Origin of the sequence: Curtobacterium sp. MMLR14_006 (assembly GCF_001864985.1) — a bacterium.
GTDB lineage: Bacteria > Actinomycetota > Actinomycetes > Actinomycetales > Microbacteriaceae > Curtobacterium.
Window position 1 is genome coordinate 57,672 of record NZ_MJGU01000023.1, and the last position, 55,946, is coordinate 113,617.

The 55,946-nt window shown below is 72.4% G+C and carries 55 protein-coding genes and 2 tRNA genes (2 of these 57 cut by a window edge); 38 read left to right on the forward strand and 19 right to left on the reverse strand.

Annotated features, from left to right (window positions below; all coding sequences use genetic code 11):
• A protein-coding gene (locus tag BIU94_RS12030) for a type II toxin-antitoxin system VapC family toxin (protein WP_139196386.1) crosses the window boundary here: on the forward strand, window positions 1–302 show its 3' portion. It extends 238 nt beyond the left edge of the window; the window shows 302 of its 540 coding nt (coding positions 239–540); its start codon lies off the left edge, out of view; it ends in the stop codon at window positions 300–302.
• A gap of 147 nt (window positions 303–449) precedes the next feature.
• Here BIU94_RS12030 and BIU94_RS12035 read toward each other — a convergent pair whose 3' ends face one another.
• On the reverse strand, window positions 450–1,190 hold the full coding sequence (locus BIU94_RS12035; protein WP_071261917.1) for an SDR family oxidoreductase: 741 nt from the start codon (window positions 1,188–1,190) through the stop codon (window positions 450–452).
• A 101-nt stretch (window positions 1,191–1,291) separates the two neighbouring features.
• On the opposite strand from BIU94_RS12035, the gene BIU94_RS12040 reads away from it, so the two are divergent.
• The 5 genes from BIU94_RS12040 (at window position 1,292) to BIU94_RS12060 (ending at window position 6,831) form a co-directional block, all read left to right on the forward strand.
• Complete coding sequence (locus BIU94_RS12040) at window positions 1,292–2,134, forward strand: helix-turn-helix transcriptional regulator (RefSeq protein WP_071260554.1); 843 nt, start codon at window positions 1,292–1,294, stop codon at window positions 2,132–2,134.
• Window positions 2,135–2,445: 311 nt separating this feature from the next.
• Window positions 2,446–3,444 (forward strand): RimK family alpha-L-glutamate ligase, encoded by a 999-nt coding sequence (locus tag BIU94_RS12045; protein WP_071260556.1) that lies wholly within the window; start codon window positions 2,446–2,448, stop codon window positions 3,442–3,444.
• 85 nt (window positions 3,445–3,529) lie between these two features.
• Window positions 3,530–4,570 carry an LLM class flavin-dependent oxidoreductase gene (locus BIU94_RS12050; RefSeq protein WP_071260558.1) on the forward strand — a complete coding sequence of 347 codons (1,041 nt, stop codon included), beginning with the start codon at window positions 3,530–3,532 and terminating at the stop codon, window positions 4,568–4,570.
• An 8-nt stretch (window positions 4,571–4,578) separates the two neighbouring features.
• On the forward strand, window positions 4,579–5,889 hold the full coding sequence (locus BIU94_RS12055; protein ID WP_254784808.1) for an O-acetylhomoserine aminocarboxypropyltransferase/cysteine synthase family protein: 1,311 nt from the start codon (window positions 4,579–4,581) through the stop codon (window positions 5,887–5,889).
• Between the two features lie 9 nt (window positions 5,890–5,898).
• Window positions 5,899–6,831, forward strand: a complete 933-nt coding sequence (locus tag BIU94_RS12060) for a 4-(cytidine 5'-diphospho)-2-C-methyl-D-erythritol kinase (RefSeq protein WP_071260562.1) — start codon at window positions 5,899–5,901, stop codon at window positions 6,829–6,831.
• A gap of 15 nt (window positions 6,832–6,846) precedes the next feature.
• On the opposite strand, the gene BIU94_RS12065 is transcribed toward BIU94_RS12060, so the two are convergent.
• On the reverse strand, window positions 6,847–8,499 hold the full coding sequence (locus tag BIU94_RS12065) for a glycosyltransferase family 39 protein (protein WP_139196387.1): 1,653 nt from the start codon (window positions 8,497–8,499) through the stop codon (window positions 6,847–6,849).
• A gap of 94 nt (window positions 8,500–8,593) precedes the next feature.
• On the opposite strand from BIU94_RS12065, the gene BIU94_RS12070 reads away from it, so the two are divergent.
• From BIU94_RS12070 to BIU94_RS12095, 6 genes are all read left to right on the forward strand, one after another.
• Window positions 8,594–9,649: a HesA/MoeB/ThiF family protein gene (locus BIU94_RS12070; RefSeq protein WP_071260566.1), complete on the forward strand. Its 1,056-nt coding sequence runs from the start codon at window positions 8,594–8,596 to the stop codon at window positions 9,647–9,649.
• Window positions 9,650–9,709: 60 nt separating this feature from the next.
• Window positions 9,710–10,126 carry a molybdopterin-binding protein gene (locus BIU94_RS12075; RefSeq protein ID WP_071260568.1) on the forward strand — a complete coding sequence of 139 codons (417 nt, stop codon included), beginning with the start codon at window positions 9,710–9,712 and terminating at the stop codon, window positions 10,124–10,126.
• The gene (modA, locus tag BIU94_RS12080; protein WP_071260571.1) at window positions 10,123–10,932 is read left to right on the forward strand and encodes a molybdate ABC transporter substrate-binding protein; all 810 of its coding nucleotides are present in this window, start codon (window positions 10,123–10,125) and stop codon (window positions 10,930–10,932) included. Before BIU94_RS12075 ends, modA begins: the two co-directional genes overlap by 4 nt.
• A 99-nt stretch (window positions 10,933–11,031) precedes the next feature.
• On the forward strand, window positions 11,032–11,736 hold the full coding sequence (locus BIU94_RS12085; protein WP_175472230.1) for an ABC transporter permease: 705 nt from the start codon (window positions 11,032–11,034) through the stop codon (window positions 11,734–11,736).
• A complete protein-coding gene (locus BIU94_RS12090) occupies window positions 11,733–12,758 on the forward strand; it encodes an ABC transporter ATP-binding protein (protein WP_071260576.1) in 1,026 nt (341 codons plus the stop codon). The genes BIU94_RS12085 and BIU94_RS12090 overlap by 4 nt, the downstream gene beginning before the upstream one ends.
• Before the next feature lie 12 nt (window positions 12,759–12,770).
• The gene (locus tag BIU94_RS12095; protein WP_071260581.1) at window positions 12,771–13,871 is read left to right on the forward strand and encodes a calcium:proton antiporter; all 1,101 of its coding nucleotides are present in this window, start codon (window positions 12,771–12,773) and stop codon (window positions 13,869–13,871) included.
• Between the two features lie 596 nt (window positions 13,872–14,467).
• Here the strand turns inward: BIU94_RS12095 and BIU94_RS12100 are convergent.
• From BIU94_RS12100 to BIU94_RS12110, 3 genes are read right to left on the reverse strand one after another with little or no spacing between them, the layout of a single operon-like run.
• Complete coding sequence (locus BIU94_RS12100) at window positions 14,468–14,791, reverse strand: MoaD/ThiS family protein (protein ID WP_083404793.1); 324 nt, start codon at window positions 14,789–14,791, stop codon at window positions 14,468–14,470.
• A gap of 3 nt (window positions 14,792–14,794) precedes the next feature.
• Entirely contained in the window at window positions 14,795–15,823 is a 1,029-nt protein-coding gene (gene moaA / locus BIU94_RS12105) for a GTP 3',8-cyclase MoaA (protein ID WP_071260584.1), read from the reverse strand.
• Window positions 15,824–15,828: 5 nt separating this feature from the next.
• A complete protein-coding gene (locus BIU94_RS12110) occupies window positions 15,829–17,268 on the reverse strand; it encodes a glycosyltransferase family 87 protein (protein ID WP_071260586.1) in 1,440 nt (479 codons plus the stop codon).
• Window positions 17,269–17,322: 54 nt separating this feature from the next.
• On the opposite strand from BIU94_RS12110, the gene BIU94_RS12115 reads away from it, so the two are divergent.
• From BIU94_RS12115 to pheA, 4 genes are all read left to right on the forward strand, one after another.
• Window positions 17,323–18,738 carry a molybdopterin-dependent oxidoreductase gene (locus tag BIU94_RS12115; protein WP_175472217.1) on the forward strand — a complete coding sequence of 472 codons (1,416 nt, stop codon included), beginning with the start codon at window positions 17,323–17,325 and terminating at the stop codon, window positions 18,736–18,738.
• Entirely contained in the window at window positions 18,735–19,178 is a 444-nt protein-coding gene (locus BIU94_RS12120; RefSeq protein WP_071260588.1) for a hypothetical protein, read from the forward strand. Before BIU94_RS12115 ends, BIU94_RS12120 begins: the two co-directional genes overlap by 4 nt.
• A 28-nt stretch (window positions 19,179–19,206) precedes the next feature.
• Window positions 19,207–19,752 carry a MarR family winged helix-turn-helix transcriptional regulator gene (locus tag BIU94_RS12125; RefSeq protein ID WP_071260590.1) on the forward strand — a complete coding sequence of 182 codons (546 nt, stop codon included), beginning with the start codon at window positions 19,207–19,209 and terminating at the stop codon, window positions 19,750–19,752.
• Window positions 19,753–19,942: 190 nt separating this feature from the next.
• Window positions 19,943–20,899 (forward strand): prephenate dehydratase, encoded by a 957-nt coding sequence (gene pheA, locus BIU94_RS12130; RefSeq protein WP_071260592.1) that lies wholly within the window; start codon window positions 19,943–19,945, stop codon window positions 20,897–20,899.
• A gap of 98 nt (window positions 20,900–20,997) precedes the next feature.
• Here the strand turns inward: pheA and BIU94_RS12135 are convergent, their stop codons facing one another.
• Entirely contained in the window at window positions 20,998–22,068 is a 1,071-nt protein-coding gene (locus tag BIU94_RS12135) for a diacylglycerol kinase family protein (RefSeq protein ID WP_083404794.1), read from the reverse strand.
• Between the two features lie 117 nt (window positions 22,069–22,185).
• On the opposite strand from BIU94_RS12135, the gene serS reads away from it, so the two are divergent.
• The 3 genes from serS to BIU94_RS12150 all read left to right on the forward strand — a co-directional run bounded on the left by serS (window position 22,186) and on the right by BIU94_RS12150 (window position 24,504).
• Window positions 22,186–23,454: a serine--tRNA ligase gene (serS, locus tag BIU94_RS12140; protein ID WP_071260594.1), complete on the forward strand. Its 1,269-nt coding sequence runs from the start codon at window positions 22,186–22,188 to the stop codon at window positions 23,452–23,454.
• On the forward strand, window positions 23,451–24,314 hold the full coding sequence (locus tag BIU94_RS12145; RefSeq protein ID WP_083404795.1) for an HAD family hydrolase: 864 nt from the start codon (window positions 23,451–23,453) through the stop codon (window positions 24,312–24,314). Before serS ends, BIU94_RS12145 begins: the two co-directional genes overlap by 4 nt.
• A 102-nt stretch (window positions 24,315–24,416) precedes the next feature.
• A tRNA-Ser gene (locus tag BIU94_RS12150) sits at window positions 24,417–24,504 on the forward strand.
• Window positions 24,505–24,567: 63 nt separating this feature from the next.
• Here BIU94_RS12150 and BIU94_RS12155 read toward each other — a convergent pair.
• Window positions 24,568–25,530, reverse strand: a complete 963-nt coding sequence (locus BIU94_RS12155) for a helix-turn-helix domain-containing protein (RefSeq protein ID WP_071260596.1) — start codon at window positions 25,528–25,530, stop codon at window positions 24,568–24,570.
• Between the two features lie 33 nt (window positions 25,531–25,563).
• Entirely contained in the window at window positions 25,564–26,049 is a 486-nt protein-coding gene (locus BIU94_RS12160) for a hypothetical protein (protein ID WP_071260598.1), read from the reverse strand.
• Window positions 26,050–26,149: 100 nt separating this feature from the next.
• Between BIU94_RS12160 and BIU94_RS12165 the strand changes: the two genes are divergently transcribed.
• Both BIU94_RS12165 and BIU94_RS12170 read left to right on the forward strand, forming a co-directional pair.
• Window positions 26,150–26,725, forward strand: coding sequence for a GNAT family N-acetyltransferase (locus BIU94_RS12165; RefSeq protein ID WP_071260600.1), 576 nt, complete (start codon window positions 26,150–26,152; stop codon window positions 26,723–26,725).
• Entirely contained in the window at window positions 26,722–27,285 is a 564-nt protein-coding gene (locus tag BIU94_RS12170) for a GrpB family protein (protein WP_071260602.1), read from the forward strand. The genes BIU94_RS12165 and BIU94_RS12170 overlap by 4 nt, the downstream gene beginning before the upstream one ends.
• A gap of 3 nt (window positions 27,286–27,288) precedes the next feature.
• Here the strand turns inward: BIU94_RS12170 and BIU94_RS12175 are convergent, their stop codons facing one another.
• The 4 genes from BIU94_RS12175 to BIU94_RS12190 all read right to left on the reverse strand — a co-directional run bounded on the left by BIU94_RS12175 (window position 27,289) and on the right by BIU94_RS12190 (window position 30,433).
• Window positions 27,289–27,687 (reverse strand): hypothetical protein, encoded by a 399-nt coding sequence (locus tag BIU94_RS12175; RefSeq protein ID WP_071260604.1) that lies wholly within the window; start codon window positions 27,685–27,687, stop codon window positions 27,289–27,291.
• A complete protein-coding gene (locus BIU94_RS12180) occupies window positions 27,684–27,938 on the reverse strand; it encodes a hypothetical protein (RefSeq protein WP_071260607.1) in 255 nt (84 codons plus the stop codon). Before BIU94_RS12180 ends, BIU94_RS12175 begins: the two co-directional genes overlap by 4 nt.
• Before the next feature lie 18 nt (window positions 27,939–27,956).
• Complete coding sequence (locus tag BIU94_RS12185; RefSeq protein WP_071261934.1) at window positions 27,957–29,495, reverse strand: glycoside hydrolase family 36 protein; 1,539 nt, start codon at window positions 29,493–29,495, stop codon at window positions 27,957–27,959.
• A 98-nt stretch (window positions 29,496–29,593) separates the two neighbouring features.
• Window positions 29,594–30,433 (reverse strand): DeoR/GlpR family DNA-binding transcription regulator, encoded by an 840-nt coding sequence (locus BIU94_RS12190; protein ID WP_254782991.1) that lies wholly within the window; start codon window positions 30,431–30,433, stop codon window positions 29,594–29,596.
• A gap of 84 nt (window positions 30,434–30,517) precedes the next feature.
• On the opposite strand from BIU94_RS12190, the gene melA reads away from it, so the two are divergent.
• From melA to BIU94_RS12220, 6 genes are read left to right on the forward strand one after another with little or no spacing between them, the layout of a single operon-like run.
• On the forward strand, window positions 30,518–31,834 hold the full coding sequence (gene melA, locus BIU94_RS12195) for an alpha-galactosidase (protein ID WP_071260609.1): 1,317 nt from the start codon (window positions 30,518–30,520) through the stop codon (window positions 31,832–31,834).
• Between the two features lie 46 nt (window positions 31,835–31,880).
• Entirely contained in the window at window positions 31,881–33,224 is a 1,344-nt protein-coding gene (locus BIU94_RS12200) for an ABC transporter substrate-binding protein (RefSeq protein ID WP_071260612.1), read from the forward strand.
• Between the two features lie 8 nt (window positions 33,225–33,232).
• Entirely contained in the window at window positions 33,233–34,192 is a 960-nt protein-coding gene (locus tag BIU94_RS12205) for a carbohydrate ABC transporter permease (RefSeq protein ID WP_071260614.1), read from the forward strand.
• Window positions 34,192–35,094, forward strand: a complete 903-nt coding sequence (locus BIU94_RS12210; protein WP_083404796.1) for a carbohydrate ABC transporter permease — start codon at window positions 34,192–34,194, stop codon at window positions 35,092–35,094. The genes BIU94_RS12205 and BIU94_RS12210 overlap by 1 nt, the downstream gene beginning before the upstream one ends.
• A 39-nt stretch (window positions 35,095–35,133) precedes the next feature.
• Entirely contained in the window at window positions 35,134–36,282 is a 1,149-nt protein-coding gene (locus BIU94_RS12215; RefSeq protein ID WP_071260616.1) for an SIS domain-containing protein, read from the forward strand.
• Entirely contained in the window at window positions 36,279–37,280 is a 1,002-nt protein-coding gene (locus tag BIU94_RS12220) for an N-acetylglucosamine kinase (RefSeq protein ID WP_217639507.1), read from the forward strand. The genes BIU94_RS12215 and BIU94_RS12220 overlap by 4 nt, the downstream gene beginning before the upstream one ends.
• Before the next feature lie 353 nt (window positions 37,281–37,633).
• Here the strand turns inward: BIU94_RS12220 and BIU94_RS12225 are convergent, their stop codons facing one another.
• Both BIU94_RS12225 and BIU94_RS12230 read right to left on the reverse strand, forming a co-directional pair.
• Entirely contained in the window at window positions 37,634–38,647 is a 1,014-nt protein-coding gene (locus tag BIU94_RS12225; RefSeq protein ID WP_254782992.1) for a LacI family DNA-binding transcriptional regulator, read from the reverse strand.
• A 77-nt stretch (window positions 38,648–38,724) separates the two neighbouring features.
• The gene (locus tag BIU94_RS12230; RefSeq protein ID WP_139196409.1) at window positions 38,725–39,960 is read right to left on the reverse strand and encodes a Gfo/Idh/MocA family protein; all 1,236 of its coding nucleotides are present in this window, start codon (window positions 39,958–39,960) and stop codon (window positions 38,725–38,727) included.
• A 198-nt stretch (window positions 39,961–40,158) separates the two neighbouring features.
• Here BIU94_RS12230 and BIU94_RS12235 point away from each other — a divergent pair, with 198 nt between their 5' ends.
• The 5 genes from BIU94_RS12235 to BIU94_RS12255 all read left to right on the forward strand — a co-directional run bounded on the left by BIU94_RS12235 (window position 40,159) and on the right by BIU94_RS12255 (window position 44,812).
• Window positions 40,159–41,133, forward strand: a complete 975-nt coding sequence (locus tag BIU94_RS12235) for a carbohydrate ABC transporter permease (RefSeq protein ID WP_254784809.1) — start codon at window positions 40,159–40,161, stop codon at window positions 41,131–41,133.
• Window positions 41,134–41,192: 59 nt separating this feature from the next.
• Complete coding sequence (locus tag BIU94_RS12240; RefSeq protein ID WP_071261946.1) at window positions 41,193–42,086, forward strand: carbohydrate ABC transporter permease; 894 nt, start codon at window positions 41,193–41,195, stop codon at window positions 42,084–42,086.
• A gap of 26 nt (window positions 42,087–42,112) precedes the next feature.
• Window positions 42,113–43,486: a sugar ABC transporter substrate-binding protein gene (locus BIU94_RS12245; protein ID WP_071260623.1), complete on the forward strand. Its 1,374-nt coding sequence runs from the start codon at window positions 42,113–42,115 to the stop codon at window positions 43,484–43,486.
• 89 nt (window positions 43,487–43,575) lie between these two features.
• Window positions 43,576–44,046, forward strand: a complete 471-nt coding sequence (locus BIU94_RS12250; protein ID WP_083404798.1) for a BLUF domain-containing protein — start codon at window positions 43,576–43,578, stop codon at window positions 44,044–44,046.
• A gap of 94 nt (window positions 44,047–44,140) precedes the next feature.
• Complete coding sequence (locus BIU94_RS12255; protein WP_071260625.1) at window positions 44,141–44,812, forward strand: ScbR family autoregulator-binding transcription factor; 672 nt, start codon at window positions 44,141–44,143, stop codon at window positions 44,810–44,812.
• Window positions 44,813–44,835: 23 nt separating this feature from the next.
• Here the strand turns inward: BIU94_RS12255 and BIU94_RS12260 are convergent, their stop codons facing one another.
• Both BIU94_RS12260 and BIU94_RS12265 read right to left on the reverse strand, forming a co-directional pair.
• The gene (locus BIU94_RS12260) at window positions 44,836–45,264 is read right to left on the reverse strand and encodes a BLUF domain-containing protein (RefSeq protein ID WP_083404800.1); all 429 of its coding nucleotides are present in this window, start codon (window positions 45,262–45,264) and stop codon (window positions 44,836–44,838) included.
• Window positions 45,265–45,341: 77 nt separating this feature from the next.
• Window positions 45,342–46,496, reverse strand: coding sequence for an AI-2E family transporter (locus BIU94_RS12265; protein WP_071260627.1), 1,155 nt, complete (start codon window positions 46,494–46,496; stop codon window positions 45,342–45,344).
• Window positions 46,497–46,548: 52 nt separating this feature from the next.
• On the opposite strand from BIU94_RS12265, the gene BIU94_RS12270 reads away from it, so the two are divergent.
• From BIU94_RS12270 to BIU94_RS12280, 3 genes are read left to right on the forward strand one after another with little or no spacing between them, the layout of a single operon-like run.
• A complete protein-coding gene (locus BIU94_RS12270) occupies window positions 46,549–47,283 on the forward strand; it encodes an MSMEG_4193 family putative phosphomutase (RefSeq protein WP_071260630.1) in 735 nt (244 codons plus the stop codon).
• A 33-nt stretch (window positions 47,284–47,316) separates the two neighbouring features.
• A complete protein-coding gene (locus tag BIU94_RS12275; RefSeq protein WP_071260632.1) occupies window positions 47,317–47,844 on the forward strand; it encodes a DUF3090 domain-containing protein in 528 nt (175 codons plus the stop codon).
• An 11-nt stretch (window positions 47,845–47,855) separates the two neighbouring features.
• On the forward strand, window positions 47,856–48,599 hold the full coding sequence (locus tag BIU94_RS12280) for an SCO1664 family protein (RefSeq protein WP_254784810.1): 744 nt from the start codon (window positions 47,856–47,858) through the stop codon (window positions 48,597–48,599).
• Between the two features lie 323 nt (window positions 48,600–48,922).
• On the opposite strand, the gene BIU94_RS12285 is transcribed toward BIU94_RS12280, so the two are convergent.
• Together BIU94_RS12285 and BIU94_RS12290 are read right to left on the reverse strand one after the other, a co-directional pair.
• Window positions 48,923–50,923, reverse strand: a complete 2,001-nt coding sequence (locus tag BIU94_RS12285) for a VWA domain-containing protein (protein ID WP_071260636.1) — start codon at window positions 50,921–50,923, stop codon at window positions 48,923–48,925.
• A complete protein-coding gene (locus BIU94_RS12290) occupies window positions 50,916–52,331 on the reverse strand; it encodes an AAA family ATPase (RefSeq protein ID WP_071260638.1) in 1,416 nt (471 codons plus the stop codon). The genes BIU94_RS12285 and BIU94_RS12290 overlap by 8 nt, the downstream gene beginning before the upstream one ends.
• 216 nt (window positions 52,332–52,547) lie before the next feature.
• Here BIU94_RS12290 and BIU94_RS12295 point away from each other — a divergent pair, with 216 nt between their 5' ends.
• The 3 genes from BIU94_RS12295 (at window position 52,548) to BIU94_RS12305 (ending at window position 55,378) form a co-directional block, all read left to right on the forward strand.
• Window positions 52,548–53,993 (forward strand): MFS transporter, encoded by a 1,446-nt coding sequence (locus BIU94_RS12295; protein WP_368086410.1) that lies wholly within the window; start codon window positions 52,548–52,550, stop codon window positions 53,991–53,993.
• Between the two features lie 149 nt (window positions 53,994–54,142).
• Window positions 54,143–54,823, forward strand: a complete 681-nt coding sequence (locus tag BIU94_RS12300) for a GntR family transcriptional regulator (RefSeq protein ID WP_071260642.1) — start codon at window positions 54,143–54,145, stop codon at window positions 54,821–54,823.
• Window positions 54,824–55,288: 465 nt separating this feature from the next.
• Window positions 55,289–55,378, forward strand: a tRNA-Ser gene (locus tag BIU94_RS12305).
• Between the two features lie 167 nt (window positions 55,379–55,545).
• Here BIU94_RS12305 and BIU94_RS12310 read toward each other — a convergent pair.
• Window positions 55,546–55,946 carry the 3' portion of an MFS transporter gene (locus tag BIU94_RS12310; RefSeq protein WP_071260644.1) on the reverse strand. The gene runs 787 nt beyond the window's last position, so the window shows 401 of its 1,188 coding nt (coding positions 788–1,188); its start codon lies off the right edge, out of view; its stop codon occupies window positions 55,546–55,548.

A 55,946-nucleotide genomic window follows, 5' to 3' on the forward strand; every position in this document is an offset into this window, starting at 1 on the left:
AACGCGAGGGACCGCAGGCGACACATCAGCACGGCACGGCCTGGCGGGACCTGCTGAGTTCGACCCAGATGCACTGGGCCAGTGTCGATGCGGTCGCCGATGATGTCCCGGACCTCATGGAAGCGTTCGGTCTGACCGCTGCGGGTGCCGTGCACGTCGCCACGGCCGAACACTGGGAGGTCGACGGCTTCGTGACCGTCGACCCCTCGTTCGCTGTGGTGGACAAGGCGCGCCTCCCGCTCATGATCGACGCTGCGGGAGCACAGCACGCGCGACAGCTGCGCATCGGTCGCGGCTCGTGACTCTCCGACAGCCGCACCGCCATCGACGCGGACCGGCCGGGCCCTGCACGACCACAGTGCGATCGAACCGCGTCGGTGCGCGGCGCCGGTGCACTCCGGTTGTGCGGGGCGACGCACGCGACGCGAGCGCCGCCCCGGGAACCCAAGTCAGTGCTCGCGGGACGCCATCATCTCGAGGATCTGCTGGTGGTTCCCGTTGCGCTCGGCGAAGCGCAGCGGCTGCACGTTCTGCACGAGGACCTCGGTCGCGTCGCCCGCGCGCAGGATCGCCATCACCTCGTCCGCGAACTCGTCGAGCGGCATGCCCCCGAAGTCCGCGCCGCCCATCAGGTCGGTCCGGACGGCGGGCGGTGCGAGCTCGAGCACCTCGACCGACGACCCGACGAGCTGCTGGCGGAGCGTCTGCGTGTAGGAGTGCACGGCGGCCTTCGTGGCGCTGTAGGTCGGGGTCGCGGTGAGCGGCACGAACGCCAGGCCCGACGAGACGGTCATGACGGTGGCGGTCGGCTGCTCGAGCAGGTGCGGCAGGAAGGCGTCGATGAGGCGGATGGTCCCGACCAGGTTGGTCTGGATCGTCTCGAGCGCGTCGCCGATGTGGTCGGGGGAGCGCAGGTCCTCGTTGCGCATGATCCCCGACATGGTGACGAGCGCGTCCAACGACGGGTGGTCCGCGAGCACCGCAGCGGCAGCGGCCTCGATCGACGACGCGTCGGCGACGTCGATCTGCACGGTGCCGAAGCCGTGCTCGGCGGCGAGGGAGTCGAGGAGTTCCTGTCGGCGACCGCCGATGACGACGGTGCTGCCGTCGGCCTGCAGTCGCTGGGCGAGGGCGAGGCCGATGCCCGAGGTCGCGCCGGGGATGAAGACGGTGGAGTTCGTGGTGTCCATGACGACCACGATGCTCCGCGGTCGCTGCGCCATCCAGAGCGGGGTCATCGGGGGATCCGCGATCCCTGGCACGGCACGCGGTGCCGGACCATGATCGAGGCATGGACCGTGCCGCGCTCGCAGACTTCCTCCGCCGTCGCCGCGAGCTGCTGCGCCCGGAGGACGTCGGCCTCGGGCAAGGGCCGCGCCGTCGGACGCCGGGGCTCCGCCGCGAGGAGGTCGCCGCGCTCGCCGGCATGTCCGTCGACTACTACACGCGCCTCGAGCAGCAGCGCGGTCCGCAGCCCTCCGAGCAGATGATCGCGGCGATCGCACGGGCGCTGCGCTGCAGCCTGGACGAGCGCGACCACCTGTTCCACCTGGCGGGGCAGAACGCACCGACCCGGATGCGCCGTGCCGACCACGTCGACCCGGCGATCCTGCGGGTGCTCGACCGGCTCGAGGACACCCCGGCGATCGTCGTGAGCCACCTCGGCGAGACCCTGGTGGAGAACCGGCTCGCGGCGGCGCTCCTCGGCACCTCGGTCGGGCTACTGGGCAACGAGCGGTACCAGGCGTGGCGGTGGTTCGTGTCCGGCGGGGAGCGTGCGAAGTACGCTCCGGAGCAGCACGAGCGGCTCGGACGGGTGGTGGTCGCCTCGTTGCGGGCCTCGGTCGGGCTCGCGGGGCCGGGCGACCGTCGGGCGACGGAGCTCATCGCGGAGTTGCAGGCCCGCAGTCCCGAGTTCCAGGAGATCTGGGCCATGCACGAGGTGGCCACGCGCTGGTCGGACAACAAGACGATCGTGCAGCCCGAACTCGGTCGGATCACCGTCGACTGCCAGGTGTTGCACACCGACGACCAGGCTCAGGCGCTCCTGCTGTTCACCGCGCCGCCCGGCACCGAGGACGCGCAGAAGCTCGAGCTCCTCGGTGTCGTCGGACAGCAGACCTTCGCCGGCTGACGGCGCGTCCAAGGTGCTCGGCCGTACCGACGGCCCCGACGGCCCCCACGGCCCCACTGCACCGGCAGAGCGACAGGCCTGCCGGAAGCTGCGCCGTCCGTGCTGCGGAAGCGACAGTCTGCCGCGAACAGTCGGCGGCAGACTGTCGCTTTCGCGAACAGCACCAGCAGGAGCAACAGCACCAGCACCAGCACCAGCGCCAGCACGAGCAGCACCACCGCGCCACCCACGACCAGCACCACTGCACCCCGCACCGCAACGCCGCGTCACACACCTGGCAGCGTGCGGGTGACCGTGCCTAGGGTGGGGCCGTGAGCACTCCGCGCGTGTACGTCATCCACGAGAACCCCGAGTGGTTCCCTCCGCTCGCCGCGGCCTTCGAGGCCGAGGGCGTGCCGGTGCAGGAGGTCCTGCTGACCGAGGGCCAGATCGACCTCGCGGCCGATCCGGAGCCGGGCGTCTACTGGTCCCGCATGTCGGCGAGCTCGCACACCCGCGGCCACGAGCACAGCAAGGAGTACACCCGGGCGGTCCTCGGCTGGCTCGAGCGTGCCGGCCGCCAGGTCGTCGGCGGCAGCCACGTGCTCGAGCTCGAGGTGTCGAAGGTCGCCCAGCACGGGCTCCTGCAGCAGGCCGGGTTCGACGTGCCCCGCACCACCGCCGTGTTCGGCACGACGACGCTCAAGGACGCCGCCCGCACCTTCACCGACGGGCAGGACGTCCCCTTCATCACGAAGCACAACCAGGGCGGCAAGGGCCTGGGCGTGCGGCGGTTCGACTCGCTCGCCGAGTTCGACGCCTACGTCGACAGCCCCGAGTTCGAGGCCCCGGTCGACGGCATCACCCTGCTGCAGGAGTACCTGACGGCCCGCGAGCCCTTCATCACCCGCGTCGAGTTCGTCGGCGGCGAGTTCGTCTACGCCGTCCGCGTCGACACGAGCGCCGGCAGCTTCGAGCTCTGCCCCGCCGACGCGTGCGAGGTGCCCCAGGTCATCGCCGGGGCCGTATGCGACGTGCCCGGCACCGAGACCGCGGGGGCGCCCCCGGCGTTCAGCGTCCGCACGGAGGTCACCGCCGAGCACCCGCTGGTCCAGCAGCTCCGCACGTTCCTCGCCGACCAGCGCATCACGATCGCGGGCGTCGAGTTCATGGAGACGACGGACGGCCGCACCGTGGTCTACGACATCAACACGAACACGAACTACAACCCCGCGGTCGAGGAATCCGCGCCGGCCTCCGGCCCGCGCTCCATCGCGCGGTACCTCGGTGGCCTGCTGGCGACGCAGTACGCGGCGCAGCTCACGGCCTGAGAACGCAAGACCCACCGGACTGGAGGCCCGTGGCGGGCCCGCCACGGGCCTCCAGTCCGCCTTCCCACACCCCCAAGGAACCATCGTGCGATTCGGATACTGGACCCCGCTCTTCGGCGGCTGGCTGCGCAACGTCGACAACGAGAACATGCCGGTCACCTTCGACTACGTGAAGCGCCTGGCGCAGCGCGCCGAGCGGATCGGCTTCGACCTGACGCTCGTGCCGGAGCTCAACCTCAACGACATCAAGGGCACGGCGGCGCCCTCGCTCGAAGCATGGTCGCTCGCGGCGGCGATCGCGGCGACGACCGAGCGCCTCGAGATCATGGCGGCGATGCGTCCCGGGTACCACCTGCCCGCGGTGACGGCGAAGCAGGCGGCGACGATCGACGACATCTCGTGCGGCCGGTTCACCTTCAACGTCGTCAGCGCGTGGTGGGCGGAAGAGGCGAAGCAGTACGGCGGGATCTTCTCGGAGCACGACGACCGGTACAAGCGCACCGCGGAGTTCGTCGAGGTCATGAAGGGCCTGTGGCGGGAGACCCCGTACTCGTTCTCGGGCGAGTACTACGACATCGAGAACGCCCACCTCGAGCCGAAGCCCCGGGTGACGCCGCGCATCTACGCCGGTGGCGAGAGCGAGGCCGGCAAGGCCGCGATCACCGGGTACGCCGACGCCTACGTCACCCACGGCGGCACGGTCGAGGAGCTCCGGACGAAGATCGCCGAGATGAAACAGCGCCGGGTCGACGCCGGACTGCCGCCGTTCGAGGCGTTCGGCATGGCCGCCTACGTCATCGTCCGCGAGACCGAGGAGGAGGCGCAGGCCGAGCTCGCGCGGATCACCGACGTGCAGCACGGCACTGCGTACGAGTCGTACCAGGACTTCATCTCGAAGTCGCAGCTCGAGCACGTCCCCTCGCTCGAGGACTACTCGGTGTCGAACCGCGGTCTGCGCCCCGGGTTCGTCGGGACGCCGTCGCAGGTGGCGGCCCGCATCCGGGAGTTCGAGGACGTCGGGGTCGACACGCTGCTGCTGCAGTTCTCGCCGCAGCTCGAGGAGATGGACCGGTTCGGCGAGCAGGTCATCCCGCTCGTGCGGCAGTCGGTCGGGGCGCAGTCCTGATGGGTGCCGTGGAGACCAACGCCGAGGACGGCTGGGCGTTCGAGACCCGCCAGATCCGCGCCGGCTTCAAGGCCGACCCGGGCTGGGGCGCGAACGTGCCGCCGATCGCGCAGAGCGCCGCGTACGTCTACCCGTCGGGTGAGGACGCCGCCGCGCGCTTCATGCTCGACGCCCCCGGCCACACCTACACGCGGGTGAACAACCCGTCGGCGGCAGCGCTCGAGCGTCGGATCGCCGACCTCGAGGGCGGGATCGGTGCGTTGGCGCTGGCGTCCGGGCAGGCGGCGACGTCGCTGGCCGTGCTCGGTGTCGCACGGGCCGGGGACCACGTGGTGTCGAGCGCCTCGCTGTACGGCGCGACCTACACGCTGTTCGCGTCGACCCTGCGGGACCTCGGCATCACCTTCACGTTCGTGCAGGACCCGACCGACCTGTCCGAGTGGGCGTCGGCGGTGCGTCCGGAGACGAAGGCGTTCTTCGGCGAGTCCATCCCGAACCCCCGCGGGGACGTCCTGGACTTCGCCGGGGTGGCCGGCGTCGCGCACGAGGCCGGTGTGCCGCTCATCGTCGACAACACCATCGCGACGCCCTACCTGGTGCGGCCGATCGAGCACGGCGCCGACATCGTCGTGCACTCCGCGACGAAGTACCTGGCCGGACACGGCAGCGCCATCGCCGGGCTCATCGTCGACAGCGGGAACTTCGACTGGGCGGCGCACGCCGCCGCCTACCCGCAGCTGGCCACGACCGAGCAGTCCGGGTTCGCGAACACGAACTTCGCCGAGAAGTTCGGGCGACGAGCGTTCATCCAGCGCACCCGCTCGAAGCTCTCCGCCGACCTCGGGCCCGCGATCGCACCGTTCAACGCGTTCCTGGTGCTGCAGGGCATCCAGACGCTGTCGCTCCGCATGGACCGGCACGTGTCGAACGCCGCCACGGTGGCGTCCTGGCTCGACGCGCACGACCAGGTCGAACACGTGCACTACGCCGGACTGCCGGACTCGCCGTGGCACCACCTGCAGCAGCGGTACGTGCCGGAGGGGCCGTCGGCGGTCCTGGCGTTCGACCTGGCCGGTGGGGTCGCCGCGGGCCGACGGTTCGTGGCGGCGCTCGAGCTCTTCGACCACGTGTCGAACCTCGGTGACGTGCGGTCGCTCGTCGTGCACCCGGCGTCGACGACGCACGTGCAGATGACGTCGGCGGAGCGGGCCGCAGCCGGGGTGGGGGACGGGCTCATCCGCCTGTCGATCGGCCTCGAGCACATCGACGACATCACCGCCGACCTGGCCCGGGGCTTCACGGCAGCCGCAGCGGGATAGGTTGGGGGCATGACCACGTTGGCCGCCCCGACCCGCGTGCGGACGCGCGCCCCCGGCAAGATCAACGTGTTCCTGTCCGTCGGTGCGCTGCAGGACGACGGCTACCACGACGTCGCGACCGCGTACCAGGCGGTGTCCCTGTACGAGGACGTCACCGCCGAGCCCGCCGACGACTTCTCGGTCACCTTCACCGGCCCGATCGACACGAGCACCGTGCCGGTCGACGAGTCGAACCTGGCGATCCGCGCGGCCCGGCTCGTGGCCGATGCGGCCGGTCACCGCGGCGGCGTCCGGCTCACGATCGACAAGCAGGTGCCGGTCGCCGGCGGCATGGGCGGTGGCTCGGCGGACGCCGCGGCGACCCTGCTCGCCGTCGACACGCTCTGGGGCACCGGGCTCGGGCGCGAGGAGCTGCTCCGCCTGGCGGCCCAGCTCGGCGCCGACGTGCCGTTCGCCTTCGCCGGGGGCACCGCCGTCGGCACCGGTCGCGGTGACGAGCTGAGCCCGGCGCTGGCCAAGGGGGAGTTCCAGTGGGTCCTCGCCCTGAGCGACGACGGCCTGAGCACCCCGGCCGTCTACCGTGCGCTCGACGAGCACCGCGAGCGGTACCGCGCGGACATCTCCCCGGCGCCGTCGCACCCCGTGGTCGAGGCGAACGTGCTGCAGGCCCTGCGCGCCGGCGACCCCGACCTGCTCGCCGACTGCGTGCACAACGACCTGCAGGCCCCGGCCATGCGGCTGCAGCCCCGGCTCGCGGCGACGCTCGAGCTCGGTGAGCGGTCCGGCGCGCTGGCGGGTCTGGTGTCGGGCAGCGGACCGACCGTGGCGTTCCTGGTCGGCGACCGCGACGCCGCCCTCGAGCTGCAGGTCGAGCTCAGCGCGGCCGGGCTCGTCGCCCTGCGTGCCACGGGCCCGGTGCACGGCGCCCGCGTCGTGCACTGACGACCGGCAGCAGCGTCAGCGGCTGTACTTCCAGATGATGACCGTGCCGGTGTGCCACCAGCGCACGACGTGGAAGCCCTGACCCTCGAGCGTCTCGGTCACCTGCGGTCGGATGTTGCGTGACTTGCCGCCGACGAAGAAGACCTCGTCGACGTCGTCGAGCCGCGCCGGGACGGTCGTCGCGATGTCGCCGTTGACGTTCCAGAGCTGTCCGCGCTCGGCGCCGGTCTGCGTCACGGCGAGGTCGCGCATGCCCCGGAACGCGTCGGGGTAGGTGTCGGAGATGGCCTGCGTGGTCGTCGTCGGGTGGCCCCAGACGCTGCCGTGGATGATGCCGACGTCGCCGTCGGTGCCCCAGTTGCGCTCCCGGTCGACGATGGCGGCGGCGGTCGCCCAGTGCGAGTCCTGCTTGGCGTGCGGCAGACGGACCTTCGTGCTCGTCGGCACGGACACGAGCACCATCGCGACGACCGCGAGCGCGAGCCAGCGACGGGGGCGGATCGCGGTGATCGCGAGGCCGATCAGCAGCGCGACGAACGGCAGGCTCAGGCTCGCGTACTTCGGCGTGTACAGGTGCTCACCCGCGGCGGTCGCCCCGACGAGCAGCGCGGTGGGCACGATGGTCAGCGGCACCGCGACGCGGACCGCCTGCATGCGGAGCACGTCGCGTGTGTCCGGGTGCGCGGCCCGCACCGCGCGTGTGGCCATGACGACACCGACGGCCATGAGCACCCAGGCGAGGGCCGCGTACGGCCACACCGCCCCGAACCAGGCGGTGGCCAGGACCTGCCGCGCGGTGGCCCAGCCGATGCCGGTGATCCAGCCGACCTGCTTGGTCTGCCCGGCGGCGAGCAGCACGAAGGGCGAGACGGCGGCGGCGGCCGCGACCGAGGCGACGGCCCAGCGCACGACCACCCGTCGGTCGACCATGGCCGGTGCCACGCGACCGGTGCGCGCGGTCACCGCGGCGGTGCGGCGGGCGTCCCGGTCGGCGATCCCGGTCCACAGGAGCACGACGCCGTGCGCGACGACGGCGAGCGCGAGGTAGACGTTGAACAGCACGGACACGGCGGCGACCGCGCCGTAGGCGACCCACCACCGGGTGGCGTGCCGGCCGGAGCGGGTGCGCCGCACCGCGGTCAGCCCGACCAGGGTCAGCAGCACGGAGAGGGTCGTGACCGTGGCGTAGGGCCGACCCTCGGTGCCGGCCCACGCGACGCGGGGGAGCACGAGGAACACGAGCCCCGAGACGACGCCGAGCCGGACACCGCCGAGACGACGGCCGAGGGCGACGACGAGCCCGGCGGCGACGCCGATCGCCAGGGCGCTCGGCAGGCGGAGCGTGAAGGGGGTGTAGCCGACGAGAGTGAACCACACGTGCATGAGCGCGTAGTACAGGCCGTGCACCGCGTCGACGTTCTGCAGCTCGGCCCAGAGCGCCGGCCAGCTGCGTTGCGCGCTCGTGACGGTGGCGGCCTCGTCGTACCAGACGGACGGCACCCAGGCGAAGGCCGCGGCCACCACGACACCGACGGCGCCGACGGTGAGCTCGGGGGTGCGGACGACGGCGTCGCGTCCTGCCAGGGCGAGGTCCCGCAGCCGTGCGCGCAGCGTCCGGGCCGACGACGTGTGTCGGACCGTGATGCTGCCGGTACGGGGGGAACTCACGACCGCGACGGTACCGACCTGCACTGGGCAACAGCAGAGTCCCGGACGAGGATGCTCACATGCGTCGGGGCGCCCGACGGGCGAGAATGACGGGATGGACCCCCTCGTCGAGCCCGCCGCCCCGCTGTCGCCGTGGCGCACCCGGCTCGGGTCGCGGACGGCCGCCCTCGCCGACGTCGGCGCGACCGGCCTCCGACGCCTGGCCGCTTCACGCGTCCTGGTGGTCGGGGCCGGGGGACTCGGCGCACCGGTGGTCGCCTACCTGGCGGGCGTCGGGCGGCTCACGGTCGTCGACCCGGACGTCGTGGACGCCTCGAACCTGGCGCGGCAGACGCTGTTCACGGCAGCCGACGTCGGGTCGCCGAAGGCCGAGGTCGCCGTCGCCCGTGCCCGTGCCGTCGACCCGGAGGTCGAGGCCGTCGCGGTGGTGGGTCGGTTCACCGCCGACCTCGTCGCCGGCCACGACGTCGTGGTCGACGCCGCCGACTCCGTCCTGGTCACCCGGGCCGTGTCCGACGCCTGCTCGGCCGCCGGTGTGCCGTTCGTCTGGGGCACGGTGCTCGGGCAGGACGGCCAGGTCAGCGTCTTCCACGACGCCGGACCGGACGCCGTGGACTTCCACGACCTGCACCCGGACGCCCTGCCCGACGAGGGCTCCTGCGCGCTCGACGGCGTCGTCCCGGCGCTCTGCGGAGCGGTCGGTTCGGTGATGGCGGGGCAGGTCACGGCGCTCGTCACGGGGTCCGGCGACCCGCTGCTCGGCCGGGTCCTGACCGTCGACGCCCGGCGCTGGCACTGGACCGAGAGCCCCGTCCGGCGCGGGCCCGCGTCGCGTCGCCCCGCTCCGGCGACGGAGCCGTCCGTGTCCCGGATCGCGCCGGCCGCGCTCGCCGCGCGGCTCGCCGACCCGCAGGACGGGGTCGTCGTCGTCGACGTCCGCACCGCCGCCGAGCGTGCCGAGGGCGTCGTCGCCGGTACGGTCACCGACGACACCGAGGCGACCGACGTGGTCGTGTACTGCGCCCGGGGTCCGCGTGCGGTCGCGTGGGCTGCGGCGCAGCCGGCCTGGAGGCACGTGGCGGTCCTCGACGGCGGCTTCGAGGCCTGGCGTCGCGAGGGGCAGCACGTGGCGCACGAGCACACGCCCTGACCCAGGGCGGTCGCCATCACCCCCCCGTTCCTCCGCACGTGCGGGTAGGATCGGGGCATCATGACGCAACTGCGGATCAAGGATGCGGCGGTCTTCCTCGGGGTGAGCGACGACACCGTCCGCCGTCTCGTCGACGGTGGGACCCTCACCCGTGCGGTCGACGACGCAGGGCGCGCGGTCGTCGACGGGCGCGAGGTCGCCGAGCACGCCCGCGCCCGGAGCACCGAGCTCGCCGACCCGGCCACCGGTGTGCGGAGCTCGGCGCGGAACCGGTTCGTCGGCATCGTCACCGACCTGGTCGTCGACACCGTGATGGCGCAGGTCGAGCTGCAGTGCGGCCCGCACCGCGTCGTCTCGCTCATGAGCGCCGAGGCGGTGCGCGACCTCGGGCTCGAGGTCGGGTCCGTCGCCGTGGCGTCCGTCAAGGCCACGATGGTCGCCGTCGAGGCGCCCACCGCCCAGGAGGACCCCCGGTGACCGCTCGTCGTCGTTCCGTCGTGGCCGCACTCGTCGCGGTCGCCGCCCTCGTACTGACCGCCTGCTCCGGGACGGACGCGCCGGTCGGCTCGTCGTCGCAGTCCGGTCCGTCGGACCCCGAACCGGACGTGTCCGGGTCGATCACCGTCTTCGCGGCGGCCTCGCTGCAGCAGACGTTCACCACGCTCGGCAAGGACTTCGAACTCGCGAACCCCGGGGCTTCGGTCCGGTTCTCGTTCGCGGGGTCGAGCGACCTCGTCACGCAGATCCAGAACGGCGCGCCCGCCGACGTGTTCGCATCCGCGGACGAGGCGAACATGGCGAAGCTGTCCGCGACCGACCTGGCGAGCGGCTGGCCGCGGGACTTCGCCACGAACACGCTCGAGATCGCGGTGGCCCCGGGCAACCCGAAGGGCATCACGAGCCTCGACGACCTGACCGGCTCGGACGTGCAGGTCGTCACCTGCGCCGCCCCGGTGCCGTGCGGTGCCGCGACGGCGACGGTGGAGTCCGCCTCGGGCGTCGACCTGCACCCCGTCAGCGAGGAGCAGTCCGTCACCGACGTGCTCGGCAAGGTCGAGTCCGGGCAGGCCGACGCCGGACTCGTCTACGTCACCGACGTGCAGGGCGCCGGCGGGAAGGTGGACGGCGTGCCGTTCGACGAGTCGAGCGAGGCCGTCAACACGTACCCGATCGGCGTGCTCCACGAGTCCGAGGACCCGGAGCTCGCGCAGGCGTTCGCCGAGTACGTCCGCTCCGCGGCCGGCCAGCAGGTGCTCACCGCCGCCGGCTTCGGGAAGCCGTGAGCCGTGGCCTCGCGGGCTGACGGACGGCCGCCAGTCGCGTGGTGGTTGCCGCTGCCCGCGGTGCTCGGCGGCCTGTTCGTCGTCGTGCCCGTGCTCGCGATGGCCGGACGGGTCGACTGGGCCGCGTTCCCGGCGCTCGTGACGGCGCCCGCGTCCCGCACCGCGCTCGGCCTGAGCCTCGGCACCGCGTTCGCCGCCACCGGGGTCGCGTTCGTGCTCGGCTACCCGCTCGCCGTGCTCTTCGCGCGGTCCCGCTCGCGGTGGGTGGGCATCGCCCGTGCGGTCGTCCTGCTGCCCCTCGTGCTGCCGCCCGTGGTCGGGGGGCTCGCGCTCCTGGCGGCGTTCGGGCGGCTCGGGGTGCTCGGGGCGTTCCTCGACGACCACGGGCTGCACATCGCGTTCACCACCACGGCCGTCGTCATCGCGCAGACCTTCGTCGCGATGCCGTTCCTGGTGTCCTCGGTCGAGGGTGCCCTGCGGGTCGAGGGCGACCGGTACGAGCGGGTCGCCGCGACCCTCGGCGCCGGACCGACCCGGGTGCTCCTGACGGTCACGACGCCGCGGGTGCTGCCCGGCATCCTGTCCGGACTGGTGCTCTGCTTCGCCCGCGCGCTCGGCGAGTTCGGCGCGACCCTGACCTTCGCCGGCAGCCTGCGGGGCGTCACGAGGACCCTGCCCCTGGAGATCTACCTGCAGCGCGAGGTCGACCCGGACACGGCCGTGGCCCTGGCGATCGTGCTCGTCGTGGTCGCCGTCGTCGTCATCGGCGCGTCGTCGCTCCGCACCCGGGCGGTGGCGGCGTGACCGGAGTGCGGGCGCGGGTGGTGGTCCGGCGGCGCGACGTCGACGTCACGCTCGAGGTCGGCGCGGACGAGTGCGTCGCGGTGATCGGGCCGAACGGCTCGGGCAAGTCGACCGTCGTCGAGGCCCTGGCCGGCCTGCTGCCGATCGACGACGGTCACGTCGAGCTCGGCGGCGCCCGGGTGTCCGACGGTCGCCGCACCGTGCCGCCGCACCGCCGCCGTGTCGGCCTCGTCGCCCAGCGGCACGACCTGTTCCCGTTCCTCGACGTGCTCCGGAACGTCGCCTTCGGACCTCGCGCCACCGGTGCCGGTCGAGCCGCCGCCGACGACCGGGCACGACGGGCCCTGGCCGCGGTCGGAGCCGAGGCGCTGGTCGACCGCGCACCGGGCACGCTGTCCGGCGGGCAGGCGCAGCGGGTCGCCGTCGCGCGGGCCCTCGCCACCGACCCGGCCGTGCTGCTGCTCGACGAACCGACCTCCGCCCTCGACGTCGCCGCGCGCGACGAGGTCCGGTCGGCCGTCCGGACCGCGGTCGCCGGTCGGTCGAGCGTGCTCGTGACGCACGACCCCGTCGAGGTCGTCGCCCTAGCCGACCGCGTCGTCGTGCTCGAGCACGGTCGGGTCGTGGAACAGGGCGACCCGACCGCCGTCCTCGGCCGGCCGACGAGCGCGTTCGCGGCGGCGTTCTCCGGGCTCGCGCTCGTGCGCGGCACCGCCACGGTGGGTGGGATCGCACCCGACGGCGGCGGCGAGCTGGCGTCGGCGACGCACGCCGTGCCTCCCGGCCGGCCCGCCCTGGCCGCGTACCACCCGACGGCCGCCGTCCTGACCCGGGACGGCGCCGGAGCGGGGCGCACCGTGACGGCGCTCGAACCGCGCGACGGCCTGGTGCGGGTGCGGGCCGGCGACCTGCTCGCCGACCTGACCCTGGCGCGGGTCTCGACACTCGGACTGCGCGTCGGCGAGCCGGTCCGCATCGACGTGCCCGCCGCCGAACTGACCGTGTACCCGCCGGGTGGTTGAGACAATGGTCTGATGACCTCCTGGTTCCCCAAGGTGTGGCCCGTGGCCACCCCGCTGCTCGCCGCCGTCGTGCTCGCGTTCTCGTACGGGCGCTACGGACTCGGCACCGCGGTGGTCGTCGTCGTGGCCGTCGTCCTGGCGGCCACGATCCTGGCGGCGGTGCACCACGCCGAGGTCGTCGCCCACCGGGTCGGGGAGCCGTTCGGCTCGCTCGTGCTCGCCGTCGCGGTGACCGTCATCGAGGTCGCGCTCATCATCTCGCTGTCGAGCTCCGGCGGGGCGCAGGCCGAGACGCTCGCGCGGGACACGGTGTTCTCGGCGGTGATGATCACGATGAACGGCCTGGTCGGGCTCGCGATCCTGATCGGGACGCTCCGGCACAACACCGTCCGGTTCAACCAGGAGGGCGCGAGCGCCGCGACCATGACCGTCGCCGCGCTGGCCGTGCTGACCCTCGTGCTGCCGACCTTCACCACCGGCACCGACGACGCGTCGTTCACCGGCACGCAGCTGGTCTTCGTCGCCGTGGCGTCGCTCGTGCTCTACGGACTGTTCGTCGTGACGCAGACGGTGGCCCACCGGGACTTCTTCCTGCCGGTGAACCGTGCCGGCGGGGTCCTGGAGGAGTCCGAGGACACGCACGCCGCACGACCCACGGGTCGGGCCACCCTCGTCTCGCTCGGGCTGCTCGTCGTCGCGCTCGTCGCCGTCGTCGGCCTGGCCAAGGTGGAGTCGCCCGCGATCGAGGCCGGCGTCGCCGCGGTCGGGTTCCCGCCGTCGTTCGTCGGCGTCGTGATCGCGCTGCTCATCCTGCTGCCCGAGGGGATCGCCGCGTCGAAGGCCGCCGCCCGCAACCGGATCCAGACGAGCCTGAACCTGGCGATGGGGTCCGCGATGGCCTCGATCGGTCTGACGATCCCCTCGATCGCGGTCGCCTCGCTGTTCATGCCGGGGACGCTGCTGCTCGGCCTCGGCTCGTCGCAGATCGTGCTCCTGGCGCTGACGATCGTCGCCGCGGTGCTCACCGTGCTCCCCGGCCGCGCGACCCGCCTGCAGGGCGGCGTGCACCTGGTGATCTTCGCGGCGTTCATCGTGCTGTCGGTGTCGCCGTAGGGGTGCTGGGGGCGGGGGCTGGTGCTGGTGCTGGGGGCTGGTGCTGTTTCGCGCGTAGGAGGTCGTTCCGCGCGTGGTGAGCAGGTTCGCGCGTAGGCGGTACTTCTTTCCTGCCGACTACGCGCGGAACTGCTTCCCATCTCAGGCGCGATGGGTCGAAGCGTGCGGCGAACACGGTGCGCGGGCTGCTCGGCGGGTGCGGGTACCGGGTGCTGTTCCGCGCGTGGGAGGTCGTTCCGCGCGTAGTGAGCAGGTTCGCGCGTAGGAGGCACTTCTTTCCTGCCGACGACGCGCGAAACTGCTTTCCATCCCGACCGCGATGGGAAGAACCAACCGGGGTCGCGCGGCCCGGAGCAGTTCCGCGCGCAGGAGGACGTCCCGCGCGTGGCGAGCAAGTTCGCGCGGAGGAGGTACTTCTTTCCTGCTGACCACGCGCGGAACTGCTTTCCACATCAAGCGCGATGGGAAGGGCTGCGCGTGGCGGGTCAGACCGCTGGCCACTCCGCCGCACGCGATCAGCCCCGCCGCACGCGATCAGCCCCGCTGCACGCGCTCCGGAGCCGACTCGAGCGACCGTGCACCAGCCGCCCCGCCCCTCACCCCCCGGCGAACGGGGGCATGACGTCCACGAGCGCGACGCCCTGCAGCGAGGTCGCACGGTCGCGGGTGGCGACGCCGTCGACCAGGTACGAGCACCGCTCCTGCAGCGCTGCCCAGCGCTCGGGGTCGGCGGCCTCGACCGCGTCGAGCGCCTCGCCGAGCGTCGTCGCCGACGCCGACGCCGACGCCGCCGCCGACGCCGACGCCGACGCCGACGCCGCTGCCGCGGTTGCCGCCGCCGAGCCCGACACCGCAGGAGCCTCGACCGAGTCCACCCCCACGGCGGCCCGGGCGGCGGCGAAGAACCGGATCGTGGTCACGTCTCAGCCGCCGATCGCGCTCATGCCGCGGGTCGGGTGCACGAGGTCGTCGGTGTCGTCGCCGTGGTCGCGCGGCTTCGCCCACATCGCCCGCTGCCAGAGCTCGGCGACCTCGTCGTCCGGGGCGCCGGAGCGCATCGGGCCGAGGACGTCGGTCTCCTCGTCGGAGAACAGGCAGCTCCGCACGTGGCCGTCGGCCGTCAGGCGGGTGCGGGTGCAGTCGGCGCAGAAGGACTCGGTGATGCTCGCGATGATGCCGACGGTGCCGAGCGGTGCGCCGGTGCCGGCGTCCTGCACCCGGTAGCGCTCGGCGGGGGCGCCGTCGCGGGGCGCCTCGTCGGGGGTGAGCACGAACGACGTGGCGAGCAGCGTGCGGATCTCGTCCGCGGTGATCATCTCGGTGCGGTCCCAGGCGTGGTCGGGGTCGAGCGGCATCTGCTCGATGAAGCGGAGTTCGTAGCCGCGGTCCAGGCACCAGCGGAGCAGTTCGGGGGCGGCGTCGTCGTTGACCCCGCGGAGCAGCACCGCGTTCACCTTGATGTCGAGCCCGGCGTCGTGGGCGGCGGACAGCCCGGCGATGACCTTGTCGAGGAAGGGGCGGCGGGTCACGGTCGTGAAGGTGTCGGGGTCGACGGTGTCGAGCGACACGTTGACCCGGCGGAGCCCGGCGGCGTACAGGGCCGCGGCCCGGTGGGCGAGGCCGATGGCGTTCGTGGTGAGGGACAGCTCCGGGGCGTCGGGCAGTGCGGCGCACCGGGCGATGACGTCGACCAGGTCGTGCCGGAGCATCGGCTCGCCGCCGGTGAACCGGACCTTGCGGACACCGAAGCGCGACGAGCCGATCCGGACGAGCCGTTCGATCTCGGCGGCGGTCATGAGGGCGTCGTCGGGGGCGAAGGGCAGCCCGGCGGCGGGCATGCAGTACGTGCAGCGCAGGTTGCAGCGCTCGGTCAGCGAGACCCGCAGGTCGATCGCACGCCGTCCGAAGCGGTCCACGAGCCCGGACGAGCCGAGCAGTCGCGCAGGAGCCATGAGCGTCAGCGTACGTGCTCCGGCGACCGGAACGTCAACCGCGCCCACCAGCGCTGCCAGTCCGTCCGGCTCGTGCGGACGAGCGTGACGGCGAGCACGACGGCGACGGCGGCGAGCAGCCACCACCGGTAGGCGTCGGTCGACGGCCACACGCCGCGCAGCGCGATCGCCAGGGCCACCGCCGACCACTCCCACCGGCCGGACAGCACGACGAAGGGGATGAGCAGCAGGGCGTACCAGGGGTACCGGGGCGTGACGGCGAGGAAGGTGACGCCGATGAGCAGGACCTCGCCCGACCACGGCCGGGACGGGTCGGACAGTCGCCACGCGACGAACGCGGCGGCGAGCACCAGCAGCCCGACGACGACGGTGGCGGCGTCGCCGTGGAACACGAGCGAGACGAGGGCGAACCGCGACCCGTCCTCGTAGCCCTCCTCGCTCAGGTAACCCGGCAGGTAGCCGAGCACGGCGGGTCCGGTCGAGATGACGTACGGGACGTAGAGCAACCCGAACACGGCGATGCCGACCGGGATCGCCCACCAGTGCCGCCACCGGCCGAGCAGCGGCGGGTAGACGAGCGCGGGGATGAGCTTCGTCGCGGTCGCCGCGCCCAGGGCGATCCCGCCCCAGATCGGCCGGCCGAACACGACGAGCACGGCACCGGCGGTCGCGAGCGCCGCGCCGAGGGCGTCGACGTGGGAGTTCGTGACGGCCTCGGCGGCGACGAGGGGCGACCAGGCCCAGAGCGCGGCCCACCACGTCGGTCGACCGGTGCGGCGGAGCACCGCGAGCAGGCCGAGGGTCACACCGAGCGAGAGCAGCAGCCCGGCGACCTGGAAGGGCATGTACTGCGCGGTGGCCGGCACGAACGCGCGGACGCCGGCGAACCACAGCTGCGCCATCGGCGGGTAGATCGTCGTCACGTCCGGCCGGTTGATCGCGACGCAGTGGCCGTCGGCGCCGTCGCCGAGTCCGCGGTAGCGCGGCTTCAGCGGTTCGCACGTGCCGTCGACCTTGTCCGGGAAGAGCCAGTCGGGTCGCAGGCCGGTCAGCGCGGTCGACTGGGGCGTGTGGGCGTACGGTGAGACACCGGCCTGTTGCACGATGCCGTCCCAGGCGTAGCGCGCCGAGTCGGTGCTCGTGTTCGGCGGGCCGGCGAGCGCTGCGACGCCGACCACCACGGCTCCCACGACGACCAGGGTGGTCGTCCACCGGGCCGGCACGAACCGCAGCGCGAGCACGGCGACCACGAACACCGTCCAAGCGATCAGCGTCCACGCTACGAATGAGGAACGATGGCCAGCCCGGAGGAACCCCAGATGCGTGATGCCGTAGGCGATCGCGCCCGCCAGGGCGACCACCGCGACGACGGCCACGACGGTGGCGACGAGGTCGGCCGGCCGGCGGGCGAGGGGCGGTCGGACGGCACGCTGTCGGTCGCTCATGGTCCGTCGAGGGTATCCGTCGTCGGCCGTGCCCTGTTCGACGCACGCGCCGCGTTGGCCTCGCCGAACCGGAACGCGCGTTCCGCGGTGGTGCTCGGCCGCCTGCTCGGCATCGCGTTCCTCGTCTGCTTCGGTACCGGCATCTACAGCCACCTGCTGCAGGAGCCGCTCGGCTGGATGCGGTTCCCGACCCGTCCGACGCAGCTCTACCAGTTCACCCAGGGCCTGCACATCACGACCGGCATCGCGATCATCCCGCTGCTGCTGGCGAAGCTCAACACGGTGATGCCCGCCCTGGTGCAGGTTCCGCCGGTGCGCGGGGTGCTGCACCTGCTCGAGCGCGTGTCGATCGCCGTGCTCGTGTCGGCGTCGATCCTGCAGGTCGGGACCGGCCTGCTGAACACCTACCAGTGGTACCCGTGGCCGTTCCCGTTCCGCCAGGTGCACAACGCCATGGCCTACGTGATCATCGGGTCGCTCGTCGTCCACGTGGCCGCGAAGCTGCCGGTCATCGCCCGGTACTGGCGGAAGCGCGACTCCTACGACGAGCACGGCCGGTTCATCGCGGACCCCGCGTCCGGCAGCGAGCTGCTCCCTCCCGCTCAGGAGGCCCGGATGCAGTCCGCCGCGCCGGCTCCGGCCGCGCAGACGGCCGGCCCCACCGCACGCGGCCTGACCGGACGGCTGTTCCGGTGGATCGACGGCTCCGACGCCGCAGCCGCCGGCGGCGGCTCCCGTCCCACCGGGCGGCACGCGGTCCCGGAGACCAGCGTGGGCGCCGAGGAAGCGACCACCGACGGACCGGTGGCCGACACGGCGGAGGCGAGCCGGGCCTCCCGGCCGGTGCCGGAGGTCGCACAGGGCCGACGTGAGCGGATCGCGCGTCGCGGGTTCTTCACCGGCGTGACGGCCGCGGCCGTGGGCGTCGTCGCCCTGACTGCGGGGCAGTCCTCGAAGCTCGCCGAGCCGTTCAACGTGTTCGGCGCCCGCGGGCGCGGTCTCGGTGCGAACGGCCTGCCGGTGAACCGGACGGCACGTGCAGCGGGGGTGCTCGCGACCGCGACGGCCGCCGACTGGACGCTCACCGTCGTCGGACGGGACGTGACCCGGACGTTCGTGCGGGCCGAACTCGTCGCGCTCGGCACCGCGCAGGCCGACCTGCCGATCTCGTGCGTGGAGGGGTGGAGCCAGATGGCGAGCTGGAAGGGCGTGCGGATGCGCGACCTGCTCCGCGCCGTGCAGGCGGAGCCGGGGTCGCACGTGCGGGTGACGAGCCTGGAACGCCACGGCGGGTACCGGATCATGGACATGGGGCCGGAGTACGCCGAGGACCCGACCACCCTGGTCGCCCTCGAGCTGAACGGGGCGACGCTCGACTTGGACCACGGGTTCCCGGCGCGGATCATCGCTCCCGGGCGGCCCGGCGTGCTGCAGACCAAGTGGATCGAGAAGATCGAGGTGCTGCGATGAGGGCCGCTCGCACCGTGCTCGTCGTCGTCGGCGTGCTCGTGATGGGCTTCGGCGGCTACGTGCTCGTCACGTCCGTCTCGCCGCAGCGCATCGGTGGCCTGGCGACCTGGCTGCTCGGGGCGGTCATCCTGCACGACGCGATCCTGTCGCCGTTCGTCGTCGTGGCCGGCCTGCTGCTGCGCCGGGCCGGTCGGTCGCTCCGCGCCTGGGTGCTCGTCGTCGTGCAGGCGGCGATCGTGGCCGGCAGCGTGCTCGCGCTCGTGGTGCTGCCGGAGATCGCGGCGCAGCGGCACGGGCAGAAGAACCCCACGGTGCTGCCGTTCGACTACGGCACGCGCCTGCTGCTGGTCGAGGGGGCGCTGCTCCTGGTGGTCGTGGCGGTGCTCGTCGTCGGCGTGGTCCGGGCCCGGCGGGGGACCGTCGCACGAACTTCTGGTTGAAGCGACAACCTTTCGGTAGGATGCATCCATGACCGACGAGACCCCGTGGCTCACCCGCGAGCAGCTGCGCGCGTGGATGAAGCTCGTGGCCGTCATGGAGCTCCTGCCGGCGACGCTCGACCAGCAGCTGCAGCGCGACGCCGACCTGACGCACTTCGACTACATGGTCATCGCGATGCTCTCCGAGACGGACACCCGCACGCTGCGGATGTCCGCGCTGGCCTCGGCCACGAACGCCTCGCTGCCGCGGTTGTCCCACGTGGTGTCCCGGCTCGAGAAGCGCGGGCTCGTCGCACGCTGCCCGTCCACCTCGGACCGCCGGGCCACCGACGTGCGGCTGACCGACGACGGGTACGCCGCCATCGTCCGCGCCGCCCCGGACCACGTCCGGACCGCCCGTCGCGTGGTGATCGACGCGCTGACCGACGAACAGGTCGCGCAGCTCGACGGCATCGCGGTCGCGCTGCTCTCGCGGCTCGACCCCGAGGGACGGTTCGCCGCCCTGACCTACCCGCGGAGCGACGACGACACCGCCATCTGCGAGGAACGGCTGACGGGCGCCGCGAGCGACTGAGCGCCGTCTCGTCGGCGTCGCCGGGCTGGCCGTGCCGCCGGCTGCGCTGCGCTGCCGGCCGGGCCGCGCTGCCGGGTGTGGCGTGCCGCTGGTCGAGTGTTTGCCGTGCCGCTGGTCGGGTGGTGCCTCGTCGCTGGTCGGGTGGTGCCGTGCCGCCGGTCGGGTGGTGCCGTTGCAATAGGCTCGCGGCATGACCGACCCCGCCGCGCCGTCCGACACGTACTCCTACCTCGGACCGGCCGGCACCTTCACCGAGGCGGCCCTCAAGCTCGTCGAGGCGGCGGCGGGCAAGCCCTGGCGCAGCGTCAACAACGTCGGCGAGGCCCTCGACGACGTCGTGACCGGGCGCTCGGTCGGCGCGGTCATCGCGATCGAGAACAGCGTCGACGGCGGGGTGAGCGCCACCCAGGACGCCCTGGCGCGGATCCCCGGCGTGCGGATCACGGGGGAGTACCTGGTCCCCGTCGACTTCGTCCTCGTCGCCCGACCCGGCACCACGCTCGCCGACGTCCGCACCGTCAACGCCCACCCGGTGGCCTACGCGCAGACCCACCACTGGCTCGAGGCGAACCTGCCCGGCCACGGCCACATCCCGGCGTCGTCGAACGTCGCCGCCGCGACCGCGCTCCTCGACGCGCACCCCACGGCGGACGCCGCGGTCGCCCCACCCGGCATCACCGAGCACCACGACGTCGTCGTGCTCGCGTCGTCGATCGGCGACAACGCGTCGGCCGTCACCCGCTTCGTGCTCGTGTCGAAGACCCTCGCGCTGCCGGAGCCGACCGGCGCCGACAAGACGAGCGTCATCGTGGAGCTGCCCGCCGACCACCCCGGTGCCCTGGTCGACATGCTCGAGCAGTTCGCGACGCGGGGGATCAACATGGGCCTGCTGTCGTCACGGCCGATCGGCGACGAACTCGGCCGCTACCGCTTCAACATCGACCTGGACGGCCACGTCCGTGACGAACGCGTCGCCGACGCGCTGCTCGGCCTGCGCCGCTTCAGCCCCCGGGTGACGTTCCTCGGGTCGTACCCCCGCGCGGACGGCGCACGACCCGAGGTGCCGGCCCGCTACTCGGACGCCGCGTTCGTCGAGGCGCGGGACTGGCTGCGCGGGATCGTGTCGGGCGAGCCCGACGCGGACTGACGCCGCCGCGTCAGTCCGTTCCGGGCGAGCCCGACGCGGCTCGACGCCGCCGGGTCAGTCCGTTCCGGGCGAGCCCGATGCGGCTCGACGCCTCCGGGTCAGGGCACCTGACGCGAGCCGTGGCGGTCGTCCGCCGGGTCCGGCACGCGCACGGAGAGCCCCATCGGGTCGATCCGCGAGCGGAAGGCGATGACCTCGCCCACCGGGTCGCCGTCGATCTCGAACTCGTCGGGCCGCTCGAGGCGGGCGGTGAACTCCTGCCCGCGCAGGTAGCGCAGCGGCCGTTCCTCGCGCGACTTCGACACGATCCGCTGCCCGACGACGGTGTTGCTGAGCTTCGAGCGGCGGAACGCCCGCAGGATCCCGTTCTCGTAGAACACCCGGGCGCCGATCCGGACCCAGCCGAAGAAGCCGCGGGGTCGCATCACCGCGATGTCGAAGACACCGTCGTCGATCTCGGCGTCCGGCAGCAGGATCGCACCGGCCTGCAGCATGCCGCAGTTGCCGACGATCAGGGAGTGCGCACGGAGCGAGCGGTTGCCGTCGTCGTCCAGCTGGTAGCGGAACTCGAAGGCGTCCGCGTCGCGCACGGAGCGGAACAGCGAGTCGACGTAGGCGAGCCAGCCGACCTTCTTCTTCAGCTCGGGGCGGGTGTTCACGAGCATCCGGGCGTCGAGGCCCAGGCCCGCCATCACCAGGAAGCCGTAGCGCTCGCGCTCGCCGCCGGGCCGCTCGATCCGGAGCATCCCGAAGTCGATCTTGCGGTCGTCGCCGTGGAAGATCGACCGGACGCTGGCGGTCAGGTCGTCGAGCGGCAGCTTCATGTTGCGCGCGAGCAGGTTGCCGGTGCCGCTCGGCAGCAGGGCGAGGGTCGAGCCGGACTCGTGCACGACCTCGGCGACCGCACGGACCGTGCCGTCGCCACCCGCCGCGGCGATGACGTCGGCACCGGCCTCGACCGCGGCGCGGGCCATGCCGCCGCCCGGGTCCTCCTCCGACGTCTCGAACCACAGGGTCTCGGCCCAACCGGCCTGTTCCTGGTGTTCCTGGACCGTGCGCTTGAGGGTCGGCAGGTGGACCTTGACCGGGTTGTAGACCACCGCGGCCGTCCGCTGCTCGGTGGGGAGGGCGTCCTGATCCGCGGGCGCGGTCTCCGAAGGGGTCGACATACGTCAACGCTACCGATCCGCGCTGCGTGCCGTCCGCCCCGGACGGAGAAGGGTCCCGTGCCGTCCGCCCCGGGGGGAGAAGGGTCGCGTGCGGCCAGCCCTGTCTAGGATGGTGCGGTGATCGACCCACAGCTGCTCCGCGACAACCCGGACGTCATCAAGGCTTCACAGCAGGCACGTGGTGCCTCCGAGACCGTCGTTGACGAGGCCGTCGCCGCCGACTCCGCACGTCGCAGCGCGATCACCTCGTTCGAGTCGCTCCGTGCCGAGCAGAACGCCTTCGGCAAGACCGTCGCGAAGGCCCCGAAGGACGAGAAGGCCGCGCTCGTGCAGCAGGCCCAGGCCCTCGCCGGTCGGGTGAAGCAGGCCCAGGCCACCGTCACCGAGGCCGAGGCGGCCTTCGACTCGGTCGTCCGCGGCATCCCGAACGTCGTCCTGCCCGGGGTCCCCGCCGGCGGCGAGGACGACTTCGTCACGCTGCGCACCGTCGGCACGAAGCCCGAGTTCGACTTCGAGCCGAAGGACCACGCCGACCTCGGCGAGCACCTCGGCATCATCGACATCCCGCGCGGCGTGAAGGTCTCCGGCTCGCGCTTCTACTTCCTGCGCGGCATGGGCGCCCGGCTCGAGATCGCGCTCATGTCGCTCGGCCTCGACCGTGCGGTCGCAGCCGGCTTCGAACCGCTCATCACCCCGACGCTCGTGCGCCCCGAGACGATGGCCGGCACCGGCTTCCTCGGCGAGCACGCCGCCGAGGTCTACCGCCTCGAGGCGGACGACCTCTACCTGACCGGCACGAGCGAGGTCGCCCTCGCCGGCTTCCACGCCGACGAGATCCTGTCCTTCGACGAGTCGACGGACGCGCACCGCTACGCCGGCTGGTCGACCTGCTACCGCCGCGAGGCCGGCTCCGCGGGCAAGGACAACCGCGGCATCCTGCGCGTCCACCAGTTCAACAAGCTCGAGATGTTCGCGTACGTGCACCCGGACCAGGCCGAGGCCGAGCACGAGAAGCTCGTCGCCCACCAGGAGCAGATGCTCCAGGACCTCGGGCTGCACTACCGCGTCATCGACGTCGCCGCGGGCGACCTCGGCACGAGCGCCGCGAAGAAGTACGACATCGAGGCCTGGGTGCCGACGCAGGGCACCTTCCGCGAGCTCACCTCGACGTCGAACTGCACGACGTTCCAGGCCCGCCGCCTCGACATCCGCTACCGGACGGAGAGCGGCAAGACCGCCCCCGTCGCGACGCTGAACGGCACGCTCGCCACCACCCGCTGGATCGTCGCGATCCTCGAGACCCACCAGCAGGCCGACGGCTCCGTCGTCGTGCCGGAGGTCCTGCGCCCCTACCTGGGCGGCGTCGAGGTGATCGAGCCCCGATGAGCACGCAGGGACGGTTCGTCGACGGCACCTCGCAGGACGCGGGTGGCGCCGCGCCCGCCCGCACGAAGCGCTGGTTGGTCGCGCTCGACGTCGACGGCACCACCATGCGCGAGGACGGCGTCGTCACCGAGGCGGTGGTCGCCGCGCTCCGCGACGCCGAGGCCGCCGGCCACGAGGTGATGCTCTCCACCGGGCGCAGCGAGGGCATGACCGTGCCCCTGCTCGACACGCTCGGCATCCGACCGAAGTACCTGGTGTGCGCGAACGGGGCGCTGACCCTGGCGCGCCGGCCCGACGGGTCCTACGAGCGCGTCCACGTCGAGCGGTTCGACCCCTCCGAGGTCCTGCGGACCATCCACGGCGCGCTCGAGAACGCCGCGTTCGGCGTCGAGGACGAGACCGGGCACTTCCTGCTCTCGGGCAACTTCCCCGACGACACCATGACGGTCGCCGGCGAGCACGTGCCCTTCGAACGGCTGCTCGGGGTGGAGGCCACGCGCGTCGTCGTCATCTCGCCCGGCCACGACACCGAGGACTTCCTGCAGGTCGTCGAGCAGATGGGCCTGCACAAGGTCTCGTACTCGGTCGGCTGGACGTCGTGGCTCGACATCGCCCCCGAGGGGGTCACGAAGGCCACCGCGATGGAGCGCGTGCGCGAGTGGCTCGACATCCCGCGGTCCCGCGTCTTCGCCGCTGGCGACGGACGCAACGACATCGACATGCTGCGGTGGGCCTCGACCTCCGGTCGCGGCGTCGTCATGGGCCAGGCGCCCGACGACGTCGCCGACGCGGGCAACGAGCTCACCGGCGGCGTGACCGACGACGGCCTGGCAGCGGCGCTCGACTCCCTGCCGCGCTGATCCGCGCAGGCGCTGACGCGCAGGCGCTGACGCGCAGCCGGACGGGAGGCCCGGGTAGACTTCCCGGGACGCGGTCACGTCTCGCCACGTGGTCGCGTCACTGGAGGGTTGTCCGAGCGGCCGATGGAGCCTGTCTTGAAAACAGGTGGGCAGAGATGTCTCGTGGGTTCGAATCCCACACCCTCCGCCATCACCGAGGCGCATCGAGCACCGGGCACGTCCGGGTCCGGTCTGCCGACGCCCGTTCCGGATGTCAGGTGCGGAGCGTGGTGCTCGGGTTCTCGCCGAACTCCTGCAGGTAGTACCCGGCGAACCGGCCGAGGTGTCGGAAGCCCCAGCGCAGGGCGATCTCGGCGACGGTGACGCGGGTGGGGGCCGCCTGCTGCAGTTCGCTCCGGATGCCGCGGAGCCGTGCCTGTCGGATGAGGACCGTCGGCGCGGCGAGGTCTGCACGGTTGAGCGCCTCCTGCAGGCCGCGCAGGCTCAGCCCCGCCGCAGCAGCGACGTCGTGCGAGGTGATGGGGTCGCCGTTGCGGTCGGCGATGAACCGCAGGGCGCGACCCACGTTGCCGTGGTACTCCCCGAACAGCCCCTCGTCCGTCTCGGCGAACGCGTCGAGGACGAGCCGTCCGATGCTCTGCGTCAACAGGCGTCGCCGCAGGGGGAGCAGTGTCGGGTCGAGCAGTTCGGGAGCTGCGGCGGCGAGCCGGCGCTGGAGCACGGCGAGCGGTTCGGGTGCGGGGTGCCGCCTGAAGCGCAGCGGACGGGGTTCGGCGTTCCGGCGACTCGCGTCGAGGTCCCGGAGGAAGGTCGCATCGAAGTCGACGGCGTGCAGCACCGTGTCCGCGGGGGCCTCGAGGGTCAGGGCGCGGCCGGTCGGGTACATCGCGGCGGTACCCGGGCGCAGGACCTGTTCGTGGTCGGTCCCGGCGTCGATGGCGGCGGTGCCGTGCTGCGCCCAGGTCAGCAGGTAGCGGCCCTCGGGCTCGATGCGCCCCCACCGGTCCGCCGTGAGCGTCGAACTGCGGAGCGTCATCGAGGGGTCGCCGACCGCCCGGACCCGGTACGCGAAGGGCCTGCCGGACGCGGTGAGCGACACGCGGCGTGCGTTGTGGAGGTGCTCGTAGAAGGCCGTCGCCTGGTCCACGTCGTGGCCGGAGGCTTCACGACGGACGGCGGGGTCCGGGTGAGCGCTCGAGCCGTCGCTGCTGGTCATGTCGAAGGCATCCTAGACCGAGGGCGAGCCGCCTCAGTTGTACTGTCGGCACCCCTCGCGACCGCGCGGCTCGAGGTCCGACCCGACGCGGACGAGTTCCCAGCACCGCGGGTCACCGGAACCACCGTCGATGCCGAAGGCGATCGTCATCTCGCCCTGCCTGCCGGTCGCGAACCCGCCCCCACCACAGTCGGGCGTCGGCGACGACAGGTGGAAGTTCTGGACATCGACCTGCAGGTCCCAGGTCCCGGTGCAGCTGACCGTCGCGGGGGTGCCGGGGTCGACCGGGGCGCTCGTGTCACCGCGCGTGACCCAGGTGGGCATGTCGGTCATCTCGAAGGTCCCGTCCCCGTGCAGCGTCAGGCGGCTGGACGCGTGCGTCCACGTGCCGGCGAGGTCGGCCGGTCCCTGCGCGTTCGGGTAGCGGTCGAAGAACCCCGCGCAGCCGGTCAGGGCGCACGCGGTCACCGCCAGCACGACGGCGGTCGTGACGAACCTGCGACGTGGACGGAGGTGCATGGTAGAACGCTATCCGGCCCCGTCCGCGGGCGGCCGCACCGCGGCGCGACCCCGTCCGCCGACGATCAGCCCAGACCCAGCCCGAACGGAGGCGACCGAGATGCCGCTGGACCACCGCGACCGCCCGGGTCATGCGCCCTCCGATCCGGGCACCAGGCTGCGCCCGATCCGCGTCGAGGACGCAGCCGTCCTGGCGTCGGTCATCACGGCGAGTGCGGACCACCTGCGGCCGTGGGAGCCGGCACGCTCACCGTCGTACTACACGGAGCGCGGGCAGCACGACGTGATCATGCAGGCGCTCGCTGCGAGTCGGGCGGGGACCGCGGTGCCGTTCGTCATCGAGTCCGGCGACGGGGAGCTGCTCGGCCGCATCACCCTGAGCGGGGTCACCCGGGGTGCGCTGCAGTCGTGCGCACTCGGGTACTGGGTACGGGCCGACCGGACGCGGCAGGGGCACGCCACCCGCGCGGTCCGCGCGGCCGTCGACCACGCGTTCGACGTGCTCCGGCTCCACCGGGTGCAGGCCGAGACCCTGCCCGAGAACGTCGGCTCGCAGCGGGCCCTGGCCGCGGCGGGCTTCACCCGGTACGGCTTCGCGCCCGAGTACATCAAGATCGACGGGGTCTGGCGGGACCACGTCATGTTCCAGGTCATCGCTCCGTCGGGGTCGCCGTGATCGAGGTCGTCGCGTACCGGGCGTCGTGGCCGGAGCGGTTCGCGGCGCTGCGGGACGCGTACGCCGCCGCGCTCGACGCAGCCGGTGCTCCGTTCCGGAGCATCGAGCACGTCGGCAGCACCGCCGTGCCGGGCCTGGCGGCGAAGCCGGTCGTCGACGTCGACGTCGTGGTGGACGCCGCCGACGTGTCCGCCGCCGTGGCCGCGCTCGCGACGATCGGGTTCGAGCCCCGCGGCGAGCTCGGGGTGCCGGACCGGCAGGCGTTCCGGACCCCCGAGCGCTTCGCGCCGAGCAACACGTACGTCGCCACCGCCGGGTCGCTCGCGCTGCGGAACCACCTGGCCGTCCGCGACGTCCTGCGGTCGGACGCGGTGCTGCGCGACGCGTACGCCGCGGTGAAGCGCCGTGCGGCCGGACGGGCGTCGGACATCGACGAGTACATCGCGATGAAGAGCGACGTGCTCGGTCGCGTCCTGCGCGCCGCCGGGCTGTCCGACGAGGACCGCGCGGCGATCGCCGCCACGAACCGCCGGATCACCGGACGCGGCGCCGGCGGCTGACGGTCACGGCAGGAACGGCTGCGGGTACGGCACCAGCAGGTCGCCGCCGGTCAGCGCGAGGAGGCCCGCCAGACCGACCAGCGAGGTCGCGACCAGGGCGACGAGCGCGAACCGGACCGCGGAGCGACGGTCGTGCCGGGCGACCCGGGCCGCCATCAGGAGCAGGAGCAGACCGAGCAGGTGTGCCCCGACGACGACCGGCAGCCCGAGCGTCACCGCCCCCTCGTGCGGGTTCGAGAAGTCGTCGGCCGTGCTGCGGTTGTCGACGTCGGACGCGAGGTACAGGAACAGCCACGTCAGGAAGCCGGCGACGGCGCCGAGCCCGGCGGTCAGCCAGAACAGCACCGCCCAGCCCGTGGCGGTCCAGCCGGTGCGTCGCTCGCTGTGCTCGGTGCTCGTCATCGCTCGGACTCCTCCGACGAGCGGTGCTCGGCCTCCCACTCGTCCTTGCGGGCGACCGCGTCGTCGAGCTGCCGGTTCCGGGCTGCCCGGTCGGCGAGGTCCTGCCCGACGTACGCGGCGGCGGCGAGCAGCGCGCACCCGATCCCCGTGAGCACCCGCGAGAGGCGACCGTCGGCGGTCGTCAGCAGCCAGATCGCCAGCAGGCCGAACCCGGCAAAGGCGACGCGCGCGAGTGATCCGAGGGCCTGCACACCGTCACCCTACGGCGGTCAGCGACCCAGTGCCTCCCGGCCGACACGTGCCTCGGCGACCGCCGGACGGAAGTCGACGACGCGGTCGTCGACCGCGAAGCGGTACCGGTCGAGCCGGCGCACCCGCGGCTGGTGGTCGAGGAACGACGCGAGGTCGGCGCGTTCGTCCGGCGTGAGCTGCTGCACCGGATCCGAGGTGGACCGGAAGCCGCAGACGCGGGCGAGGTCGGCGAGCAGGGCGCGCTGGTCGGCGCCGAGGGTCCCGGCGCCGGCGCGGAAGGACACGACGTCCGGGTCGATCCGGTACAGCGGGTGCATCCAGACGCGCTCCAGCGGGCCGACCAGTCCGTTGAGTCCGCCCTCGTGGCTGGGGTCGGGGACGGTGGCGTCGTTCTTCCAGAACGATGCGGTGTCGGGTCCGGCGCGCATCGCGTCGAGCACGCCGATCGACGCGAGCATCGGCGCACCGCAGCCGAGCAGGTGCACGTCGTCGCCGACCACCCGGCGGATGAGCGTGATCGCGTCGCGGTACACCTGTTCGCGGTCGCCCGCGCGGTGGCGGACGCCCCGCAGGGCAGCTGCGGACAGGAAGTCGAGCTTGAGGTAGCGGAAGCCCCAGCCGACGACGGCACGGAACACCTCGGTCAGGTGCTCCTGGACGGCCGGCAGCGTCGTGTCGAGCGCCCAGTAGTGGGTGTCCCAGTTGTGGCCGGCGACGATGGGCCCCTCGCCGTCCTCGCGCTGGACGAGCCAGTCCGGGTGCTCGAGCGCCGTGCGGGAGTCGGGCAGGCAGATGAACGGCGCGAGCCACAGGCCGGGTTGTGAACCGCGTGCCGCGATCCGTTCGGCGATCGGTGCGAGGCCGTCGGGGAAGTCCGCGTTCGGCGCCCAGTCGCCGACGATCTCCTCCCAGCCGTCGTCGACCTGGACGACGTCGAACGGCAGGTCGCCGAGGGCGTCGACGGACTGCTCGATCCGCTCGGCGTCGATGTCCTCGAAGAACGAGTACCAGCTGCACCAGACGGTCGACACCGAGCCGGCGTCGGGCGACGAGCCGAAGTGGGCGGCGAGCTGCGCGGCGTAGGCGTCGAACACGGCAGCCTCGTTGCCGACGGCGAGGAACCACTGCCCGCCGGCGTCCTCGGTGCGGCCCCACAGGTGCGTGGCGTCGGCCCCGGCGCGGGGGAGCCCGAGTCCGACGGCACCGAGCAGCACGACCCGGCCGTCGGCCAGGGCGACGGCGACCGCGCCGTTGCCCTCGTGCCGGTCCGGGGTGTCGTTCGCTGCGTCGTCGGCGGTCACCGTCCGGTCGGGGTCGCCGGCGATGTGCAGGGGTGCGTCCTCGATCGGCGTCCACCCGGTCGGCGACCACGAGGTCCAGCCGTGCCGGTGGACCTCGACCGCCTCGCCGTCGTGCGCGACGGTGAGCGGGCCCGGGTCGAGCAGCCAGCCACCCGCCACCGGTGTCGCGGTCGGGTCGTCCGGCCCGGACGCGTGCAGGCGCACGGTCCGTCCGGTCCGGAGGAGCTGCTGGGTCGGGGCGTCGTCGTGGTGCACGGTCGGCAGTATGCCGTCGCCGGCCACGCCACGACCAGCGCCGACGGGCAGGTGCGCAGTCGGTCTGCGCGATCGTTCTGCGCGGCCCCGCCGCGCGTTCAGCGCGGCTCGGGTGTCTGGCTCGCGACGACGTGCACCCGCACGCCGAGGTCCGCGATGCGTCCGAGCTCGGCCCGGTCGGCGCCGTCGTCGGTGACCAGGTCGTGCACGGCCTGCATGCCGACGACGGGCGCGAGCGTGGTCCGGCCGATCTTCGACGAGTCGGCGACGACGATCGTGCGCTGCGCGTTGCGGAGCATCGCGGCGTTCGTCCTCGCCTCGATCTCGTCGTGCGTGGTGGCACCGCCGGCGGCGCTGACCCCGTCCATCCCGACGAAGGCGGCCCCGACGTTCATCGCGCCGAACGCGTTCTCGGCCAGGACCCCGACGAGCTCGAACGAGTGCGGCCGGATGGTGCCACCGGTCATCACGACCCGCAGGTTCGGCCGCGCGCCGATCTCGCCGGCGGTCGTCAGCGAGTTCGTGACGATGGTCAGACCGTTGCGGAAGACCAGGGAACGGGCGACCGTCGCGGCCGTGGTGCCGCCGCCGATCGCCACGGCCAACGGGCCGTCGGGCAGCAGCGCTGCCGCCGCCCGCCCGATGCGCTGCTTGACGGCCTGCGAGCGCCCTTCGCGCAGCCGGACCGGGATCTCGGCCGTCGGGACCGCGATCCGGGCACCGCCGTGCGTGCGGGTCAGCAGCCCCTGCTGCTCGAGGTCGGCGAGGTCGCGGCGGGCCGTCGCCGCCGACACCCCGAGCGACGTGACGAGGTCCTGCAGCGAGACGGCGCCCTGCTCGGACAGCAGTTCGAGCACGGCGAGCATGCGCCGCGACCGCTTGCCCGACCCGGAGGCGGGGGACGTCTGCGACGGCGACGAGGAGCGGTCATCGATCACGAGTGCGATCGTAGCGGTCAGTCATTCTGATCGTTTCGCTCGGAATGTTGGACGAACGGCGATTCCACTCCATGATTCCTGAGCATGACCCGTGTTGCGTTCATCGGTGCCGGCAGTGTCGTCTTCACCCGACAGCTGCTCGCCGACCTCCTCGGCTTCGAGGACCTGCCCCCGCTCGACCTCCGACTCCACGACGTGGACGAACGGCGGCTCGCCGTCGCCGAGGGCACCGCCCACCAGGTGAGCGAGCGGTTCGGCCGACCGATCCAGGTGACCGCGACGACCGACCGCCGCCGCGCACTCGCCGACGTCGACTTCGTCGTCAACATGGTGCAGATCGGTGGGGTCGACGCGACACGGCTCGATCTGGAGATCCCGGCGCGGCACGGACTGCAGCAGACCATCGGTGACACCACCGGCGTCGGCGGCGTGTTCCGCGCGCTGCGCACGTTCCCGTTCCTGACCGGCCTGCTCGAGGACATGCGGGCCGTCGCCCCGGGCGCGGTCCTGCTGAACTACACGAACCCGATGGCGATGAACGTCTGGTGGGCGAACGTCGTCGCCCCCGAGATCACGACCCTCGGCCTCTGCCACAGCGTCTACTGGACGGCGAACGACCTCGCCGAGCTCGTCGGCCTGCACGTCGACGACACCCGGTTCCGGGCCGCCGGCGTCAACCACCAGGCATGGCTCCTCGACTGGACCCACGACGGCGAGGACCTCTACCCGCGCCTGCGCGAGCGGATCCGGCAGGACCCCGAGCTGCAGCGCCGGGTGCGCGTCGAGATCTTCCGACGCATCGGCGCGTACCCCACCGAGACGAGCGAGCACTCGTCGGAGTACCTGCCGTGGTTCCTGCGCTCCGCCGAGCAGATCGACCGCTTCCGCCTGCAGCCGCTGGAGTACGTCGGGATCTCGGAGGAGAACCTCGCCGAGTTCCAGGCGGCGGAGCGCGCCCTGGCGAACGGCGAACCGCTCGAGCTCGAGCAGGGCGCCGCCGAGTACGCACCCCAGGTGATCCACTCCCTGGTCACGGGCACCGAGCGGGAGATCCACGCCAACGTCGTCAACCACGGACTCATCGACAACCTGCCGGCCGGCTGCGTCGTCGAGGTCCCGACGACCGTCGGCGCCGCGGGCATCGCCCCGCAGCCGATGGGGGCGCTGCCCACGGCGGCGGCAGCGCTCAACCGCTCGTACGTCTCGGTCAACGAGCTCACGATCCAGGCCGCGCGCGACGGCGACCCGCTCGCGCTCCGCCAGGCCGTCCTCGTCGACCCGAACGCGTCGTCGACGCTGACGCCCGCGCAGATCTGGGACCTCTGCAACGAGCTGGTGGCCGCCCACGGCGACCTGCTGCCTGAGCCCCTCCGGGTGCAGCTCGACCCGGCCGCGATCTGACGACGGCGCCGACCGACCGACGCACGCGACGACGAAGGAGTCCGCAGTGACACGAAGAGGAACCCGCGCCACCCCGACCGGCGCCGGTCGGCGCCGCGCGCGCTGGACCGCGGTGGCCGCCGTCCTGGCGGTGGTCGGCTCGGCGCTCGCCGGGTGCGCCACGCAGGGTGCGACGACGCTCGACACCTCGGCCCCCGTGCACCTGACCATGTGGTCGGGGCAGAGCGACCAGGCCGAGAAGCTCCTGCAGGCGCTCGTCGACGAGTACGAGGACGACCACCCGAACGTGACCATCGACATGTCGCCGGGTGCGTCCTCGACGGACGAACTGCTGCAGAAGCTCGCGGCGTCCTTCGCCGGGAACGACTCCCCGGACATCTCGTACACGTTCGGGTCGTGGGCGAGCCAGCTCGAACGCTCGGACCGCACGCTCGACCTCCGCGACACCATCGAGGAGCCGGACGTCGCCTGGGACGAGTTCACCCAGGCCGCACGGAACACCGCCCAGCCCACGGGCGGCAAGGTGATCGGGTTCCCCGCGGTCGTCGACAACATCTCGCTGCTCTACAACACGACCGTCTTCGACCGAGCCGGTGTCGCGTACCCGACCGCCGACTGGACGTGGGAGGACTTCCGCAAGGCCGCGAAGCAGCTCACCGAGAAGGACAGCAACACCTTCGGGTACGGCTACTCGGTGTCCGGCAGCGAGGAGACCACCTGGCAGATGTGGCCGCACCTCTGGCAGAACGGCGGGGCGATCCTCAGCGAGGACGGCAAGCAGGCGGCGTTCGACTCGGCCGCCGGCGTGGACGCGCTCTCGTTCCTCCGCGACATGGCGGTCGACGACCGGAGCGTCTACCTCGACCAGACCGACACGAAGTTCGCGCAGCTCTTCGAGAGCGACCGCATCGGCATGATCACCTCGGGCCCGTGGGAGCTGTCCGCGCTGAAGACCGCGGGGACCTCGTACGGGGTCGTCCAGCTGCCGGGGACCGACGGGGACCACCAGACGGTGTCCGGCCCCGACCTGTGGACGCTGTTCGACAACAAGGACGTCAACCGCGCGTACTGGGCCACGGACTTCGTGAAGTGGTTGACCGCGAAGGAGCAGGACGAGCGCTTCAACGTCGCCGTCGGCAACCTGCCGCTGCGTTCGAGCGAGGCGACCAGCGAGGCCTTCCTGCAGCAGGCGAAGGCGCTCCCCGGCCTCGACGTCATGCAGGAGAACTCCGCCAACGCGAAGCAGACCCGTCCGACCGTGCCCGGCTACAACGGCCTCTCCGAGGCGTTCGGCAACGCGGTCGCGCACGTGCTGCAGGGCGACGGTGACCCGAAGACCGCACTCCGGCAGGCGAGCGACGCCGCCGACAAGGCACTCCGCCAAGGCTAGGAGCACCCATGACCACCTTCGCACTCCGCCCCGCCGAGCACACGGAGCAGCCGGACGGCCCCGGCTCCGGCCGACGACGTCGTCGTCGCTCCGCCGGCGCCGTCCGCGAGGGCCTGGCGGGCTGGGGCTTCGTCGCCCCGGCGCTCGTCATCGTCCTCGGGCTCACCCTGTTCCCCGGCGCCTGGGCGCTCCTCCTGTCCTTCCAGAGCTGGGACGGCTTCAGCCCGGCGACGTTCATCGGCGGCCAGAACTACGCCGACCTCGTCACCGACGACGGCGTCCGCGCCGCGGTGCTGCACACCGTGCTCTACACGGTGCTGTTCGTGCCGGCCTCACTGCTGCTCGGGCTCGCGCTCGCCGTCGCGCTCAACCGCCGGATCCGGTTCATCGGGCTGTACCGCACCGCGATCTTCGTGCCGTTCGTCGCGTCGGCCGCGGCGACCGGCATCCTCACCACCTACCTGTTCAGCCCGCAGTTCGGCATCGTGAACAACGTGCTCCGGGTCCTGCACCTGCCCCAGCAGGGCTGGTTGGAGGACCGCAGCGAGGCGATGCTCGTCATCGTCATCATGTCGCTGTGGGGGCAGGCCGCGTTCACCACGGTGATCTACCTGGCGGCCCTGCAGGACGTCCCCGGTGACGTCATCGAGGCCGCCCGGATCGACGGCGCGAACGCGTGGCAGACCTTCTGGCGCGTGGTCTGGCCGCACCTCGGCCCGGTGACCGCGTTCGTCGCGATCTACCAGACCCTGCAGGCGATCCAGCTCTTCGACCTCGTCTACGCCACCACCCGCGGCGGCCCGCTCGACGCCACGCAGACCATCGTCTACTTCCTGTGGAAGACCGCGTTCCAGAACCTGCAGTTCGGGTACGGCTCGGCCATCGCCTACGGGATGTTCTTCGTCACCCTCGTCGCCACCGTCGTCGTCACGCTCGCGCAGCGGCGCGCGGGAAGGAGCTCGCTCTGATGTCCACCGAGACCCGGGTCCTCGACACCCCGCTGCGGCGGGACGCCGTCGTCGCCGCCCGCCCGAGCACGACCGGTCGCCGTCGACGCCGCTGGCCGTTCAGCCCGTGGCACCTGCTCCTGCTGCCGGTGTCGGTGCTCTTCCTGCTGCCGTTCGTCGAGATGTTCCTCACCTCGATCGAACCGGCGTCGGAGATCAACAAGTTCCCGCCGTCGTTCATCCCGACGCAGTTCACCCTCGGCGGCTACTCGCGCCTGTTCGCCGAGTCGGACATCCTGCACTGGCTGCTCAACACGGTCATCGTGTCGGCGTCGGCCATCGCGTCGCACCTGGTGCTCTGCTCGCTCGCGGGCTACGGCTTCGCGCGACTGCGGTTCCCCGGTCGCACGTTCGGGTTCCTCGCGATCCTCGCGACGATCATGATCCCGTCGCAGCTGCTCATGATCCCGACGTACGTCATGTTCGCCCGGCTGCACCTCGTCGACCACCTCGGCGCCGCGATCGTCCCGTGGCTCGCGTCCGCGTTCGGCATCTTCCTCATGCGCCAGTTCTTCCTGTCGCTGCCGGCGGAGCTCGAGGAAGCCGGCATGATCGACGGCTGCAACCGGCTGCAGGTGTTCTTCCGGATCGTCCTGCCGCTCGCACGCCCCGCCCTGGCGACGCTCGCGATCTTCACGCTGCTCGGGTCGTGGAACGACCTGGTCTGGCCGCTCGTCGCGATCAACAACGACCACGCCTTCACGCTCCAGCTCGGCCTGACCAACTTCCAGGGCGTCCGTCGCACGGACTGGTCGTTGCTCATGGCGGGGAACGTGGTCGCCACGCTCCCGCTCATCCTCCTGTTCCTGGTCGCCCAGAAGCAGTTCGTCGCGACGATGGCGTCGGCGGGCCTCAAGGGCTGACGCCCGCCCCCGTCCCGTCGCACCCCGGAAAGGAACCCCGTGACCACCGACGTCACCACCCCGTCCAGCGCCACCCTCGGCGAGATCCACCAGCAGCCCCGCGCATGGCGCGACCTCGCCGTGCTCCTCGACCAGGCGCGCGGCCCGCTCGACGCCTTCCTCGAGCGGGCACTGCGCGACCCGCGCACCCGTGTCGTCCTGACCGGCGCCGGCACCTCGGCCTTCGTCGGCCGGATCGTCGCCGAGTCCCTGCGGGGGCGTCTGCACCGCCGCTTCGACGCGGTGTCGAGCACCGACATCGTCGCCGACCCGCGCACCGTGCTCGCCGAGGACGTCCCGGTCCTGCTCGTCTCGTTCGCCCGGTCGGGCAACAGCCCGGAGAGCGCCGCCGCCACGGAGCTCGTCGACGCGATCGCACCGAGCGCCCACCACCTGGTCGTCACGTGCGACCCGACCGGCGCGCTGGCCGTCGGCCACCGGGACCGCGAGGACTCCTTCGTCCTCACGATGCCCCCGCAGACGAACGACACCGGCTTCGCGATGACGTCGAGCTTCTCGAGCATGCTGCTCGCCGCGCTCCTGGCGTTCGTGCCGTCGGACGCCGCGGAACTCGACCGCGTCGTCGCGACGGGGGAGCGCGCGCTCGCCGCCGAGGACGGCCTGGACCGGATCCTCGACCGGTCGCCCCGACGCATCGTGTTCCTCGGCGGCGGCGCGCTCGCCGGACTCGCCGAGGAGTGCGCGCTGAAGACCCTCGAGCTGACCGCCGGCACCATCGCGGCGTTCCACGACACCCCGCTCGGCTTCCGGCACGGACCGAAGGCGGTCCTCGACGACGAGACGGTCGTCGTGGTGCTCCGCTCCGCGGACCCGCGGGTGCGCCGGTACGACGACGACATCGTCCGCGAGATCCGTGCCGACCGGCCGGACCAGGTCGTCGTCGTCGGTGCCGACGAGCACGGGACGGCGACCGACCTCGACCTCGTGTTCCCCGAGGCCGAGGGGCTCGACGACGGACTGCGCGCGGTCGGCTTCGTCGCCGTCGCGCAGCTGCTCGCGCTGCACGCCTCGGTGCGGCTCGGCTGCACGCCGGACAACCCGTTCCCGGACGGCACGGTGAACCGCGTCGTCCGCGGGGTCACCATCCACCCGCTCGAGGCGGTCGACCCCGCACGGGGACGGGCATGACGCTGTTCCTGGGCCTGGACGGCGGCGGCACGAAGACCGCCGTCGTCCTGGCCGGCGGCGACGGCCGGGTGCTGGCGCGCTGGCGCGGACCGGCGTGCTCGTGGCTCGACGTCGGCGTCGCCGCGGTGGCGGACGTCGTCGGAAGCGGGACGCGGGCCGTGCTCGCCGCGGCGGGGCGCTCCGCCGACGACGTCACGCACGCGTTCCTCGGTCTGCCGGGCCACGGCGAGTCCGCGGGTGCCGACGTGCTGCTCGACGCGATCCCGGAGCCGGTCCTCGGCCACCGCCGGTACACGGTCGGCAACGACATGCTCGCCGGCTGGGCGGGGTCGCTCGGCGGCCACGACGGCATCAACGTCATCGCCGGCACCGGCTCGATGGCGTACGGCGAGCGAGGTTCCCGCACACACCGGGTCGGTGGGTGGAGCGAACTCATCGGCGACGAGGGGTCGGCGCACTGGATCGCGCGCCGCGGCCTGAACGCCTTCAGCCGGATGGCCGACGGGCGCCTGCCGCGGTCGGCGCTGTACGACCTGCTCCGCGAGCGGACCGGCATCGCCGCCGACCTCGACCTCGTCGGCCTGGTCATGCACGACTGGCAGGCCGGCCGCACCGAGGTCGCGGCGCTCTCCCGTGTCGTGACAGCCGCTGCCGGTGCGGGCGACCCGGTGGCCGCCAGCATCCTCGACGACGCCGTCGAGGAGCTCGTGCAGCAGGTCCGCGTCGTCGCGCACCGCATCGGGGACGACGGCGACGGTCGTCCGACGGCCGTGTCGTCGTCGGGCGGCGTCTTCTCGGACGCCGGCTTCCGCAGCCGCTTCGCCGCCCGCCTGGCCGCCGAGCGCGGTGCCGACACCGGTCGGCGGTTCACGCTCGTCGAGTCGGTGCTGCCGCCCGACCTCGGTGCCGTCGTCTACGCCGTGCGTCGCGCCGGCGAGCCCGTACCCGAGACCTGGGACACGGCGGAGCCGGCGGCGGTCGTCGACGTGACCGGCTGACGGACGGGAGGCCCGTGGCGACGCCGCCACGGGCCTCCCGTCCGTCGGCCTGGTCGCCCACCCCGCGCGCCCGCCCCGCGCGCCCACGCCGCGCGCGCCCGCGCGAAAGCGACACATGCACGCCGACTGTTCGCGTGGACCTGTCGCTTTCGCGACAGGGACCCCGGGCCGGCCGCGAGGTGTGTCGCTCTCGCGGCACCCGGGCAGCGCGGGCGGGGCTGGAGGGGCGCCCGCGCGCCCACCCCGCGCGCCCGCGCGAAAGCGACACATGCACGCCGGCTGTTCGCGTGGACCTGTCGCTTTCGCGACAGGACCCGGGGTCCGCCCGCCGCCGCCTCCGCCCGGCGCCAGCGTCAGCGACGCACGTCGCACCCGCAGCTCGCGCCGAGGACGAGCTCGGCGGGCACGAGGTCGCGGTGCCACTGGTCGTCCGGGCCGAGGCCGAGCACGCGGTCGACCGCAGCGGCGGCCATCGTCCCCGTGGGTTGCCGCACGACGGTGAGCTGGGGGATCGTCCAGTCGGCCTCGGCGACGCCGTCGAAGGACACGACCGCGACGTCGTCGGGGGCGGAGAGCCCGAGTTCGTGCAGGGCGCGGAGCACGCCGACCGCCTGCATGTCCGAGCTGACGAAGACGGCGCGGGGGCGGTTCGGGGTGTCGAACATCCGCAGGCCGGCGGTGTGGCCGCCGCTGCGGGTGAAGTCGCAGCGGACGATCGGACCGTCCGGCAGTCCGGCGTCCCGGAGCGCGCGCATCCAGCCCTGCTCGCGCAGCTCCATCGAGCCGGTGTGGCCCATGACGAGGCCGATGGAGGGGTAGCCGTGCTCGACCAGGTGCCGGGTGCCGTCGTAGGCGCCGCGCAGGGCGTCGACGCCGATGCTCGGGTGGTCGGGGACCTCGAAGAAGGTGTTGAGCAGGACCATCGGGATGCCCGGGTCCGTCATGGTGGACAGGTCCGGCCGGGTCATGATGCTCGTGACGATGATGCCGTCGACCTGGCGGGCGGACAGGCTGCGGAGGCGCTCGCGTTCCTGGACGGCGTCGCCGTCGCTGTTGGCGAGCAGGACGTCGTAGCCGCGGGCTGCGGCGGCGTGCGTGACCTCGACGGCGAGCTCGGACCAGAACGGGTTGTCGAGTTCCGGCACGATCAGCCCGAGCATCTTCGACGACCCGGTGCGCAGGGCCTGCGCACTGGCGTTCGGCCGGTAGCCGAGGACACGGATCGCCTCGCGCACCCGCGCGGCGGTGGCGGCCGCGACGGGCCGGGGACCGTCGTGCACGACGTAGCTGACGACCGAGGTGCTGACGCCGGCGTAGCGGGCGACGTCGGCGCGGGTGACCGCCCGCGGGGTCGTCGGGACGGTCACGGCAGCCACCTTCGTCGGGTCCGGGGGAGCGCCGTCGGGTGCCGGTCCGCGGACGGACCGGCACCCGACGACACCTGTTACTCGGACGCGATCGTAGTCGACGCGGCGGCCTCCGCCGGTGCGGGGGCGTCGCCGAAGTCGGGGACCTCGAGGCGTGCGCCGCCCTGCAGCGCCGACTGGTGGGCGATGATGCCGGGCAGGGTGAAGCGCGCGGCGGTCCAGGCGTTCACCGGCGGCAGGGTCCGGTCGACCACCGCGCGGACGAAGTCGTCGGCGAGGAACTGGTGGCTGCCCTCGTGCCCGGTCGGCACGCCGTCGTACTCGGCCGGCAGCCGGTCGGTGTCGTGCACCTGGGCGTAGCCGGAGACGAACGCGTCGCGCAGGGACGGGTCGACGTCGGCCAGGCGCGGGTCGTCGAGGTCCATCGTCGCCTGGGTGTCGATCTGGTCGCTGATGTCGTGCGAGTCCTCCTTGTCCTGCCAGACGCTGACCTTCGCGAGCTGCTCGAAGCTCGCCTCGGTGCCGAAGTAGCGGAAGCGGGACTCGCGGATGTGCGACGGGTAGCCGACGCGGCGCATCTCGTTGATCCGCATGACGCCGCCGTTGTCGAGCTCGAACAGGGCGGTGGCGTTCGAGAAGTCGTTGTCGAACTGGCTGACGTCCTTGTCGAAGACGCCGTCGCCGCGGTCGTCGCGGACGCCGATGCAGCTGACGCTGACCGCGTGCCCGGGGATCGCACCGAGCACGCCGCCGACCGAGTGCGTCGGGTAGAGCATGGGCGGGTAGCTGGCGGTGCGCTTCCAGTCCTCGCCGCCGCTGTACTGGTACGCGGCGTAGAAGCCGAGGTCCATGTCGTGCACGTAGTCGCCCTCGGCGTAGAAGACCCGGCCGAACGCACCGGCGGCGGCCTGCTTGCGGGCGAACACGGTGGCGGGGTTGTAGTAGCTCGTCTCACCCATCATGTAGGTCAGACCGGTCTCGCGGACGGCCTCGATGATGTCGCGGATCTCGTCGACCGAGATCGCCATCGGCACCGCGGAGTACACGTGCTTGCCGGCGCGCAGGGCCCGGACCACCAGCGGGCCGTGCGTCCACCGCTGGGTGAAGATCGCGACGGCGTCGACGTCCGAGGCGAGCACGGCGTCGAAGTCGGGGAACGTGCCGTCGAGGTGCTGCGCCTCGACGAGTTCGGCGGCGCGCTCGTCGACGAGGTCCGTGACGTACACGCGGTCGACGTCGGGGTGGAGCTTGAACAGCTTGGCGAACTGGGGCGCGAACTGGCCCGCGCCGACCATACCGACAGAGATCATCAGTGACCTTTCCAAGGTGGGGGATGCATCGCCGAGCGGAGCGCTCCGGTGCAGATCGCAGCCATCCTGACACGCGCTGTCTACACGTGACAACCCCGTTGGGCGCTGGGAAAGCCGACTCTTGTCACGGGTGGTCCCCACGTGTAGATTCCCGGCTCACGGACTGCTGCACGCCAGTCCACCGCAGACGAAGGAGTCGCGATGGCAACCGAGAGCCCCGTGTCGTCACCCCTGACGACCGCCAGCACGAGGCGGAGGAGTCGCCCCGCCGACCCCGCCCGTGCACGAACCACGTCCCGACCGCGCCGGCCCAGGAACGACCTGTGGCTCGCGCTCGTGTTCATCGCCCCGGCCGCCGTCGGGTTCGCGGTGTTCCTCGCCTGGCCGACCGTGCGGGGCATCTGGCTGAGCTTCACCTCGTACAACCTGCTCACCGAACCCGAGTTCACCGGTCTGCAGAACTACGAACGGCTGGTGCAGGACTCGATCTTCTGGCACTCGATGGTGGTGACCGTCGAGTACGTCCTCGTCAACATCGTCATCCAGACCGTCGTCGCGCTGTTCATCGCCGTGATGATGCACCGGTTGACGAAGTCGACCTTCGTGCGCGGCATCGTGCTCGCGCCGTACCTGGTGTCGAACGTCGTCGCGGCGCTCGTGTGGCTCTGGATCCTCGACACCCAGCTCGGCATCGGCAACGAGCTGCTCGCGGCACTCGGCCTCGACCGCATCCCGTTCCTGCAGAGCGACGTCTGGGGCATCCCCTCGATCGCGCTCATCAACGTCTGGCGGCACGTCGGCTACACGGCGCTGCTCGTCTTCGCGGGGCTGCAGTCGCTGCCCGAGACCGTGTACGAAGCCGGCCGCATCGACGGGGCGAGCGAGTGGAAGATGTTCTGGCGCATCACGGTGCCGCTGCTCCGCCCGATCCTGTCCCTGGTGCTGATCATCACCGTCATCGGTTCGTTCCAGGTGTTCGACACCGTCGCCGTCACCACGCAGGGCGGCCCCGCGAACGCCACGAACGTCGTGCAGAACTACATCTACAACCTGGCGTTCGGCCGGTTCCAGTTCGGCTACGCGTCCGCGGTCTCGGTCGCGCTCCTCATCGTCCTCAGCATCATCACGATCGTGCAGTACCGCCTCACCCGCTCGGGTGAGTCGGACCTGGACTGAACGGAAGCGCCATGACCACGACACTCACCCGCTCCGTCACCACGTCCCGCCCGCCGCGGATGGGCGCCGGACACCGTCGCCGCCCCTCCGTCGGCCGCGTCGTCGCCTGGGCCGCGATGGTCCTCGTCATCGTCGTCACCCTGTTCCCGTTCTACTGGATCCTGCGCACCGCCCTGTCGTCGAACACCGCGATCAACGCCGACCCCACCTCGCTGCTGCCGGTCGGGTTCAGCCTGGGCGGCTTCGAACGCGTCCTCGGCCTGCAGTCCACGGAGGAGGCCCTGGCGCAGGGCGGCTCCGGCGCCGCGCTCGACTTCTGGCGGTACCTGCTCAACTCGATCGTCGTGTCGACGCTCGTCACGGTCGGCCAGGTGTTCTTCTCGGCAGCGGCCGCGTACGCCTTCGCCCGGCTGCGCTGGCCCGGCCGCGACCGCGTGTTCGGGGTGTTCCTGGCCGGGCTGATGGTCCCCGCGATCTTCACGCTGCTGCCGAACTTCACGCTCATCAAGCAGCTCGGGCTCGTCGACAACCTGCTCGGCATCGCCCTGCCGACGATGTTCATGACGCCATTCGCGGTGTTCTTCCTGCGCCAGTTCTTCCTCGGCATCTCGAAGGAGGTCGAGGAGGCCGCGCTCATCGACGGCGCCGGCAAGGTCCGCGTGTTCTTCCGGCTCGTCATCCCGATGGCGTCGGCCCCGATCGCGACCCTCGCGGTCCTGACGTACATCACGAGCTGGAACGACTACTTCTGGCCGCTCATGGTCTCGTACACCGACAGCTCGCGGGTGCTGACCGTCGCGCTCGGCGTCTTCAAGTCGCAGAGCCCGCAGTCCGGCACCGACTGGGCCGGGCTCATGGCCGCGACCCTCGTGGCGGCGCTCCCGATGATCGTGCTGTTCGGCGTCTTCGCCAAGCGGATCGTCAACTCCATCGGCTTCTCCGGGATCAAGTGACCCGGCGCTCGGACAGGACCCACACCATGACGAACCACCTGACCCGCCGCACGCTCCTGGCCGGCGGCGCCTCCGCCCTCGCGCTCGGCGCGCTCGCCGCCTGCTCGTCGCCCGGCCGCGTCCGGACTGGCCGCTCGGGCGCACGGACCGTGAGCTACTGGCTCTGGGACGCGAACCAGCAGCCCGCCTACCAGGCCGTCGCCGACGCCTTCCACCGCGCGAACCCGGACATCACCGTGCGGATCACGCAGCTCGGCTGGAACGACTACTGGACGAAGCTCACCGCGGGCTTCATCGCCGGCACCGCCCCCGACGTCTTCACCGACCACCTGACGAAGTTCCCGCAGTACGCCGACCTCGACGTGCTGTACCGGCTCGACGAGCTCGACGCGACGAAGGGCATCCGCGACGCCGACTACCAGTCCGGCCTCGCCGAGCTGTGGAAGGGCCGGGACGGCCACCGCTACGGCTCCCCGAAGGACTGGGACACCATCGCGATGTTCTACGACCGCCGGGCGATGGCGGCGGCCGGGGTCTCGGCCGAGGAACTCGGGGCGCTCGAGTGGAACCCGGACGACGGCGGGACGTTCGAGCGGATGATCGCGCACCTGACCGTCGACACGAAGGGACGGCGCGGCGACGAACCGGGCTTCGACAAGGACCACGTCGCGGTCTACGGGTTGTCGTCGAACGGGTCGGGTGGCGACGGTTTCGGCCAGTCGACCTGGTCGCCGTTCACCGGGTCCACCGACTGGGCGTACACGAACGAGAACCCCTGGGGCGACCGGTTCCGGTTCGACGACCGCGTCGTGCAGGACACCCTCGCCTGGTACTACGGCCTGGCTGACAAGGGCTACATGGCGAAGTACGGCGTCTTCTCGACCACGACCGGCCCGGAGGTGCAGCTCGCGGCCGGCAAGTGCGCGCTGTCGTTCAACGGGTCGTGGATGATCGGCTCGTACCTCGGCACCGAGGGCCTCGACGTCGCGGTGGCGCCGACCCCGGTCGGTCCTTCGGGGCGCCGCGCGTCCATGTTCAACGGCCTCGGCGACTCGATCACGAAGCAGGCGAAGGACCCCGAGGCGGCGGCGGCCTGGGTCGCGTTCCTCGGCAGCGACGAAGCCCAGCGCATCGTGGGGGAGCGCGGCATCGTGTTCCCGGCGCGTCCCGCCGGCACCGCGGCCGCCGTGGCGTCGTTCCGGGAGCGCGGCCTCGACGTGTCGGCGTTCACCCGGCAGGTCGAGGAGGACACCACCTTCCTGTTCCCCGTCACCCGCAACCCCGCCGACGTGCAGGCCCTGTTCCAGCCGGCGTTCGACGACGTGTACGCCAACGGTGCGCCGGTCTCGACGCTGACCGGCGTCAACGAGCAGGTGAACACCCTCCTCGCGCTCACCTGACCGGTCGCGTCGTCCGCACACCGCGTCGCCCGGTGCGGTGTGCGGACGAGCGTTGACCGCGCCGTGGGGTGCGACACAGACTGGCGGGGATGACTTCCCTCACCTCACTCGTGTACATGTCCGTCGCCGTCGACGAGATGACCGACGAGCAGCTGGTCGCCATGCTCCGCGAGGCCCGGCTGCGCAACGAGGCCCTCGGCGTCTCCGGCCTGTTGCTCGCGAAGGGCGGCCGCTTCATGCAGGTGCTCGAGGGCCCGAGCTGGAGCGTCGAGGACCGCTTCGCCGCGATCGAGCGCGACCCGCGCCACCACGACGTGAAGTCGCTGTCCCGCGAGGAGATCGACACCCGGCGCTTCGACGGGTGGTCGATGGCGTTCGGCAACCCCTCGGACACCGAGGTCCGCGACGAGCCCGGCTTCAGCACCTTCCTCACCGAACGCAGCGGACTGCCCGCCGGACTCGCCGGTGCGCCCGCGGACTGGCTGCTCCGCTGGTTCCGTGGTCGCGACCTGCAGGACCTGCCGGAGGAGCGGATCACGCTCGGCCGGCACGCCGCCTGACGGGTCCGGCCACCCGGGCGGCGGTCGTCACGCCCCCTGGACGGGAGGCCCGTGGCGGCGCCGCCACGGGCCTCCCGTCCGGGAGACTGGTCACGTGGAACGACGTGCGCAGATCCTGACGGCCGCGGCGGAGGAGTTCGACCGCGTCGGCTTCGCCGGCGCGACGATCGCGGGGATCGCCCGCGGGGCGGGCGTCTCCCAGGGCGCCCTGCACTTCCACTTCCCGACCAAGCTCGCGCTCGCGCTCGGGGTGATCGACGAGCAGAACGTCCGGACCTTCGACGTGGTCAGCCACGCGGACCCGTCGCCGACCGCGGCGCTCGTGCGGGCCTCGCACGGCATCGCCACCCTGCTCCGCACCGACCCGGTCGTCCGCGCCGGCATCCGCATGTCGCTCGAGCGCGGTGAGTTCCGCGCCGCGACCGTCAGCTTCTACGAGCAGTGGATCGCCGGCATCGTCGACGTGTTCCGGCTGGCGATCGCGAGCGGCGAGCTGCGGACGGACCTGACCGCCGAGGAGCTCGGTTCGACCGTCGTGCCGTTCTTCACCGGCGTCCAGCTCGTGTCCGACGTGCGGACCGGGCGGGCGGACCTGTTCCCGGCCGTCGCGACCATGTGGCGGGTGGTGCTCGCGGCGACGGCGGACGCGGCGCACCGCGAGCGGCTGCTCGGTGTCGTTGCGGACCTGTTCGGTGTCGTTGCAGACCCGTTCGGTGTCGTTGCAGACCCGTTCGGTGTCGTGCCGGACCCGTTCGACGGGTCCTGACCGGCCGGTGCGCGGCCCGTCGGTCAGAGGTCGTGCAGCTCGCGGTCCCGGAACCACTTGAGCAGCCACGCGGCGCTCGTGCGGTCGAACGACGGCGGGAAGTCCGTCGTGCCGGACAGGAACGGGCTGAAGCCGGCCTCCTCGCGGACGTCGGCGTCGTCGAGCGCCCGGTACGCCATCGACCAGCCGTCGAAGCGGCGCTGCTCGATGTCCTCGCGCACGAGCGACTTCACCTCGCCGTGCCGCGGGTCGCGGGCGATCACGGAGAAGCGGTCGTCGACGCTCCACGCCGGTCCCTCGAGCAACTGCATGAACCGGCCGCCCTTGGCGAGCAGCAGCCCGGACACCCCGAGCGCGTGGTTGCGCAGCCGTGCTTCGTCGAGCAGGGTCGCCAGCTCACCGTCGTCGAAGGGCACGACGGCGCGACTCATGTAGACGATGGAGACGAGCACTGCTCCATCTTCACGTGGTCGGGCCGCGGGTGCGAACCGATGTCCGGAGAGCGTCCCACCGCGTCCTGCGCGGTCGTTCAGTCGGCGGGCCGCTCGTGCGCGGTGATCGACTCGTCGCGCTTCTTCCGCCAGGGGCGGGCGGGGGTGTCCGGGCCGTCCCAGACCAGGATCGCGCCCCACGCCGCGGCGAGCAGCGGCACCGAGATGATCGCGCCGGTGATGCCGGCGAGCACGGTGCCCGCGGTCAGGCCGATGAGGATGACCAGGCCGTGCAGCTTGAGCGTGCGGCCCATGAGCACCGGCTGGAGCAGGTTGCCCTCGAGCTGGTTCACCGCGATGACGATCGCGACGACGATGAGCGCCTGGACCGGGCCGAGCGCGACGAGGGCGACGAGTGCGGCGAGGATGCCGGCCGCCGTGGCACCGACGATCGGGATGAACGCGGTGATGAAGACGACGACGGCCAGGGGGAGCGCGAGCGGCACCCCGACGATCGCGATGCTGACGCCGATGCCGATCGCGTCGACCGCGGCGACCGTGGCGGTGCCGCGGACGTACCCGCCGAGGGTCGAGACGACGCGGTCGCCGACCCGACGGGCACGGGCGTAGCGCTCTCCGGTGAAGGGACGGAGCAGGAACTCCCAGATGCTCGGGCCGTCCTTGAGGAAGAAGAACAGCACGACGATCATCAGGACGAGCCCGGTCAGGAAGTTCGCGGTCGCCGATGCCCCGGCGATCGCACCCGAGCCGAACTGCGCGCTCGTCACGAAGTCGGTGACGCCGCCGACCGCGTCGTCGATCTGTGACTCGGAGATCGAGATCGGCAGGGTCTTCGCGAAGTCCTGCAGCTTGCCGAAGCCGTCCACCGCGGAGTCCTGCAGCTGCGACCACTGGTTCTCGACCGCGACGACGATCAACCAGCCGACCAGCCCGAGCACGGCGAGCACGCCGACGAGCACCGCGAGCGTCGCCAGGACGGACGGCACGCGGTGCCTGCGGAGCCACGAGACCACGGGGTGCATGGCCGAGGCGATGATGAGCGCGAGCAGGACCGGGATCGTCACGACGCTCAGCACACCGCCGGCGTAGACCACACCGGCCAGCAGCACCACGACGATGATCACCTGCAGGGCGCGCATCGCGAGGCGACCCATCGAGTCGGACCAGGTCGCCTGGACCTTCGAGGGCGTGGTCGGGGCGGGCGGACGCGGGGCGTCGCGGAAGAGCGGCATACCCGAGACGCTACCGACGGACGGCCCGCTGCGCCCGCCTAGGATCGGGGACATGGCGACCGTCCTCCTCGTCCGTCACGGACGCACCACCGCGAACGCCTCCGGGGTCCTCGCCGGCCGCACCGCCGGCGTGCGCCTCGACGCCGTCGGGCGGACCCAGGCCGAGCGGACCGCCGAGCGCATCGCCGCCGTGCCCGTCGTCGCGGTGGTCACGAGCCCCCTGGAGCGCTGCCGGCAGACCGCCCGCGTGATCCTCGACCGGCAGCCGGGCGACCCGGCGTCGAGCGTCGAGCGGGCCATCACCGAGGCGGACTACGGCGACTGGCAGGGGCGGACCCTCGCCGACCTGTCGAAGGAGCCGCTCTGGCGGACGGTGCAGGCGAACCCGAGTGCGGTCGTGTTCCCCGGCGGCGAGTCCATGCAGACCATGCAGTCGCGCGCCGTCGCCGCGATCCGCCGCATCGACGCCGCGGTCGAGGCCGAGCACGGCCCCGGAGCGGTGTGGGTCGCGGTGAGCCACGGCGACATCATCAAGTCGGTGCTCGCCGACGCGTTCGGCATGCACCTCGACCTGTTCCAGCGCATCGGCGTCGGACCGGCCTCGGTGTCCATCGTGCGCTACGGCGAACACCGCCCCGAGGTGGTGGCCACGAACACCGAGTCCGGCGACCTCGGCTGGCTCGCATCCGCGCCGGCACCGGGCGGGGACGCCGCGGTCGGCGGCGGCGCGGGCCACCAGGCCGCCCCCGGCACGACGACGACGGCGCCGGGTCCCGCCGGAGCCTGAACGGCCGTCGGCACGCGCTCCTACAATGCGGGTATGCCAACCATCGTCCACGGCTTCGACTGGCCGGACCGTCTCGTCGTCGGCACCATCGGGCGCCCGGGCGAGCGCGCGTTCTACATCCAGGCGCGCTCCGGCCGCCGGGTGACGAGCGTCGCGCTCGAGAAGGAGCAGACCGCCGTGCTCGCCGACAAGATCGACGAGCTGCTCGACGAGGTCGCGACGGTCGAGGGCAACCGGTTCAGCGTGCCCCCGACCGTCCCCGACGAGCTCCGCGACCCCGCCCCGCTCGACCAGCCGGTCGAGCCGGAGTTCCGTGCCGGTGCGCTGAGCCTGGGCTTCGACCCCGCGACCGCCCAGGTGGTCATCGAGGCCTACCCCATCGACGACGAGGTCGAGATCGTCTCCGAGGAGAGCGAGGACGGCACCGAGATCGAGGCCGTCGTCGAGATCCCGGAACCCGCCGAGCTCTTCCAGGTGAAGATCCCGGTCGGCACCGCACGCGCGTTCGTGGAGCGCACGCGCGAGGTCGTCGCCGCCGGCCGTCCGCCCGGCACCGCATGAGCGACGGGTCGATGACCATCACGGCCCGCATCCGTGAGGCGTCGAACGCGACCTTCCTGGCGGACCTGGACGGCGAGGCCGTCGTGTACAAGCCGATCCAGGGGGAGCGGCCGCTGTGGGACTTCCCGGACGGCACGCTCGCCGGCCGCGAGGTCGCGGCGCACCTGGTGTCCGAGGCGTTCGGCTGGGGCATCGTGCCGCCGACGTGGCTGGGCGACGGCCCCTACGGCCCGGGCATGGTGCAGCGGTGGCAGCACGTCGACCCCGAGCAGGACGCCGTCGACCTGGTCGACCCGGACGCCGCCGAGGCCGACGGCTCGCCGTGGCTGCCGGTGCTCGAGGCGATCGACGAGCACGACCGTCCCGTCACCCTGGTGCACGAGGACTCCGAGGCCCTGCGTCGGATGGCCGTCTTCGACGTGGTCGTCAACAACGCCGACCGCAAGGGCGGGCACGTCCTGGCGATGCCGGACGGGCACCGGTTCGGTGTCGACCACGGCCTGACGTTCCACGTCGAGCACAAGCTCCGCACCGTGCTGTGGGGGTGGATCGGCGAGCCGCTCGGACCGGACGAGCTCGAGGGCCTGGACCGGGTGTCCGAGGCGCTGCGGGGGGACCTCGGGGACGTGCTGCACGAGCACCTCACCCCGGTCGAGGTCGACACCGTGCGCGCCCGGTGCGCGGCTCTCCGCGCGGTGGGCGTGTTCCCGCCGCCCCCGGGCCACGGTCCGGCCGTGCCCTGGCCGCTGTTCTGACGCGCTCCGCCTGACGCCGTGCGGGCGCCCGGGTTCGGGTCGGTGGGTTCCGTCGGGTCCGGGCCCACCGACCCGCCCCGCTCCCCGTGCTGGACGGGTGCGAGTGCCCCACGGCAGCGCCCACGAGCGCCGTTGCTCAGCGGGACACCGTGGGTGTCGACCAGCCGAGGGCGGATCAGGTCCCCTCGACCGACCGCTTCCCCACTCCGACCGGGTCGGGGCGGGAAGACGGCCACGGTCGCCGGGGTCCGGGGCAACTGTGTGGCGTCAGTGTACGACCGACGCGCGGTGCGCAACAGCCCCCGGTCACCCGATCCCTGCGATCAGTCGAACAGCGGCATCCCGCCCCGTCGGGACCCGAGGTACGAGTCGACGACGGCCACGCCGAGGTCGTCGTTCTCGGGCGCCACCACCGTGCCGTCGACGCGCTTCGCCATGGCGTCGATGAACCGGGCGAGCCCCGGGTCGTCGCCGAGCCGGAAGAACGTCGTCTGCGCGCCGAGCCGTCCGGAGTTCTCGAGTTCGCGCACGGTCAGCGCGATCGTCACCGGGTCCGGCGGGTAGTCGAACCAGACCTGGCCGTTCGGCTCGAGGTGCGACGTCGGCTCGCCGTCGGTGACGATGAGGAGCACCGGCTGGGCCGCGGGGTGCTTCCGGAAGTGCCGGTTGGCGAGCAGCAGGGCGTGGTGCAGGTTCGTGCCCTTGTCCCACATCGCGTCGAGCCCGACGAGCTGCTCGACGTCCATCACCTCGGCCTCGCGACCGAAGGCGATGAGCTCCAGGTCGTCGCCGCGGAACCGGGTCGACACCAGGGTGTGCAGCGCCAGGGCGGTGCGCTTCATCGGGACCCAGCGGTCCTCCATCGCCATCGAGAACGACGTGTCGACGAGCAGGGCGACGCACGCCTGGGTGCGGGCCTCGGTCTCCTGCACCTCGACGTCGTCGATCGTCAACCGGACGCCGGGGCCCTGTCGGCCGGAGGCGGCCGTCCTCGTCACGGCGTTCGTGATCGTCCGGGGGATGTCCCACGGCTCGGTGTCGCCGAAGGCCCACTGCCGTGACGCCCCCGAGGGTTCGCCGGCGGCACCCGAGCGGCGGAGGTCCCGCGCGCCCTGGCGACCGGACATCCGCTGGGCGACGTCCTTGAGCAGGCTCTTGCCGAGCTGCCGCATGGCCTTCGGGGTGAGCCGGAGCTGCCCGTCGGCACCGCGGCGCATCGCCCCGGAGTTCCGGAGCGCCTGCTCGAGCCGCTGCAGGGTCTTCGCGTCGACCGCCGCCTCGGCGCCGAGCTGCCGGGACAGCGCGTCGAGGTCGAGGTCGTCGAGTTCCGAACCGGGGCCGGACTGCGCGAGCTGGTCGGCGAGGGCGTCGAGGTCCGCGATGTCCTGGAACACCCCGGTGCCGTCGCCGAGCCCGAGGCCCTGCTGCCCGTCCATCTGCTCCGACCCGCCCCAGTCCTCGCCGGGTCGCAGGGCGCGCAGGGCACCGTCGAGCTGGGACAACTGCCCCATCAGGTCGGGGGAGCCGAACGCCTGCTGGGCGAGCGCGTCGAGTTCGTCGCGCTGCTCCTGCGTCATCGAGTTGCGCATCCGCTGCGCCGCCGCCGCGCGGGCCGCGAGGTCGTCGAGCAGTTCGTCGACGTTCGCCGGGTCCGACGGGAAGTACTCCCCGTGCTGCGCCATGAACTCGTCGAACTGCTGCTGGGTGTCCTCGCCGCGGGCGTGCGCCTCGAGCAGGGCGTTGAGGTCCTGCATCATCGCGCTGATCGCCGCGCGGTCCTCGTCGGTGGCACCCTCGAGCGCCTGCTTCATGCCGGCGAAGCGCTGGTCGAGCACCTCGCGGCCGAGCAGGTCCTTGATCTCGTCGTACTTCTGGCGTGCGGTCGGGCTCGTCCAGTCGTAGTCGCCGAGCTCCTGCACCGCGGCGGCGGGGGAGGGCGACAGGCTGTCGAGCTGCAGCTCGGCGAGGGCGCGGTCGCCGTCGTCGAGGTCGACGTTCCGGGCGAGTTCCCCGCGCTCGGCGAGCAGCGCCTGGTCGAGGAGTTCGCGCACCTGCTGCAGGGTGCCGTCGAGGTTGTTCTTCGCGGTCAGCTCGCGGCGGCGCTCGGCCACCCGGCGGGCCAGGTCGTCGAGGCCGCGCTGCGACCGGCCGCCGCGACGCAGGAACTCCCGCATCGCCCGCTCGGGCGACGTGCCGCCCATCACGTCCTGCCCGATGGCGTCGAGCGCTTCGGCGAGGTCGACCGGCGCCGCGAGCGGGTCCGGTCCGTCGGTGTAGCGCCCGTACCGGGTGTCCCGGGTCAGCCGCCGGTTCTGCCTAGCCATAGACGGCTTCGCCCCCGCCGGACTCCTTGCTGATGCGTCGGGCCAGGAAGAGCCCCTCGAGCGCGAGCTCGATCGCACCGGCCCGCTCGCCGTCGTTCGTGGCGCCCAGGCGGTCGCACACCTGGTCGTACAGGTCGGACTCGCCGATCGACGGGAGTCCTTCGAGGAACGCCCGGGCGCTGACCTGCTCGCCCGTGGTCACCATCGTGCCGCCGTCGAGCGCGTCCACGAGCACTGCGAAGTCCAGGCCCCGGAAGCGGGAGCGCACGGTCTCGGCGGTCGCGGTGCGGAGCAGGTGCTCGAGGACCTCGTCGGCCCGGTCCTCTTCCCCGTTCTCGAACTCGATCTTGCCGCCGAGGACGTCCACGGCGGTCTCGAGGTCGATCGGCCGGGCGACGGCCTCGTCCTCGCCCTGGCGTGCGGCCCGGTGCACCGCAGCGGCGGACACCGTCTCGGCACCCGCGATCGCGAAGCGGGCGCTCACACCGCTGCGCTGGTCGACGGCGCTCGAGGCGCGCAGAGCCCGGGTGAAGCGGGCGAGGATCTCGACCAGGGCGTCCGGCACCTCGGCCGTCAGCTGCGCCTCTTGTCGGATGACCGCGATCTCGTCCTCGAGCTCGATCGGGTAGTGCGTGCGGATCTCGGCGCCGAAGCGGTCCTTCAGCGGCGTGATGATCCGGCCGCGGTTCGTGTAGTCCTCGGGGTTCGCGCTCGCCACGACGAGCACGTCGAGCGGCAGCCGCAGCACGTAGCCGCGGATCTGGACGTCGCGTTCCTCCATCACGTTGAGCATCGCGACCTGGATGCGTTCGGCCAGGTCGGGCAGCTCGTTGATCGCGACGATGCCACGGTGCCCACGGGGGACCAGCCCGAAGTGGATGGTCTCCGGGTCGCCCAGGCTGCGGCCCTCGGCGACCTTCATCGGGTCGACGTCGCCGATCAGGTCGGCCACGCTCGTGTCCGGCGTCGCGAGCTTCTCGACGTAGCGGTCGTCACGGTGCCGCCAGCTGATCGGCAGGGCGTCGCCGAGCTCCTCGGCGCGTCGGGTGCTCGCCGTGGTGATCGGTTCGTACGGGTGCTCGCCGAGCTCGGAGCCGGTGATGACCGGCGTCCACTCGTCGAGCAGGCCCTGCAGGGTGCGGAGCAGGCGGGTCTTGCCCTGGCCGCGCTCGCCGAGCAGGACGACGTCGTGGCCGGCGATCAGGGCGCGTTCGAGCTGGGGGATGACGGTGGTCTCGAAGCCGTGCAGGCCGGGCCACGGATCAGCGCCCTGGCGCAGGGCGGTGAGCAGGTTGTCGCGGATCTCGGCGCGGACCGTCTTCTGGACGTGACCAGAGGTGCGGAGCTCGCCGACCGTTCGGATGTCAGGTCGGGTCACGTCGACGACGCTACGCCGCGCCGGCGACATGGACCACAAGACGGACGGGAGGCCCGTGGCGGCGCCGCCACGGGCCTCCCGTCCGTCCGCTTGTGAGTTTCCATAGCACTTGCAATGATTGAGACCCCGGTGACGGAGCCGGATTCGAGTAGGGGGATCCGGCTCCGTGCCCCGGACCGGGTGAACCGGACCGTTCCACTACCGGATCCGAACCATCTCGTCGATCCGGGCGTACGTTCCCCATTCGTGAGCAGCACGAACACGACGATCAAGAGCCTGGTACCCGCTCGGATGGACCGCCTGCCGTGGACACGGTTCCACTGGAGCGTGGTCGTGGGCCTCGGGGTGTCCTGGATCCTGGACGGCCTCGAGATCCAGATCGTCTCGAACGCCGGGTTCCAGGCGGACCTCGACCTCTCGACGCAGCAGGTCACCTCGCTCGGCACGATCTACCTGGTCGGACAGGTCGTCGGTGCGATCGTGTTCGGGCGCATGTCCGACCGCCTCGGTCGACGGAAGCTGTTCATCCTCACGCTGGCCATCTACCTGATCGGCTCGGGCATCGCCGGGTTCGCGCAGGACTTCTGGTTCCTCGCGGCGTTCCGGTTCGTCGCCGGGCTCGGCATCGGTGGCGAGTACGCGGCGATCAACTCCGCCATCGACGAGCTCATCCCGTCGAAGTACCGCGGCCACGTCGACATCGCCATCAACGGGACGTACTGGGGCGGCGCGGCGCTCGGCGCCTTCGCGAACATCTACCTGCTCGACACCGCGAACTTCGCTGAGAACATCGGCTGGCGCATCGGCTTCTTCCTCGGCCCGGTGCTCGGCATCGCGATCATCTTCCTGCGCCGGCACATCCCGGAGAGCCCCCGCTGGCTGATGACGCACGGCCGCGAGCAGGAGGCCGAGGCGACGGTCACCCAGATCGAGGCGTCGGTCGAGAAGTCCACCGGGCACCGCCTGCCCGACGTCGACGACTCGAAGGCGATGACCGTCACACCGATGGACAACGTGAAGTTCCGCACCATCGTGAAGGTGCTGTTCCGGCAGTACCCGACGCGGACCCTGGTCGGCGCGACGATGATGATCACGCAGGCGTTCCTGTACAACGCGATCTTCTTCACCTACGCGCTCGTGCTCACCAACTTCTTCGGGCTGAAGACCGCCGAGACCTCGGTCTACTTCTTCCCGTTCGCGATCGGCAACCTGCTCGGCCCGATCATCCTCGGCCGGTTCTTCGACACCTGGGGCCGTCGGCAGATGATCTTCTCGACGTACCTGGTCTCCGGTCTCGTGCTCGCGACGTCCGCGTTCCTGTTCCAGGCCGACGCGATCAGTGCCGGCGTGCAGGTCGTCTTCTGGTGCGTGTCGTTCTTCTTCGCCTCGGCCGGGGCGTCGAGCGCGTACCTGACCGTCAGCGAGATCTTCCCGCTCGAGCTCCGGTCGCAGGCCATCTCGTACTTCTTCGCGCTCGCGCAGATCTTCGGTGCCGTCGCGCCGCTCATCTACGGTGCGCTCATCGGCGACGGGTCGTCCCGCGAGCCGCTGTTCTGGGGGTACCTGCTCGGCTCGGCCGTGATGATCGCCGGTGGGGTCGTGGCGCTCGTGTTCGGGGTGGACGCCGCGAGGAAGGGGCTGGAGGACGTCACCCAGCCACTGTCGGTGCTGACGAAGTCGGACCGCGACTGACATTCTGTATCCGGAGTGTTTAGCGCGCTGGGGCGCGGCCTGCCAGCGTGCTGGCATGGCACTCCTCCACAGCGCGATCCCGGCGCCTCCCATCCACCGCGGTCGGCGTGCACCCCTCGGCGGTCCTGAGCGTGCGTGAGCCTGGCGTGATGGAGAACCCAGCCCGGCGCAGCGCCCTCGGCGACCTCGATCCGCACGGTCTGCGGCGGAGTCTGCTCCGCGACGCGGTCTTCCTGCGGCTGCTCGACTGCGTGCTGCGCGGTGTCTACCGACGCGGCCAACGGCTCAAGCTCGACGCCATCGCGCAGGACATGCGGGTCTCGCGCACGCCCGTGCGCGAGGCGCTCGTCACGCTCGAGACCCTGCGTCTCGTGTCGGTGCAGCGGTACGTCGGCGTCGTCATCACGCACTGGTCCGTCGACCAGATGACCGAGCGGATGCGGATCATCCGCGCGATGGTCGCCGAGCCGCCCGCCGGCGGGGTCGCGTGCCCCGACCGCTTCGACCCGCTCGTGCTCCGCGACTGCTGGACCGAGGCCGGTGCCTTCGTGGAACTCGGCGCCTGGTACCTGCGCCGCCGCGGGGCGCCGGTGAGCGCGGACTGGGTGGCGTCACAGCGCATCCTGCTCGACATGTTCTCGACGGACGACGTCGCGCTCGCGAACGGGATCGACGCGGTGGTCGACCGTCGACGCCGGCTCGACATCCTGGAGCGGGCCGTCGACGCCGCGGAACGCGACGCGCTCGACGACTGCGCGGCCGCGCTGCTCGAGCTGGCCGGAGCGCTCATCGCGCTGCCGGACCGATTCCGGGTGGCCGTCCAGCGCTGACCGGGCGGTCGGCGGCGGGGCGGTCGGCCGGGTGGCACGTTCGGCCGCTGCAGCACGACCGGCCGGGACGTCGCGCTCGGCCGCGGCAGCACGACCGGCCGGGGCGTCGCGCTCGGTCGCGGTGGCGCATCCGTCGTCGGCGGAAGCGGGAGGTGGGGGCGCGGTGGTGGGCCGCGCCCCCGGGAGTCGCTCCCCGGGGTGCCGGACGATCGGGCACGCCGGGCCCGTGATCGGGGAGCGACGTCGGGTGCTGTGTCGCGACAGAGGGGACGAGCCCCGGAACGTGATCGCCGCGTCTCGACGATCGTAAGCACCGGGGTACGTGGCGACAACCCCCGGATGTCCCCATTCCGGGGGACTCCGTCGACACGGGTGGGATGCGGGAGCCACGCGCGGGGGTGTCGCCCGGGTCGATCCGGGGTCGGTCCTTCCTGTATGGTGGTCGCAGCGCTCGTGAGAGTGCTTGGAGACGTCGCATAGTCCGGCCGAGTGCACCACCCTGCTAAGGTGGAGTCCCCTTTGAGGGGACCGAGGGTTCAAATCCCTCCGTCTCCGCGCTCCTCGAAACCCCGGTCCGATCGGACCGGGGTTTCGTCGTTCCCGGGGCGCGGCGCGGCGCTCTCGCGCATCGAGTGAGCAGAAACGGTCGAGTGCGCGCTCGGTACCCGACTTCTTCTGCTCACTCGCGGCAGGAGTCGCGCCCCGAGGCTGTGCCCGCGTCGTCAGACCGTCGCGACGCTGCCCGTCGTCGTGGCGTCCCGCGGGCGGATGCGCCGTGCCGCGGCTGCTGCGACCAGGGTCAGCACCACGGCGGCCGCCGTGATCCCGGCACCGGCCCAGATCGGCGACGTGTAGCCGAGTCCCGCCGCGATCGTGAGGCCGCCGATCCAGGCCCCCAGTGCGTTGCCGAGGTTGAACGCCGCGATGTTCGCCCCGCTCGCCAGGGTCGGCGCATGGTCGGCGTACTGCATCACCCGGGTCTGCAGGGCCGGCACGGTGGCGAACCCGAACGCTCCCATGAGCACGAGGGCGATCACGGTGAGCACGGGCGAGGCCGCCACGGCGGCGAACACCGCGAGCACCACCGTGAGGGCGACGAGCACGACGAGCAGGGTGCCGTCGA

What these genes read in the sequence shown, in the direction of transcription:
- BIU94_RS12155 (WP_071260596.1), bottom strand. Translation starts at nt 25,530, where the DNA reads ATGACCAGCAGCGACGGCTCGAGCGCTCACCCGGACCCCGCCGTCCGT.
- BIU94_RS12075 (WP_071260568.1), top strand. Translation starts at nt 9,710, where the DNA reads ATGACGCAACTGCGGATCAAGGATGCGGCGGTCTTCCTCGGGGTGAGC.
- BIU94_RS12035 (WP_071261917.1), bottom strand. Translation starts at nt 1,190, where the DNA reads ATGGACACCACGAACTCCACCGTCTTCATCCCCGGCGCGACCTCGGGC.
- BIU94_RS12250 (WP_083404798.1), top strand. Translation starts at nt 43,576, where the DNA reads ATGACTTCCCTCACCTCACTCGTGTACATGTCCGTCGCCGTCGACGAG.
- BIU94_RS12290 (WP_071260638.1), bottom strand. Translation starts at nt 52,331, where the DNA reads ATGTCGCCGGCGCGGCGTAGCGTCGTCGACGTGACCCGACCTGACATC.
- BIU94_RS12040 (WP_071260554.1), top strand. Translation starts at nt 1,292, where the DNA reads ATGGACCGTGCCGCGCTCGCAGACTTCCTCCGCCGTCGCCGCGAGCTG.
- moaA (WP_071260584.1), bottom strand. Translation starts at nt 15,823, where the DNA reads ATGGCTCCTGCGCGACTGCTCGGCTCGTCCGGGCTCGTGGACCGCTTC.
- BIU94_RS12205 (WP_071260614.1), top strand. Translation starts at nt 33,233, where the DNA reads ATGACCACCTTCGCACTCCGCCCCGCCGAGCACACGGAGCAGCCGGAC.
- BIU94_RS12285 (WP_071260636.1), bottom strand. Translation starts at nt 50,923, where the DNA reads ATGGCTAGGCAGAACCGGCGGCTGACCCGGGACACCCGGTACGGGCGC.
- BIU94_RS12240 (WP_071261946.1), top strand. Translation starts at nt 41,193, where the DNA reads ATGGGCGCCGGACACCGTCGCCGCCCCTCCGTCGGCCGCGTCGTCGCC.
- BIU94_RS12125 (WP_071260590.1), top strand. Translation starts at nt 19,207, where the DNA reads ATGACCGACGAGACCCCGTGGCTCACCCGCGAGCAGCTGCGCGCGTGG.
- BIU94_RS12245 (WP_071260623.1), top strand. Translation starts at nt 42,113, where the DNA reads ATGACGAACCACCTGACCCGCCGCACGCTCCTGGCCGGCGGCGCCTCC.
- BIU94_RS12085 (WP_175472230.1), top strand. Translation starts at nt 11,032, where the DNA reads ATGGCCGGACGGGTCGACTGGGCCGCGTTCCCGGCGCTCGTGACGGCG.
- BIU94_RS12300 (WP_071260642.1), top strand. Translation starts at nt 54,143, where the DNA reads ATGGAGAACCCAGCCCGGCGCAGCGCCCTCGGCGACCTCGATCCGCAC.
- BIU94_RS12265 (WP_071260627.1), bottom strand. Translation starts at nt 46,496, where the DNA reads ATGCCGCTCTTCCGCGACGCCCCGCGTCCGCCCGCCCCGACCACGCCC.
- BIU94_RS12145 (WP_083404795.1), top strand. Translation starts at nt 23,451, where the DNA reads ATGAGCACGCAGGGACGGTTCGTCGACGGCACCTCGCAGGACGCGGGT.
- BIU94_RS12275 (WP_071260632.1), top strand. Translation starts at nt 47,317, where the DNA reads ATGCCAACCATCGTCCACGGCTTCGACTGGCCGGACCGTCTCGTCGTC.
- BIU94_RS12060 (WP_071260562.1), top strand. Translation starts at nt 5,899, where the DNA reads ATGACCACGTTGGCCGCCCCGACCCGCGTGCGGACGCGCGCCCCCGGC.
- melA (WP_071260609.1), top strand. Translation starts at nt 30,518, where the DNA reads ATGACCCGTGTTGCGTTCATCGGTGCCGGCAGTGTCGTCTTCACCCGA.
- BIU94_RS12280 (WP_254784810.1), top strand. Translation starts at nt 47,856, where the DNA reads ATGACCATCACGGCCCGCATCCGTGAGGCGTCGAACGCGACCTTCCTG.
- BIU94_RS12110 (WP_071260586.1), bottom strand. Translation starts at nt 17,268, where the DNA reads ATGAGCGACCGACAGCGTGCCGTCCGACCGCCCCTCGCCCGCCGGCCG.
- BIU94_RS12270 (WP_071260630.1), top strand. Translation starts at nt 46,549, where the DNA reads ATGGCGACCGTCCTCCTCGTCCGTCACGGACGCACCACCGCGAACGCC.
- BIU94_RS12120 (WP_071260588.1), top strand. Translation starts at nt 18,735, where the DNA reads ATGAGGGCCGCTCGCACCGTGCTCGTCGTCGTCGGCGTGCTCGTGATG.
- BIU94_RS12135 (WP_083404794.1), bottom strand. Translation starts at nt 22,068, where the DNA reads ATGTCGACCCCTTCGGAGACCGCGCCCGCGGATCAGGACGCCCTCCCC.
- BIU94_RS12070 (WP_071260566.1), top strand. Translation starts at nt 8,594, where the DNA reads ATGGACCCCCTCGTCGAGCCCGCCGCCCCGCTGTCGCCGTGGCGCACC.
- BIU94_RS12095 (WP_071260581.1), top strand. Translation starts at nt 12,771, where the DNA reads ATGACCTCCTGGTTCCCCAAGGTGTGGCCCGTGGCCACCCCGCTGCTC.
- BIU94_RS12235 (WP_254784809.1), top strand. Translation starts at nt 40,159, where the DNA reads ATGGCAACCGAGAGCCCCGTGTCGTCACCCCTGACGACCGCCAGCACG.
- pheA (WP_071260592.1), top strand. Translation starts at nt 19,943, where the DNA reads ATGACCGACCCCGCCGCGCCGTCCGACACGTACTCCTACCTCGGACCG.
- BIU94_RS12160 (WP_071260598.1), bottom strand. Translation starts at nt 26,049, where the DNA reads ATGCACCTCCGTCCACGTCGCAGGTTCGTCACGACCGCCGTCGTGCTG.
- BIU94_RS12175 (WP_071260604.1), bottom strand. Translation starts at nt 27,687, where the DNA reads ATGACGAGCACCGAGCACAGCGAGCGACGCACCGGCTGGACCGCCACG.
- BIU94_RS12210 (WP_083404796.1), top strand. Translation starts at nt 34,192, where the DNA reads ATGTCCACCGAGACCCGGGTCCTCGACACCCCGCTGCGGCGGGACGCC.
- BIU94_RS12220 (WP_217639507.1), top strand. Translation starts at nt 36,279, where the DNA reads ATGACGCTGTTCCTGGGCCTGGACGGCGGCGGCACGAAGACCGCCGTC.
- BIU94_RS12165 (WP_071260600.1), top strand. Translation starts at nt 26,150, where the DNA reads ATGCCGCTGGACCACCGCGACCGCCCGGGTCATGCGCCCTCCGATCCG.